Consider the following 53937-nt stretch of genomic DNA (forward strand, 5'->3'; position numbering starts at 1 on the left):
TCGCGAACTGTTGGTCTCAGCCTACTCCCAAAGCGCCCTGGAGTGACTCACGCTTGAGTGAAAAATTTTCGTTGCCGCAACGCAAACGCGCATGCGATCCGGTGCGATGACGGCGTCAGGCCCCGAAAGCGCGAAAGCGATTCGAATTTGAACGGTAGCGTGGCCGAATATGTCATTCGAATGTGTCATTCCGGCGTCATTTGGCCTCAGCCAGGCTCGGCCGGAGAGTGCGGCCTTGCATTGGCAAGCCGATCGGGGGCGGCTAAGTTTGTCTTCCGATCAGGCCGATGGTGCCGGTCGATTGTTATCCAAGCCCTAACCCGATTCCTCGAGGTTCAACGGGAGCAAGCAATGAGTATTTTCGGAAAAATCATGAGCGCGATCTTCGGCAGCTCGGCCAGCGCGACGCCGCCTGGCGGTGCTGCGGGCGGCGCGGCGACCTCGGCCGGAGGGGCTGCTGCTCCCGGATCCGCACCGGCGCAGACTGTCGACGTGGCGCCGATCCTCGACAAGGCGGTCGCCGCCAAGAAGGAAAAGCTGGAATGGCGCACCTCGATCGTCGACCTCATGAAGGCGCTGGACATCGATTCCAGCCTCGGGGCGCGCAAGGAGCTGGCCAAGGAGCTCGGCTATACCGGCGACACCAATGATTCCGCGACCATGAACATCTGGCTGCACAAGCAGGTGATGGCCAAGCTCGCCGCCAATGGCGGCAAGCTGCCGCCGGAGATCAAACACTGAGCCTCAAGGCTCCGGCGACGCGAAAGGCCCGCTCCGCGCGGGCCTTTTTTGTTGCCGGCCCAGACCTTCGGCCAGCTTGCCCGTCTGGCATGCCTGTTCTAGATACGCCACGAAGCAAAACACCAAGCGGGAAGGAAACCCATGACCACGATCGATCGCAGGACCGTGCTCGGCACAGGCGCGCTGGCGCTCGTGGGCGCGGCAGGCCAGGCCGCGCCGGCCACAGCACAGGCGGGGCCCAAGCCGATCTTCCCGGTGCCGGCGACGACGATCCCGATTGTCGGCGAGACCGACGTGTTCCAGGTCCGCCGCATCTACTGCATCGGTCGCAACTACGCGGCGCACGCGATCGAGCGCGGCTCCGATCCCAACCGCGAACCGCCGTTCTTCTTCCAGAAGCCGACGGATGCGATCCAGAACGTAGGCGTCGGCACCGTTGCCGATCATCCCTATCCGTCGCTGACCAAGAACTATCACCACGAGGTCGAGCTGGTGGCCGCGCTGAAGTCGGGCGGCACCAACATTTCGCCCGACAAGGCGCTCGACCATGTCTATGGCTATGCGCTCGGGCTCGACATGACGCGGCGCGACCTGCAGAACGGCATGGCCGCGGAAAAGAAGCCCTGGGAGATCGGCAAGAGCTTCGACCATGCCGCGGTCCTCGGCCCGATCCACCCGGTGTCGAAGGTCGGCCATCTCACCAAGGGCGCGATCTCGCTCGCCGTGAACGGCACGGTGCGGCAGGATTCCAGCCTCGACAAGATGATCTGGAGCGTCGCCGAGCAGATTGCAAAGCTCTCCGAAGCCTTCGAGCTCAAGGCCGGCGACATCATCTATTCCGGCACGCCCGAGAATGTCGGCCCGGTCGTCAAGGGCGATGTGCTGCTCTGCAAGCTCGAGGGCCTGCCTGACATGTCGATCCGGATCGTGTGAGGGCAGGGATCACGCGACGATATCCCCGTATTCCGGGTGCTTGCGCAAATAGTCGACCACGAAGCCGCAGCCGGCGATCACCTTTTGACCGTCGGCGCGGATCAAGTCGAGCGCGCCCTTGACCAGCTCGGAAGCGATGCCGCGTCCGCGCAGGGACCGCGGGGTCTCGGTGTGGGTGATGATGACGGCCTGCGGCGCCAGCCGGTAATTGGCAAACGCCATCCCGCCAACCACATCGAGCTCGAAGCGGCTTTGCGCCTTGTTGTCGCAGACGGCAGCCATGGATGGATTTCCTTCAACCTGGACCATTCTTGCGATTTAGGCCTGTGAGCCCGCCGATGCAAAGCCGCGACCAAGCCAGGCGCGGCAATGGCCTCAGCGCTTCAAGAGGTCCTGATAGTCAGCGTGCTTCTCGATATAGGCTTTGACGAAGGGGCACTGCGCGACCACCTTCAGCCCGTCGGCGCGGACCTGGTCCAGCGCGCCCTTGATCAGCCGCGAGCCGACGCCCTTGCCGCCGAGCTCCGGCGGGACTTCGGTGTGGATGAAGGTGATCACCCCGTCCTCGACCTTGTAATAGGTCGCCGCCAGATGGCCCTCGACCGTGAGTTCGTAGCGCTGATGTGCCTTGTTGTTGATGACGTCGCTCATGAAAAATATGTCCATCCATTCCGTGCCGATGACTAGCCTATAGCGCGGATCGCATGCCGCCTGCCACTGTCCGCTCGCCGCGGGCGGCCGCGCCGTCCGGTCTTGCGAGGCATCGCCGGAAGGCGATAAACAGGAAATACCGCCGTTCCGAACGGCTGCCCGCGCGCCGCAATCATGTGCAAGAGGAAACGTCCATGAAGCTGATCCTGACCCTGCTTGGCGTGTTGCTGCTGATCCTGGCCGCTCTCTATTTCGTGGTTCCGGCCGATCAGTTGCCCACTTTCCTGCCCGGCCACGAGGCAGGTGTCGCGCGGGTCCATGTCAAGCACGGCGTCGTCGCCGGCGTGGTCGGCATCGTGCTGCTCGCCGCCGGCGTCTGGATCGGACGGCGCTGAGATGGCTGCGCCGTTGCTGCCGCTCCGCATGTCGCGCCGGGTGATGAACCTTGCGCATATGCTGACGCAGAATACGCGCCGGCATGGCACGCGCGACGGCTTCGTCTGGGGCGAGCGCGCCTGGACCTGGGCCGAGATCGACGCGAATGTCTCGGCGCTGGCAGCGGCGCTTGCGGCGCGCGGCATCGGGAAGGGCGACCGCATCCTCGTCCATTCCAAGAACGGCGACGAGATGTTCTGCTCGATGTTCGCCGCCTTCCGGCTCGGCGCGGTCTGGGTGCCCACCAATTTTCGCCTGATGCCGGACGAGGTCGCCTATCTCGCCAGCGCCTCCGGCGCCAAGGGATTCCTGTGCCACGGCGACTTCCCCGAGCATGCCGCAGCCGTGAAGGGGCCCGTCTTCACCTGGCGCATCGGCGAGACCGGCAGTTTCGGCGAAACCTCGGTCGCCGAAGCGATCAAGGCGCATGTGGGAGCCAAGGTCGACAACGTCGCCGTCGAGCATGACGACCCCTGCTGGTTCTTCTTCACCTCGGGCACCACAGGGCGTTCCAAGGCGGCGGTGCTGACCCACGGTCAGATGGGCTTTGTCGTCACCAACCACCTCGCCGACCTCACGCCCGGCACCACCGAGCAGGACGCCTCGCTCGTGGTGGCGCCGCTGTCGCATGGCGCCGGCGTGCACCAGCTCATGCAGACCGCGCGCGGCGCCAAGACCGTGCTGCTGCCGACCGAGCGTTTCGACATCGACGAGGCGTTCCGGCTGATCGCGACGCACAGGGTGAGCAACCTGTTCACCGTGCCGACCATCCTGAAGATGATGGTCGAGCATCCCGCCGTCGAGCGCTACGACCATTCCTCGCTCCGCCACGTCATCTATGCCGGCGCGCCGATGTACCGCGAGGACCAGAAGACGGCGCTGCACAAGCTCGGCAAGGTGATCGTGCAGTATTTCGGGCTCGGCGAAGTCACCGGCAACATCACGGTGCTGCCGGCGGCGCTGCATGAGACCGAGGATGGGCCGAAAGCGCGGATCGGCAGCTGCGGCTATGAGCGCACCGGCATGCAGGTCTCGATCCAGGACGAGCAGGGCCGCGAGCTGAAACCGTTCGAGACCGGCGAGATCTGCGTGATCGGGCCTGCGGTATTCGCGGGCTACTACGACAACCCCGAGGCCAATGCGAAGGCGTTTCGCGACGGCTGGTTCCGCACCGGCGATCTCGGCCACATGGATGAGGAGGGCTTTGTCTATATCACCGGCCGCGCCTCGGACATGTACATCTCCGGCGGGTCGAACATCTACCCGCGCGAGATCGAGGAGAAGATCCTGACCCATCCGGCGATCGGCGAGGTTGCGGTGCTGGGCGTGCCCGATCCGACCTGGGGCGAGGTCGGAGTTGCCGTCTGCGTGCCGCGCGAGGGCGGCAAGGGCGTGACCGAGGCCGAGATGGCCGCATTCCTCGCCCCGAAGGTGCCGCGCTACAAGATGCCGAAACGCTTCTTCTTCTGGGAGGCCTTGCCAAAGTCCGGCTATGGCAAAATTCCAAAACGTCTGGTCAAGGACGAGCTGGAAGCGCGCGGGCTTTTGGACGTCACCAAATCTTCCGGCTCGTGATGCGCAGCATCAAACAGCCGGGCCCGGTTGCGTCCGAGCGCATCCAGTGGGTGGAGGTGAGGGGCCGGGCGTTCTCATTCGCAATGGAAGCTGGCCTGTCGCTGCTCGAAGCCGCGCGCCGTGGCTTTGCCGCTCAAGGCTTTGCCGGCGGCACGCTCAACCTCAAGGACGGCGCGCTCGGGCCATTCGCCTATGTGATGCCGGCGCTGTCGAAGACCGGCGAGAACGCCGCCTTCTACAGCGATACGTTCCGCCCCGCTGGCATCACGCGGCTGACGACTGGGACGATGACCTTGGGATTGCGCGACGGTGCGCCGTTCTTTCACTGTCATGCGCTGTGGCGTGAGGCCGACGGGCGAAACAACGGCGGGCATATCCTGCCCGAGGAGACCATCGTCGCCGAGCCGTTTTCGGTCGATGCCTTCGGCATCGATGGTGCGGTCTTTGCCGCGGAGCCCGACGCCGAGACCAATTTCAAGCTGTTTGGCCCTGTCTCCAGCGTAGCCAATCGCGCTGACGCACCAACCCGAGCCTTCGCGCTGCGCCTCAAGCCAAACCAGGATGTTGCCGGCGCGCTCGAGAGCTTTTGCCGCGAGCGCGGCATCGCGCGTGCGAGGGTCCACGGCGGTGTCGGCTCGACCATCGGCGCGCGCTTCGTCGATGGCGGCGTGGTCGAACCCTTCGCGACCGAGCTGACGGTGACATCGGGCGTCATCGCGCCGGGTGCAGGCGGTGCGCCGGAAGCGACGCTCGACGTCGCGCTGGTCGACTACACCGGCGGCCTGGCGCAAGGCCGGCTTGTCCGCGGCGACAACCCCGTGCTGATGACCATGGAGCTGGTGCTGGAAGCGCTATAGGTATCTCTACGCCGTCATTGCTAGCGCAAGCTTCGGAGCTTTCGCTCCCCGCAATGACGAGGCGACGAGAGCCGTGTTCCGATTCAGATGTCAAACAACAACGCGGTCGTCGCCCGACTTGATCGGGCGACCCAGTATGCGCGGACATGACTGGGATATATCCAGCCATCCGCCTTCCCGCGGCGCGTTTTCGCCCGGGCTGTGCGCAAAACCCTCGGAAAGGCAGAGGGCGCAGGGAATGCCGGGTGTCTTGGCGCACCCGCAGCCTCGCGTGCAAAGATGGAAAGCACACGAGTTAGTCACCACAGGTATCGCCGCAAACACCGGCATTCCCTGCGCGACGGTTTTACGGTTTCCTTCGTGCTCTCCCCGGTGACCGGGCTTTCTTGCCACCGTCATCCGCGAGATGTTTCGTCCCGCGAACTTGATGCCAGCGTCGGGGCATCAGGACCACACGACTTCGCCGTCCGCTTTGGCATCACTCGTCAGTTGATACCAAAGCGTCCATCGCATCCCGCGCCCAACACTCGTGACGATCGCGAAGCGCCCCTCTTGATCGGGCCCGGGACGCGCCGATCAAAGCCACTGATTTGCCCGACAAACCAAGCGGAATATTTTTCGCGCGAGGACTGGACGACCCAAATCACGTTGAAATGCTTCGCGAAATTGAATTCTGCGCGCACGGGCCTTTCAAGCCCCAGGCGGGTGCGAATGGCGCATCGTCCAGCGAAATGCGCGTGATTTGCCCGTCGGGCAAGTCAGTCCGAAGGTCCCTTGCGTGGCGTTGGCTTCCGCCGCTTGCGCACGTCGATGTTGATGTCGAGATCGACGTTGGCGACGCAGCTCTGCTCGCTCTTGTGCGAGCCGCCCTCGTGCCAGGGACCGGCGCGCTGCCGCGCGAAGCGTACACTCGCAAGCCGCAAGCAGCGCCATTGCGGCAATGGCCCGGAGCTGTCGCCCGCGAACTGCCAGGCCAGCACGACTTCCTCGCCGCGTTTGTTGGTGCCGATGATGTGCGGGCAGAGCTCGCGATGCCGGCCCTCATAGGTGCACAGCACCTGCTGCTCGGTCTGGATCGCGTTGCGGAAGAGGGCGTAGGTGGCTGAGGGCATGGGCGGTTGAATCATAGATCACGCCGATGGCGGGGTAACGCGCACCACCGCGTTCGGTTGAATATTGTTCTTGTTATGTTCTGTCGGTTGTGCCAGTGATGGCCGCAACCGCATTTCGTTGGACGGGGCAGGGCGCATGGCCAGGCGAAACCGCACGATCAACCTGCCGGCGCCCTACCTCAAGCGCCTCTGGCTCGATCCCGCGCGCATCCCCGACCGCGAGGCCTATCCGTTCTGCCTGCCGCTGTTGCGCGACGATTTCGAGCTGAGTTTCGAGCACGCCTTCACCATCATCGTCGGCGAGAACGGCACCGGCAAATCCACGCTGCTCGAAGGCATTGCCGTGCTGGCCGGCTATGACGAGGCCGGCGGCGGCAAGGGCCACAGGCCGGTCGATCATTCGCAGGCCCTGGAGAAGATGGGCGGCGAGCTTTCCAGGGCGCTGCGCGCGAGCTGGCTGCCCAAGATCACCAATGGCTGGTTCTTCCGCGCCGAGAGCTTTTTCTCGGTGGCGCGCTATCTCGACGAGGCCGCCATCGGAACACCGGGGCCACCTCCGCCCGACTTTCTCTCGCACTCCCACGGAGAGGGTTTTCTGCGTTTTTTCGAGGAGCGCTGCCAGCGCCAGGGCATCTTCATCTTCGACGAGCCGGAATCCGCGCTGTCGCCGTCGCGCCAGATCGAATTCTTGAAACTGATGCGGCGGATGGAGGAGATCGGCCGCTGCCAGATCATCATGGCCACCCACTCGCCGATCCTGATGGCCTATCCCGGCGCGACGCTCCTGCGGTTGTCGAGATACGGGCTTGAGCCGACCACCGTCGAGCAGACCGACCATTACAGGCTGATGCGCCAATTCTGCGACGACCCCGCGGGGTTTGTCGAGGCGGCGATGGCGGGCGAGTGAGAGGGGCCGCGCAGTCGAGGCTTGCGGCGGCCGTCTGGCAATTGCAGGCGGAGCAAACTACATCTGGCCGATGGCAAAACGTCCGCTCGAAGATTTTATTGACCGCAACCCGCGTCTTTTCGTGCTGACCGGGGCGGGCTGCAGCACAAATTCCGGCATCCCCGACTACCGGGACAGCCATGGCAACTGGAAGCGAACGCCACCGGTCACCTACCAGGCTTTCATGGGCGATGAAGGCACTCGCCAGCGCTATTGGGCGCGGAGCCTGATCGGATGGCGGCGGTTTGGCCAGGCTTCACCCAATGATGCCCATCATGCGCTGGCGCGGCTCGAAGCCAATGGACGATGCGAACTCCTCGTGACCCAGAACGTGGATCGGCTGCATCAGTCCGCCGGCAGTCGGCAAGTCATCGATCTTCACGGGCGGCTCGATCTGGTGCGCTGCATGGGATGCGAGCTGAGAATGTCGCGCGAGCAATTTCAGCGCACGCTCGGTCGGGTCAATGCGGAATGGCTCGCGCTCGACGCCGCGGATGCGCCTGACGGTGACGCAGACCTCGAAAGTTCGGACTTCTCGTCCTTCACCGTGCCTTCGTGCGGGCAGTGCGGTGGGATCCTCAAGCCCGACGTCGTGTTCTTCGGCGAAAACGTCTCTCGTGAGGTCGTCGCGACGGCGCGAGATCACCTGGAGCAGGCCGACGCCATGTTGATCATCGGCTCCTCGCTCATGGTGTATTCCGGCTTTCGCTTCGTGCAGATGGCTGCTCGAAAGCAGATACCGATTGCCGCCGTCAATCTCGGGCGCACCCGGGCGGATGATCTTCTGACCCTGAAGGTCGAGGATCGCTGTGAAGCGGCGCTCGCGTTTTTGCTGTGAGGCGGAGCGAACCGGCTTCACGGAGCTGCAGGCGTGTTGGCGCCGAAGTGACGACGCACTCGCAGATGCTGATGGCTTGTCCCGGTGCGATGTCTGCGGCTGTCGAAATACGGCCTGGAGCCTGTCACGGTTGAATAGACGAACCAGGTACTAGTGTGGCGGTTCAAAACAGCCGCAGCAAGTGCAAGGATATTTTGGCTGTTGGCTTCTTCTTGCAACGACAGGCGCGGCTCGCTTCAACACATCGGGTCACATCCCCATTCCCCGGGTCGCTGCATCCGAAGATCCATCATATTCACCGTCCTGCGGACTTCCGAGATGTTTATGCTGGGATCGGCTTGAACAGCCGTCCTTATGATGCAATTTCGGACGTATTTCTGGCGCTTCCGCCAGTGCCAGCTGAACTTCATGCCCTTCGCCTCCACCTTGCATGCAGCGGTCGCCTTTTCTAGGGTAACCCTTTCAGCTTTGGACAGCTTCGCAGCCTCCGCGGGAGCAGGCATGAATGCAATGCCGCTAACAAGTACCGTGGCGATAGTGCCGGCGATTAAAGCTGTGGCGAAATGGTACATGATACCCTCCTTTGTGATACCGCTCCCTTGAGCTGCTTGTGCACCATTGTTTGGCGGTCGAGATCGGGGCCGCGACGCTAACCGACGCGAGGACGCGGAACCCGATGAGATAGTCAGAGAGGTCACCCCCAACCTGCGATCTTCATATCATAGGAATCAATCAGGCGCGCCCTCGTCGCAAGCGCACGCGGGCCTGGCGTTGTTTTCGTAGCGCGCCACTGGACGCGATGACGGCGCTCGGGGCAGCCCGTGCCCGGAGCCACATAGCCTGGGTTCACAAGCCCATCGGGGGAGCAACATAGAACGCACCCGTGCGGCCTTTGATCGCCTCGATCTCCTCATCGCTGCAGCGGAGGGGTTAAAGTTCACTGCGGTACGGTCATGAGTTCGAGCACATGGCCATCAGGGTCCCGAAAATAGACGCCACGGCCGCCGTTCCAGTCGTTGAGCTTACCGTCGTCGAGGCTCCACGGTGCGCTGCCATAGGCGAGCTTCGCCTCGCGAATGCGGCCGAAGATGGCATCGAACGCGGCATCGCTGACGTGGAAGGCGTAGTGGTGGCTCTCGAACTCCTCGTCATCGTCGAAAAGAAGCGTAAGCGTGTCGTTGATACGTACCGGCGCGAAATGGCCGTCTTTCGGATCGGCATGGAGGCCAAAAATGCGCGCGAAAAATTGCGCCGCTGCCCTCTTGTCGCGGGCAGGGACGATGGTGTGGTTGAGGGTGATGGTCATCGGAAGACCTCTCGCTAACGACTGCCGCAGACGTATCGGCCTGCTCAAGACAAACTATAGATAGGTTTTGCAGGTTGTGGCATGAAGGGGCTTCACCGGACTGCAGGATGCCATCACGACTAAAGACTGGATCGGGTCAAAAGCGTCGATCTAGATCGTGGTAGATGAGTCCGTTTCACCCGTGACAGCGGACCTCAGCGAGCTACCGACCTACTTCGCCCTGGGGCCAAAAACGGAAATGAGAGGTTTGCCCCAAGCTGACCGATGGCGCCGCCGTGTGTCAGGCCACGGTTTGACCCCTCGGTGCCGAAGTCGCTCCAACCGAGCCCGCAGCCTGAAGGCCAGCACGCGCGGCGCGACGCCGGACACCAGTGCATAAGCGCCATTTGCCTGAGCTATTCGATCGTGTCCTCACATCGTGCGCAAGCTAAGGGCAAGCGCGATCCACGCGCAGCCGTAGAAAATTAGATCAATCCCGACGAACAGACCGATCACCCACAGACCTGAGACCGGCCACTGCGCAAGAACAAGTATCCCCAATATGAACGTAATGATTCCGTCCGCCGCCTGCCAGCCCCAGCCTGGCTGGGCAACTGCAATCGAAGCGATCAATTGAAACAAGCCGCCGATCAGGAAGAACAACGCCATGAAGATGGTCAGCGCCTCAGCACTGATGACCGGCCTCGTGACGAGCATCAGGCCAACGACCCCGAAAAGGATCGCGGCAAGCAAATGATGAAAAAAGCCTGCCCAATGCCCCACCAAGACCGCCTGCGCCATCTCGATGCCTGAGGCCAACACCAAGAGCCATCCGAAGAACAACATCGTGGCGACGGTGGCCAGCACCGACCTGACAACGGCGGCAATACCCAGCGCCAACAATCCAATTCCAAATACCAGGAACCATCCCCAATATTGCACAACGTCGTGGGGGATTTGGACTTCGATGGCCTGGATATTGCCCATCATGTCTGGTCTCTCGTCGGGCCAGTCCCTGAGTTTACTCCCGCTCTTATGAGCGCTTTGCCTGCTCGGCGGCGAGGCGGCCGTCGATGGCATCGAGAACGGCCAGTCGTGCCTGTTCAACCGACGCGATGGCGTAATCGATCGCGAAACCGGCGTCCGACTCCAAGAGCTCGGCGTTTTTCTCGGCTAGTTTCACATCTAGACCATGCTTTGCTTCGACCACGTGCGCCTTTAAGGCGTTCACGTCCGCAGTAATTTTCGCTTGCAGGGCTTTCGTATCTCTGGTGGCAGACTCTCCAGCAGACTTGATTTGCTGGTTCACCTTTTCGACTGCCGTCTTTGCAGCAGAAAGCGCCGCGGCCTTGCGCGCTTCGATCTTGTCGTGCGCTTCCTTTTTCGCACCTTCAAAGGCATCTTCAGCACCCTTTGCACGTACCGACAACTCGGCGAGTTGTTCAGAGAGTGGCTTCATTTGCTCCTCCTTCTGGTGAACGGTTCACAGTTAACACGCTCTCGTTCGAGTCATGTTGATCTGCATCAACTCTTCTTTTGGCCCAGCTAGCAGGGCGACCGAGTATGATTCAAGCGCGGCGGCCTCCACATCAGCAAATCCGGACCATCTCTTCGCAAGGGTACATCGCCCGGGTCAGCCGGGCAGGCCCGCCTTGAGGAGGCCATGTCAGAAGCTCGCCCTGCTGAACAACGACAAGGTCGTAGTTGGCGTTCAGCGCGAGCGCCCGTTCCCGATGGTACGCGGCCTTGTCGTGATCATCGCGGTTCAGGTTCAGCGCGGCGAAGAATCCGGTGAACGTCGCTGTCATTGTCGTCCAGCCCCAGCGTGATCTCCAGCTCCGCGGCGACCTGCTGGAGCGCTGCATCGCGATCGGCGCACCAGTCATAAACCCAGGTCTGGCCCAGCACGCATGCCTTCCAGGCGCGGTGATGCGGACCTGCGGAGCCTGTCATCGGGCGGTGCTACACGCCGACCCGTTGGCGCATCCGGAATGACAAACAAGAGCGGCGCATCTCGCGCCTGCGAGACGCCTGCGTCCTTCGGCTAACGCGACCACTCCTCAGGGAACGCCTGTTTCGCTGCGGCGTTCCAACTCCTGAGGAGGAACTCGCCATGAAACTGAGAGAATTGTTTATCGCAGCAGCCGTGCTGCTGATGCCGACCGCCGCACTGGCGGCGCCGGGCATCGTCACCACCACGGTCAGCCTGAGGGCAGGGCCCGGTGAAGGCTTTCCGACGGTCGACCGCATTCCCGGTGGCGCGCGTGTCACCATCCATGGTTGTCTCAGAGGCACCGCCTGGTGCGATGTGAACTGGTCGGATGATCGTGGCTGGGTGTCGTCGCAATATCTCGAATATCTCTACCGCAACCGCTACGTCTATCTGCCCGACTATGTCGACGAGATCGACGTTCCCGTCGTGCCGTTCGTGCTGACCTCGTACTGGTCGAGCTACTATGCGGGACGTCCCTGGTATCACCGTCGCGCCTACTGGAGCGGCTATTGGCAATCGCATGAGCGATTCGCGACGCGGTTGACTATCGACCGCTCGGCGGCCCGGATCGGCCGCGCGGCGGCAGCGCGCGACGCTGCACTCCCCGAGGCAAAGGCAGGTGTCGGTGTCGAGGAGAGGTCGCGCGCCGGTGCGACGGAGCGGACCCGCGCCGGTGCGACGGAACGCGTGACGCGCGAGAAAGACATCGCCACGCGTAGCGCGCGCGAAGGGCACGAACGCGCGGCAGTGCAGGCCCGCATGACGCGCGAGCACGCGCGGATGACGCGTGAGAACGCAAGAGCGGCCGTGCACCAGCAGCCGATGGCCCGCGCCCGCACGCAGACGCCGCCGATCATGGCCCGCGGCCATGACGAACCGCGTGCGGCTGCGCCGCGGATCGAGCGCGCCACGCCCCACATGACGCAGCCCAATGCGGCGCGCGGCGGCGGTGGCTCGCCGATGAACGCACGCGCGCAGATGCCGGCCGCGGCTGCCCCGCACGCAGCCGCGCCCGCGATCCCGCAGGGCGGCGGCGCGCCGCACATCAACGCCGCACCACGCGGTGGCGGCGGACCGGGCGGTGGCGGAGGCCACGGTCAGGACAAGCGCCAATGAACGAAAAGCCCGGCCTTGAGCCGGGCTTTTTTTGCTCGACGAGCTGCTGGCGGCTTGACGGGCTACGCGTTGCTCCCGGTGCCGAGGACATGCTTGGCGTGCCACTGGGACGATCTTCTGACCCTGAAGGTCGAGGATCGCTGTGAAGCGGCGCTTGCGTTTTTGCTGTGAGGCGGTGCGAGCCGGCTTCACGGAGCTGATTGCGGGAAAAGCGCTGGGATGCCGACGGCTGTGACGGCGTTGATCTATATCAAGCTTACCTGCCGCTGAAGGGCAAATTGTGTTGCGCACCCTATGCGGCGGCTCATTCCCTCTCCTCGATCAGGGGTGGTTATCATGCAATCCTCCCGGCCTAACGAGCCCAGTCGGCGCCGTGTACTCGCACTCGCAACGCTGCCGGTGCTCTACGTGCCGCTCATTCCCGATGCGCAGGCGCAAACGACGACCGCGCAAGCACCGTCTACCGAAGGGGCCGGATTTTCGTTCGCGGCGGTCGGCGACACCCGCCCGATGATGTACCTCCCGCTGAAGGAAGGGCAGCCGGACCTCAACAAGTTCTTCGTTGAGATGTTCGGGCTGGTCATGCCGGAGAAGGTCGCTGAAGCCGTTGTGGCGAAGGATGTGAAGATGATCTTCGATCCGGCCACAAAGGAGCTGACCAAGGTAATCATGCCATTCGCGTCCAAGACCGAAGTCATGACGCTGACGGTCGATAAAGGGTGGGTGACAGAGGCCTCCGTTGAGGACGTAAAGCTGCTTCCCGGCGTGCAGCGGACGATGTTCCGGCTCCAGGGCGGCGAATGGGTGACGCGTGAAATCGTGAAAGACGTCCAGTCCGGTCGCGCCAAATTCGTGGTCAATAGCGGTGATGCCGTATGGTGGGGCAATCAGGGTTTGACCGTCAGTGACAGCCCATACTGGAAGCGCGTGAACGATACGATGTTGAAGAAGCTACCTGCGCCGGACGACGAAATGCGTGCAGCCGGTCTGGATGGGCGCTTTTTCATGAGTGTGGGCAATCACGAGGTATGGGCGGACCCCAAGATTGAGGGCGTTCTCTCGGCCGTGCCGTATTTGAAGAAATTCGGCGTAACGCCCGAAAACCTCATTTACAAATTCGACTTCAAAGGCACCCGCTTCATCTATCTTTGGAGCGGCAAGTACGACTACCGTTCGCCTTCGCTTTGGGACGCTGATCGGCCAAAGTATGCCGAACAGATGACGCAGCTTCAGAAGTGGCTGGACGAAGCCAAGGCCAATGGCATTCGTAAGGCCTTTATTGTCTTCCACTATCCTGTGTTTGCGCGGTCTGGCTTAGGTCCAATCCCGGCCCCCGACAATCCGCACAAGGTGATCGCGTCGTATGCCAAGGACATGGAGGTGGTCGTGTTGAACGGGCACGTCCACACCACCGAAATCTACGAGGTAGATGGCGTAAAGTATCTGATGCTGGGCGGTGGCGGCGCGGAACAGGACCCAATTCTTCCCGGTCGCACGAGCATCAAGGTACCCGCTGACTATCCGCCGGACCTCTACTGGAAGGGACAGGCTCCGAAAGAGGAGTACAATTACGTGCTTGTCGATGTCCAACCCGGCCAGAAAACGAAATTCACCCTCAATCGGTTCAGGCCGTGGTCGGCAGAACCCTTTGGGGCTGAGGAACTCTTCAAGTGAGCCGGAGGCAGGCGTTTGCGGGAGTGAGGTTCTGGCGACAGCTCTTCTGATCATCCACGGATTGATCGCAGTCACACTGCTTGGCGCGATAACCCACCAGACTTTGGCGGCATGGGCATCGGTGGAGGCGCGACCGCCTTCATTCTTTGGCCGCTTTCGTTCCGTGCCGTCCGCCTTGTTTGCAAACGCCGTGGTCGCGCTGTATGTGGTCACGACGCTGCTGGGTGGGATCATCTACCTCTATTTCCGTGTGGATGTCAGACCCGAGTTGGAGCGCGCGGGTCACTGGCACGTACTCGGCTTCTTCGACCTCAAGGAGCACTTCGCAGCTATCGGATTGGCGTTGTTACCCGCCTACTGGGTTTGCTGGCGACGGCCGTTTGATGATGAGCCAGCCCAAACACGCACCGCGCTCACTTCGATCCTCGCCTTTATCGTTTGGTGGGGCTTTCTGTCCGGCCACGTCGCTAACAACATCATGGGTTTCGGCTCATGACGTCATCAGCGCCATTCCGCCGCTTTGCATTCGCGTTCGGGACCACGTTCGGGCTCTTCTACGTTGTCGCACTCGCCAAGGACTGTGCTCTCTTCACCGTTTTCCCGTCGCTCGGCGTCGTGCTCGCTGGCACGCATCACTCGCGAGATGTCGCCGACCCTGCGATGGGATTTCTGGCTCCTGCGATGTACTGGTACGGGTGGGCCGCGACCGCCGCACTCGGGGCGCTGATGGTCGGCCTTGTTGCTGCTGCGCTGCCCGGACGTTCGGCGCGATACGTTTGGTCGGGATGGGTGTGGCTAATTCCTGTGCTCTCGATGATCGCTTGCGTCTATCTCACTCTGCCCTGGTTTTGGCTCTGACTTGGGTGCGACTTCCGCAATGGGTCAATTGCGTCGATTTTGGCATGTCGGCACGACCGGCTAGCGGTTACTCTCGGAAGTGCGGGCTTGCCGATTGAAGGCATCGGTTTGAACATGATTCAAGCGCGGCGGCCTCCACAGCAGCAAATCCGGACCATCTCTTCGCAAGGTACATCGCCGGGGTCAGCGTGGTTGGTCAGCTTGGCAGGCCCGCCTTGAGGAGGCCGGCCTCGAGGCGCCGGCGGTCGGCCTCGTGCTTGTAATGCTGGGTCGCGAGGTACGCGGCCACCGAGAATTTCGGCTCGCGCTTTGTGACCTCTGTCGCATGCGCGGCGGCGGCGACCGCGTTGCCCATCTGCGCGAAGGTGGCTGCGAGGAAGGCATGATGGGTGTGGTCAGGCCGTGTGATCCGCGAGAAGGCCTCGGCGGCTTCGGCGTATTTCTCGGCGCAATAGCAGGCACGCCCCAGGTGACTCCAGAAACGCTCCGGGTGATAGGGGTTGAGGCGCATGGCCTTCTTGATCCAGTCGATGCCCTCCTCAGGCCGCCCAAGCCAGGTCAGGAGCTCGCCCTGCTGAACGACGACAAGGTCGTAGTTGGGGTTCAGCGCGAGCGCCCGTTCCTGGTGGTACGCGGCCTTGTCGTGATCATCGCGGTTCAGGTTCAGCGCGGCGAGAATCCGGTGAACGTCGCTGTCGTTGTCGTCCAGCCCCAGCGTGATCTCCAGCTCCGCGGCGACCTGCTGGAGCGCCGCATCGCGATCGGCGCACCAGTCATAAACCCAGGTCTGGCCCAGCACGCATGCCTTCCAGGCGTGAGCATGCGCATAATTCGGATCGAGTGCGAGAGCGCGGTCGAGCAGGTGCTGCGCTTCCGCGTTGTCAGCCCGCGTCGAGCGGTGATGCAGCACCTTGGCGGCCAGCACGCACTCATAGGCCACCATGTTGTCGGTGGGCTTGCGTTTCGCGCGGTCCTGCGTGGCGGCCTCGACGCGGCCGGGCAGCGTTGCGGCGATTGCTCGGGTCATCTCGTCCTGGATGGCAAAGACGTCCTTGATCTCGCGGTCATAGCGTTCGGCCCAGACGTGCCGGTCGGTTTCCGCGTCGATCAGCTGCACGGTGACGCGGACGCGGTCGCCCGCCTTCCGCACACTCCCCTCGAGGACGTAGTCGACGCCGAATTCGCGCGCGACGTCCTGAACCTTGACCGCCTTGCCCTTGTACACGAAGGCGGAGTTGCGCGAGATGACGAGCAGGTCGTGGAAGCGCGACAGCTCGGTGATGATGTCCTCGGTGAGGCCGTCCGCGAAGAACTCCTGCTCAGGATCGCCACTCATGTTAGCGAGCGGCAGCACGGCAATGGATGGCTTCTTCGAGCTTGCTGTCGCGACCGAAGTGTCCTTCGCGCCCTCCGGCGCACCTTGGAGACTGGATTCAAGCCGCACCCGAAAGGTGCGGATAGGCCGTGCGATATTCTTGACGCTCTGCTCGCCGAGATCGTCGAATTCGACGTCGTCCAGTCGCTGGCCGACCTGCTCGCGCACGGCGCCCGAAACACAGATGCCGCCGGGCTCGGCCAGCATTTGCAGGCGCGCCGCGACGTTGACGCCATCGCCAAAGATGTCGTTTTCATCAACGATGACGTCGCCCAGATTGATGCCGATGCGAAACTGTATCCAGCGCGCCGGCGGAACGTCGGCGTTGCGGCGCGCCATCCGGCGCTGAACCTCGGCCGCGCACAGCACGGCATCGGCAACGCTGTGGAATTCCACCAGCAGGCCGTCGCCCGTCGTCTTTATGATGCGGCCGCGATTCTTGGCAATGGCCGGATCGATCAGCTCGATCCGATGAGTCTTGAGACGCGCGAGCGTCCCCGTCTCGTCGACCTCCATCAGCCGACTGAAGCCGACCATGTCAGCGGAAAGCACCGCGGCGAGCCTGCGTTCTGGTTCAGGCACGTCCATCTCTCGGGTTGCTTCAGGAGAAACTCTAGCAGATGAAGGGCCTTTGCCCAAGCCGGTAGTTCACAACCTCGGCTCTGCTGGGCAACTGCTCAGCGAGACCAGCTCGGGCCTTGTCGTGACGGGCCGTGACGTTCGCAGGCGCCGGGCTTACCGAGCGGCCTCGGGGGGAGGGGCATCCATGGCGAAGGCCCGATTTTGCCGGGGTCCAATAATGGAGTAGCCTCTAACCTCACCCAGCCGATCAATTTGTGGAATAGGAGGACACCATGCAAGCCATGGCCACCGAAACATTCATCGGCAAAATGCGCGGCCCGGTTATCGGGCGAACGGATGCCGATTACGACGCCGTCCGAAGCCTCTACAACGGGATGATCGACAAGAGTCCCGTGATGATTGCGCGATGCACCGACGTCGCCGACGTGGTCACTGCAGTGGATTTTGCAAGACAGAACGATCTTCCGGTCGCGATCCGCGGAGGCGGGCACAACGGGCCGGGCCTTAGTAGTGTCGACGACGGGTTGATGATCGACATGTCGATGATGAAAGGCGTGCGGGTCGATCCCGTTGCCCGCACCGTCCGCGTCGGTCCCGGCTGCACGCAAGGGGATGTCGACCATGCCACGCATGTCTATGGGCTGGCCGTGCCGGCCGGCATTGTTTCGACGACCGGCATCGCCGGCCTCACGCTTGGCGGCGGCACCGGATACCTGACCCGCAAGTACGGTCTCACCATCGACAATCTGCTCGAGGCGGATGTCGTGCTGGCTGACGGTCGCATCGTCACCGCGAGCAAGTCGGAGAACGCCGATCTCTACTGGGGCCTGCGGGGCGGCGGCGGCAATTTTGGCATCGTCACGAGCTTCCTGTTCCAGGCTCATCCCGTGACCATGGTCTATGCCGGCCCGATCTTCTGGGATCTCGAAAATGCCCGGACGATCATGCGGAAGTACAGGGATTTCCTGCCCGGCGCTCCGGAGGAGCTCGGGGCGTTTGTCGGCTTGAAGACGGTTCCGCCGGTGGACCCGTTCCCGGCGGAGCATCAGGGCAAGCGCGCCTGCGCCATCATCGCTTGCTACAATGGCCCAACGGAAGCCGGAGAAGCGGTCATGGCCCAACTGCTCGCCGAGCTGCCCCCACCGCTCTTCAACTGGATGGGCGAAATGCCCTATCCCGCCCTCCAGTCCATGTTTGATCCGTTCTTTCCGAAGGGCTTGCAATGGTACTGGCGCGGCGATTTCGTGAAAGAGCTGACCGACGAAGCGATTGACGCCCATGTCGTCCAGGCACAGAAACTGCCGAGCACGCTCTCGCTTATGCATCTTTATCCGATCGACGGAGCCGTCCGTCGCGTCGGCAAGAGCGACACCGCCTGGAACACGCGCGACGCGACCTGGTCGATGGTCATCGCGGGCATCGATCCCAATCCGCAAAAGGCGGGCGAAATCACGCGCTGGACCAAAGGCTATTGGGAGGCCGTGCATCCCTATTCGGCTGACGGCTGTTATGTGAATTTCATGATGGACGATGGCGACGACAGCAGGCTCAGGGCCACCTACGGTGACAATTACGAGCGCCTCGTCGCCTTGAAGGCCAAGTACGACCCGACGAACTTCTTCCGCATGAACCAGAACATCAGACCGCTGCACGCGTAGACGATTGGCCTCCCGGCGACCACGTTCGACCATTCAGGGGCGATGATGATCTAAAGCGGAGGCAGCACGCTACTCCGCCGCCTCGCTAGCTCGGCTCTTGCGCGGCTTGTTCGCCTTCTTCAGCACCGGCTCCAGGAATTTGCCGGTATAGCTGCGCGGCGCCTTGACGATGTCCTCGGGCGGACCCCAGGCGACGATCTCGCCGCCGCCGTCGCCGCCTTCGGGGCCAAGGTCGATCACCCAGTCCGCGGTCTTGATGACCTCGAGGTTGTGCTCGATCACGACCACCGTGTTGCCCTGGGCGACCAGCTCGTGCAGCACTTCGAGAAGCTTCTTCACGTCGTGGAAATGCAGTCCCGTGGTCGGCTCGTCCAGGATGTAGAGCGTGCGCCCGGTGGCGCGCTTGGAGAGCTCCTTCGCAAGCTTGACGCGCTGCGCCTCGCCGCCCGACAGCGTGGTGGCCTGCTGGCCGACATGGATGTAGTCGAGCCCAACCCGGTGCAGCGTTTTGAAGGTCTCGCGCACGCGCGGCACCGCCTTGAAGAAATCGGCGGCTTCCTCGACCGTCATGTCGAGCACATCGGCGATCGACTTGCCCTTGAACAGCACCTCCAGCGTCTCGCGGTTGTAGCGCTTGCCCTTGCAGACGTCGCAGGTGACGTAGACGTCGGGCAAGAAGTGCATCTCGATCTTGATGACGCCGTCGCCCTGGCAGGCCTCGCAGCGGCCGCCCTTGACGTTAAAGGAGAAGCGCCCGGGCTCGTAGCCGCGCGCCTTGGCCTCGGGGAGACCCGCAAACCATTCGCGGATCGGCGTGAAGGCGCCGGTATAGGTCGCCGGATTCGAGCGCGGCGTGCGGCCGATCGGCGACTGGTCGATGTCGATGATCTTGTCGATATGCTCCAGCCCCTCGATGCGGTCGTGGGGTGCTGCGCCTTCGCTGGCATTGTTCAGCTTGCGCGCGATCGCGCGGTACAGCGTGTCGATCAGCAGCGTCGACTTGCCGCCGCCGGAGACTCCCGTGACGCAGGTGAACAGCCCGAGCGGTATTTCGGCGGAAATGTTCTTCAGATTATTGCCGCGGGCGTTGATCACCTTGATGGTGCGCCGGTGGTTCGGCGGCCGCCGGTCCGGCACCTCCACCGACAATTCGCCGGTGAGATACTTGCCGGTCAGGGAATCCGGGTTGCGCATGATGTCGGCAGGCGTGCCCTGCGCCACGATGTGGCCACCATGGACGCCGGCCCCGGGGCCGATATCGAGCACGTAATCAGCAAGCCGAATGGCATCCTCGTCATGCTCGACCACGACGACGGTGTTGCCGAGGTCGCGCAGCCGCTTCAGCGTCTCCAGGAGCCGCGCATTGTCGCGCTGGTGCAGGCCGATCGACGGCTCGTCGAGCACGTAGAGCACGCCTGTGAGACCGGAGCCGATCTGCGAGGCCAGCCGGATGCGCTGGCTCTCGCCGCCGGACAGCGTGCCGGAGGAACGCGACAGCGTGAGATAGTTGAGGCCGACGTCGTTCAAGAATCTCAGGCGCTCGCGGATCTCCTTCAGCACGCGCGCGGCGATCTCGTTCTGCTGGGTGTTCAGCGCCTCCGGCGCGGTCTCGAACCATTCGCCGGCGCGCTTCACCGAGAGCTCGGAGATCTCGCCGATATGCTTGCCGCCGATCTTGACGCACAGCGCCTCCGGCTTCAGCCGATAGCCATTGCAGGCGGCGCAGGGCACATCCGCAAAATACTTCGCCAGCTCCTCGCGCGCCCATTCGCTCTCGGTCTCGCGATAGCGGCGGTTGATGTTGGTGATGACGCCCTCGAACGCCTTCTTGGTGTCGTAGGAGCGCACGCCGTCCTCGTAGGAGAACTTGATCTCCTCCTCGCCCGAGCCGTGCAGCAGCGCGGTCTGCACCTTCTTCGGCAGGTCCTTCCATTTGGTGTCGAGGGTGAACTTGTAGTGCTTAGCCAACGCGGTCAGCGTCTGCAGGTAATAGGGCGAGGATGATTTCGCCCAGGGCGCGATCGCGCCCTTGCGCAGAGTTGCGTCCTTGTCGGGGATGACGAGGTCGTCATCGACATGCTGCTCGACGCCGAGGCCGCCGCAGGCGGGGCAGGCGCCATAGGGATTGTTGAACGAGAACAGCCGCGGCTCGATCTCGGGGATCGTGAAGCCGGAGACCGGACAGGCGAATTTCTCCGAGAACAGGATGCGCTCGGGCCCGCTCTTGTCGTGGATTTTTGCGACCTTCTTCTTCTCTTCCGCAGGCGCGGCGGGCTGGTCGGCGAACTCGATCACGGCGAGCCCTTCCGCGAGCTTCAGCGCGGTCTCAAAACTTTCCGCAAGCCGCTGGCCGATGTCCGGCCGCACCACGACGCGGTCGACCACGACGTCGATGTCATGCGGGAATTTCTTGTCGAGGGAAGGCGCCTCCGCAAGCTCGTGGAAGGTGCCGTCGATCTTGACGCGCTGAAAGCCCTTCTTCAGGTATTCGGCGAGCTCCTTGCGGTATTCGCCTTTGCGGCCGCGCACGACGGGCGCGAGCAAATAGAGCCGGGTGCCCTCGGGCAGCGCCAGCACGCGGTCGACCATCTGCGAGACGGTCTGGCTCTCGATCGGCAGTCCCGTGGCGGGCGAGTAGGGCACGCCGACGCGCGCCCAGAGCAGGCGCATGTAGTCGTAGATCTCGGTGACGGTGCCGACGGTCGAGCGCGGATTGCGCGAGGTCGTCTTCTGCTCGATCGAGATCGCCGGCGACAGCCCGTCGATCTGGTCGACGTCGGGCTTCTGCATCATCTCGAGGAACTGCCGCGCGTAGGCCGAGAGCGACTCGACATAGCGGCGCTGGCCCTCGGCATAGATGGTGTCGAAGGCGAGCGAGGATTTTCCTGAGCCGGACAGACCCGTGAACACGACGAGCCTGTCGCGCGGAATCTCGACGTCGATGTTCTTCAAGTTGTGCTCGCGGGCGCCGCGGATCGTGATCGCGCGCGTCCCGGAGCCGGCGTTTTGTTGGCGCTTCGCCCTGAGCACTTCATCCATATCGGCATTTCCAGACGCGCGGAGCGCGCTTTCGCTTTTTGACTCGGCATGATGTTTTCGGAAAACCGGTACCGATTTTTCCGTATCATGCCGCAGGCGCACGTCGGGAAAAGCCTCCGCGATCAGACGCCGTTGGGTGATGCTCGGAACATAGGAAGAACGGGTGGCGATTACCAGAGCCGTGTGCGAATCATCAACGGATTGTTGGTGCGCCAGTGTCCCGTGAACCGCCACACTGGCAGCAGATGGCACGAAAGCTGCGCCCAAAAAGCAAAAGGCCGGCTCGAGCCGGCCTTTTCCTCGACGCTGGAACCTGGTCGGCGCGGATCAGAACCTTGCGATGATCGGGGCGCCGAAGTGGTAGTTGATGCGCACCGCGACGAGGTCGACGTCGCCACCGGAGCGGTAGGCATCCGCCAGCGGCACGATGTTGGTGAAGCTCACATTGCGGCGGCCCGAGAAGATGTGGTCGTATTCGAGGCCGACCGACCAGTCGCGGGAGAGGCCGACTTCCACGCCGGTGCCCACCGCGCCGCCCCAGTGCGATTGATAGCCGGTCGAGCTCGTGACCACGCCGGTCGCGCTTGAGGTGAAATCGAAGCGCTGGTCGACGACGCCGGCGCCGCCCTTCACGTACCAGAGCACGCTGTTCCAGGCGTAGCCGACCTGCCCCGTGATCAGGCCGAGCGCATCGATCCGCGTGTTGATGTTGTTCAGGGCGTTGGCGAGGTTCTGCGTGCCGGCGCTGATGTTGGCAACATCGCCCTGGCCTTCGAGGCCGAATACCCAATTCGCTTGTTGCCAGCGATAGCCGAGCTGGCCGCCGCCGATCGCGCCGCCCGCGCTGTAGCAGCCAAGGCCGGCCCCGGTCGACAGGTTGTCGCGGCAGTCGTGTGCCCAGCCGCCGCCGGCATTGCCGCCGATGTAGAAACCGCTCCAGTCATAGATCGGCGCCAGCGGGGGCGCCTTGGTGTAGGCCCGCGGAAGGTCCGCCGCGAGCGCATGAGCCGCCCCCAGCGCCACCACGCCCACCGCAGCGAGTACGATCCTGTTCATATTGTGTTGCTCCAATTTCGTGTTGCGCTATTCCCGCGATTTCAAGATCAGCGCGCCCGGTCTTTAATCCCGCGGCGTGTGATGGAAGCGTGATAGCGACGCGAAAAGCGAAATCCCGTTACCGAAAGGCAACAGCCCAGGCGCAACCGCAGGATGCGTCATCGCGCCGGCGTCAAGCGAGCAGGCGGCGCAAAACAAAAAGGCCGGCGTGACGCCGGCCTTTTGCAGTGAAGCTGTGTTGTCGCGCGATCAGTACTTCGCGATCACGGGACCGCCCCAGCGATAGTTGACGCGGACGAGACCCATATCGATGTCCTGGGTGATGCGCGCAGAGCCGAACGCGAGGCCGCCAGGGGTGAGGAAGTTGTAATTGCGGTTGCCGGTGAAGATGTGGTCGTACTCGACGCCGACCGACCAGTTCGGGGCGAAGCCGAACTCGAGGCCCGCACCAACCGTGCCGCCCCAGCGCGTGTCGTTGGCGGAGGCGAGCAGCGTCCCCGGAGGTGGTACGATCGAGGCGGGGCCCGCAAACACGTTAAAGCTGTCGCCGACAACGGCGCCGCCGCCCTTCACATAAAGCAGCACGTTGTTCCAAGTGTAGCCGATCTGGCCGGTGAACAGGCCAAATGCGTCGATCCGGGTGCGGTTGCGATTACCGGTGAAGATGCCGATGTTGTCGCCCGTGAAGTCGGCCCAGTTGCCCTGGCCTTCGAGGCCGAACACCCAGTTCGACATCTGCCAGCGGTAGCCGATCTGTCCACCGACCGTGCCTCCGGTGGCATTGCGGCATCCGTCAGCAGCAAATGGGGTGAGAGGCACCGCTCCAACGGCGAGGATGGTCGCGCAGTTGTGCGATGAGCCGCCGCCGCCGTTGAAACCGACGTAGAACCCGGTCCAGTCATAGATCGCGGCGATCGGCGCCGGAGGCGCCTTGGTGTAGGGCCGTGCCGCGAGATCGGCGGCGGAAGCGGGAGCGGCCATGCTGACCGCGGCCAGACCCAGCGCACCCAACAAAATCTTTCTCATTACATCCCCTCCGGATTTCATCCGCTTCATGGTCCCCAAAGCGGATCGCCGTCTGTCTCAAGCGGCGAGAACCATCCAAATTCCGGCTGAAAACATAGCCGATTCATACCGAATTACCGTCTCCGAAAAGCAACACACGGTAGCGAAGTGGGGGCGCCGGAAGTTAATGTTTTTTAATCTGAATTGGCCCGCGAGACTGCTTCCGGCGAGATTTGGCCGTCATCACGGCGTTAGATTCTGTTGGTGCCGGACCGGGGCTTGGAGGAATCCCGGAACAAAACTGGAACATCGTCGAGATGCGCGCTATATGTGTGGATAGCGGGAGCGGACAGGGCGCCGCCCGCGAGCGAGGCGTATAGGTCGTGCGTCGCGGCATGGCGGACGGCTGGCCAGTAATTTCGAGAGTGGAGAAGGGTGATGGCGGGAAGCGTGAACAAGGTGATTCTGGTCGGCAATCTCGGCAAGGATCCGGAGATCCGGCGAACCCAGGATGGGCGGCCGATCGCCAATCTCAGCGTGGCGACCTCGGAGAGCTGGCGCGACAAGGCGACCGGCGAACGCAAGGAAAAGACCGAGTGGCACCGCGTCGTCATCTTCAACGAGGGCCTGTGCAAGGTCGCCGAGCAGTATCTGAAGAAGGGGGCCAAGGTCTATATCGAGGGCCAGTTGCAGACCCGCAAATGGACCGACCAGAGCGGCGCGGAAAAATATTCGACCGAGGTCGTGCTGCAGGGCTTCAACTCCAATCTCACCATGCTCGACGGCCGCTCCTCCGGCGGCGGCAGCTTCGGCGCGGATGAGGGCGGCGGCGATTTCGGCTCGGCCGGTGCCTCGAGCCCGCCACGCCGGGCGGTTGCGGCCGGCAGCCGCAACAGCGACATGGATGACGACATCCCGTTCTGACGGCTGACGAACGTCATCCGCGCCCCGAGCGGGGCGACCGGCGATTTGAAGCCGGGTCTTGCGGATTCGACGCAAGGGTCTTCGCGGCTTCGCGAAACGGGCCGCGTTTAAAGCGCTTTGTGAAGCTCCCTGGAGGCGCGCCGCCCCGGCTTCGGCGCGGCCGCTCGAACGCGCTGAAAATGGCGACCAAAACCGGTTTCGAGAGGCGATTTCGGGGGCTGACAACCGGTCGCTGAAGGGGCCCGTAAGTCACTGTAAAAACGAAGGGAAAAAGCGCCGCCCAAGGGCCGTCCGGGGTGGCGATTTCGCCTCCGATGCGCTATATGATTCCGCATAGCGTCGGATTTGACATTCGCTCTAGGTGTAGGGCGGGGCGTGTCGGCGAATGTCAAATCCGAACCGCTGTCCGCCAACCCATCCTGGCTGGTGTTTCCTTGGTTCTCGGCTTCGCACCAGAACGCGCTGGCGATCGCGTGCGAAGGCCGGACGAGGGAATAGCAGCGCGAACGACTGACCGGATCCTCCTTGTCTGACACCGACGATAACAAGCCCGGCGAGCCGCCGGCGCCTTCCGATATTCGGCCCGTCTCCATCCTCGACGAGATGAAGCGCAGCTACCTCGATTACGCCATGAGCGTGATCGTGGCGCGCGCGCTGCCGGACGCGCGCGACGGCCTGAAGCCGGTGCACCGGCGCATCCTGTTCTCAATGCATGAGCAGGGCTACACGCCCGACAAGAAGCACAAGAAGTCGGCCGGCATCGTCGGCGACGTGATGGGCCAGTACCATCCGCACGGCGACCAGGCGATCTACGACGCGCTGGTGCGCATGGCGCAGGGCTTCTCCATGCGCGAGCCGCTGGTCGACGGCCAGGGCAATTTCGGCTCGGTCGACGGCGATCCGCCGGCGGCGATGCGCTACACGGAATCCCGGCTCGCCAAGATCGCGCTGTCGCTGCTCGACGACATCGACAAGGACACGGTCGACTTCCAGGACAACTACGATGGCTCGGCGAGGGAGCCCACCGTCCTGCCGGCGCGCTTCCCGAACCTGCTGGTCAACGGCGCCGGCGGCATCGCGGTCGGCATGGCGACCAACATCCCGCCGCACAATCTCGGCGAGGTGATCGACGCCGCCACCGCGCTGATCGACAATCCCGCGCTGTCGATTGACGAACTCATCAACATCATTCCGGGTCCGGATTTCCCGACCGGCGGCATCATCCTCGGCCGCCAGGGCATCCGTTCGGCCTATCACCTCGGCCGCGGCTCGATCGTGATGCGCGGCAAGGTGACGATCGACACCATCCGCAAGGATCGCGAAGCGATCATCGTCACGGAGATCCCCTACCAGGTCAACAAGGCGACGATGGTCGAGCGCATCGCCGAACTGGTGCGCGAGAAGAAGATCGAGGGCATCAGCGATCTGCGCGATGAATCCGACCGCGACGGCTATCGCGTGGTGGTCGAGCTGAAGCGCGACGCCATGGCGGACGTGGTGCTGAACCAGCTCTACCGCTACACGCCGCTGCAGACGACGTTCGGCGCCAACATGGTCGCGCTCGACAACGGCCGTCCTGAGCTGATGAACCTCAAGGACATGCTGACGATCTTCGTCGCATTCCGCGAGCATGTGGTCACGCGCCGCACCAAGTACCTGCTCGGCAAGGCGCGCGACCGCGCCCATATCCTGGTCGGCCTTGCGATCGCGGTCGCCAACATCGACGAAATCATCCGCGTGATCCGCACCTCGCCCGATCCGAACACCGCGCGCGAGACGCTGATGTCGCGCGACTGGCCGGCGCAGGACGTCAGTGCGATGATCACGCTGATCGACGATCCCAGGCACAAGCTCAACCCGGACGGCACCGCGCGGCTGTCGATGGAGCAGGCGAAAGCCATCCTCGACCTGCGCCTGCAGCGGCTGACCGCGCTCGGCCGCGACGAGATCTCCGAGGAGCTCGACAAGCTCGCCATCGAGATCGCCGACTACCTCGACATCCTGCGCTCGCGCGCCCGCGTGCAGGCGATCATCAAGGCCGAGCTCGCCGCCGTGAAGGCGGAATTCGCCAATCCGCGCCGCACCCAGATCATCGAGCAGGAAGGCGAGGTCGAGGACGAGGACCTGATCCAGCGCGAGGACATGGTCGTCACCGTCTCGCACGCCGGCTACGCCAAGCGCGTGCCGCTGTCGGCCTATCGCGCGCAGCGCCGCGGCGGCAAGGGCCGCGCCGGCATGCAGACCCGCGAGGAGGATTTCGTCAGCCGCCTGTTCGTGGCGTCCACCCACACGCCGGTGCTGTTCTTCTCCTCGCGCGGCCAGGTCTACAAGGAGAAGGTCTGGCGGCTGCCGGTGGCGGCTCCCAACGGGCGCGGCAAGGCGCTGATCAACATCCTGCCGCTCGAGCAGGGCGAGCGCATCACCACCATCATGCCGCTGCCGGAGGATGAATCGTCCTGGGCCCAGCTCGACGTGATGTTCGCCACGACAGGCGGCAATGTCCGCCGCAACAAGCTGTCCGACTTCGTCGACGTGCGCCGCTCCGGCATCATCGCGATGAAGCTGGATGAGAGTGAGGCGATCGTCGACGTGCAGATCTGCACCGAGCGCGACGACGTGCTTCTGACCGCGGCGGGCGGCCAGTGCATCCGCTTTCCCGTCACCGACGTGCGGGTGTTCACGGGCCGCACCTCGATGGGCGTGCGCGGCATCGCGCTGCCCAAGGACGACAAGGTGATCTCGCTCACCATCCTGCGCCACATGGACGTCGACGCCGAGGAGCGCGCCGCCTATCTGCGTCGCGCCAACGCGGTGCGGCGTGGCGGCGTGGAAGAGGAGGCGGGCACCGACGCCGAGGAGACGGCCGCCGGCGCCATCGAGCTCGGCGAGCAGCGCTATGTCGAGATGTCGGCGGCCGAGCAGTTCGTGCTGACCATCAGCGAGAACGGTTTTGGCAAGCGCTCCTCGTCCTACGAGTACCGCACCACCGGGCGCGGCGGCAAAGGCATCGTCGCGATGAGCGTCAACAACCGCAACGGCAAGCTGATCGCGTCCTTCCCCGTCGAGGACAATGACCAGATCATGCTGGTGACCGACAAGGGCCAGCTGATCCGCTGCCCGGTCGAGGACATCCGCATCGCCGGCCGCTCCACCCAGGGCGTCATCGTGTTCGACACCGCCGAGGACGAGCATGTCGTCTCGGTCGAGCGCATCGGCGAGGAGGGGGAGAATGGGAATGGTCAAACGAATGGCGAGTAGCGAATAGAGCTCCATTCTACCCGCTCCTGGATCTCGCTGCCGATCTCCTGGAGAAGATCGCGCGGTGCGAAGATCCGCCGTGTCGAACCCTTCGACGAAGCGCTCATAGGTCTTGCTCAGCTCGGAAAGCGCGGCAGCCGCGGCCTTGCCTTGCCCTGTCCTGCAAGCCGCACCCGGCTGATGGCCGCCCGCAACTTCATCGAACCGTCATATGCCAGCCCAAACCGCGCGGCTGACCGAGATTGTTCGCTGCGCGATCTTGAATAGGGGTAACATTGGCTGCCGGGCAATTGGCAAGCAACCAGGAGGAAGTCATGAAAATGCACATGATGGCTTTGCTCGCAGGTGTCGCAATTGGAGCTACCGCGGTCCAGGGGCTCAACGCCCAGGGAGCCAAGCCGAAAGCCTACTCGGTCGGTGAACTTGAAATCCTCGATGCATCGGCCCAGGCGGCATACCTGCCGTCGGCCCGCAAGGCGATAGAAGCAGCGCATGGACACGCGTTGCGCACCGCCGCCGGACGGGTTGTCCATATCGAAGGTGGGCCTGCTCCCAAGAGTGCCGGGATCGTCGAATGGGACAGCGTCGATGACGCAGTCGCATTCTACAAGTCGAAAGCCTGGACGGACCTCGCCCCTGAGCGCGACAAGGCAACCAAGGTCGTGCGCAGGTATGTCGTCGAGGTCGAAAAGTAGCTCGCTTCGCCGCCGCGGGCACCGGCTCGCAGCGCCCGAGATCCAAGCGCCTCGGGGCGAGGTTGTCGCCCGGCTGCCTCGCCTCGCGGTCTTTTGGCGCCGGCCTGAGCGCGATGGAATTGGTCTGAACCGCTACCGTGATCCAGGCCCGTCGTCGCTCTCAACGCCGAGCGGGATTCCAACATTCGCATCCCGTTTTGGCAGGCATGCTTGCGAACGTTGGAATCGAGGACCAATAGCAAATACAGGCTTCCAGTGGAGTTTTGGATTTGACATTCGCTTTGCGAGCCCGGCGGTTAGTCGGCAGCGAATGTCAAATCCACGCCACTAGATCTCGATCTCGGTGCCGAACTCGACGACCTGGCTGGTCGGCACGTCGAAGAAGGCTGCGGTGCGCTCGGCGTTGCGCTGCAGGAAGGCGAAGATCGCCTCGCGCCATACCCACATGCCCGGCACATCCTCGCGCGGGATGATGGTCTCACGGCCGACATAATAGGTGACGTCGGTGAGGTCGAGGCCGGGCAGCTTGCCTTGCTTGCAGGCGAGCAGGAGGCCCTTGTGGATCGTCGGATACTGCATGAAGCCGTAATGCAGGATGATGCGCGTGATGCCCTCGGTGATCTCGATGACCTCGGCGCGGTCTTCGTCCGCAATGCGCGGCTGCTCCTCGATTTGAATGGTCACCAGCAGCACGCGCGCGTGCAGGCAATGGTTGTGCTTGACGAACTGCGTCAGCGCCAGCGGCACGCCCTTCGGGTTCGAGGCGAGGAAGATCGCGGTCCCCGTCAGCCGCGCCCGGCACTTGCTGATCGCGGTCTCGATCAGGTCCTCCTCGGGCTGGCGCAGCTTGCCGCGCGCGATTTCCACCAGCCTGACGCCACCGCGCCAGGTCAGCATCAGGAAGGCGACGACGGCCGCGAGCACGAGTGGAAACCAGCCGCCCTCGAACAGCTTCGTGGAATTGGCAGCGAAGAAGATGCAGTCGATGACGAAGAAGAAGCCGTTCACGGCGATGACCAGGACCGGCGAATAGCCCCACTGGATCGCGACCAGTGCCGCGAGCAGGGTGGTGATCGCCATCAGGAGCGACACCGCGATGCCATAGGCGCCGGCCAGCGCATCCGAGGTGCCGAAACCGATCACCGCGCCGAGCGTGGCGGCCGCGAGCAGCCAGTTCACCAGCGGCACATAGATCTGGCCCATCGCATCGCTCGTGGTGTGCCGGATCTGCATGCGCGGCAGGAAGCCGAGCTGGATCGACTGCTGCGTCAGCGAATAGACGCCGGAGATGATCGCCTGCGAGGCAATGACGGTTGCGAGCGCCGCGACCGCGACCAGCGGGTACTGCGCCCAGTCGGGGGCAAGCTGGTAGAACGGGTTGTCGATCGCGGTCGGATCGGTGATCAAGAGGCCGGCCTGGCCGAAATAGTTCAGAACCAGCGCCGGCAGCGCCACCGCGAACCAGGCCAGGCGGATCGGAAAGCGGCCGAAATGACCCATGTCGGCATACATCGCCTCGCCCCCGGTCACCGCGAGGAAGGCCGCCCCGAGGATGGCGAAGCTGACGTGAAAGTCCTGATGCAGCAGGAAATCGACCGCGTAATACGGGCTCAGCGCGGCGAGCACGGCGGGCGCCTTGATGATGCCGTGGATGCCGAGCGCGGCCAGCACCGCGAACCAGAACAGCATGACGGGCCCGAAGATCTGTCCAATGAAGCCGGTGCCGTGCTTCTGGATGACGAACAGGCCAACCAGGATCGCGATCGTGATGGGGACGACGAGGTGCTCGACCGAGGGCGCGTCGACCTTCAGCCCCTCGATGGCGCTGAGCACGGAAATCGCCGGCGTGATCGCACCGTCGCCATAAAGCAGGGCGGCGCCGATGAGGCCGACGACCAGGAGCTGGGCCCGCCAGCTTCCCGGCGGCGCATTGCGCGCATGCAACAGCGCGAGCAGCGCGACGATGCCGCCTTCGCCGCGGTTGTCGGCGCGCAGGATCAGCATCGCGTATTTCAACGAGATGATCAGGATCAGCGCCCACAGGATCAGCGACGCGACGCCGAGCACGGCGTCATGGGTGAGTGGGCCGCCATGGGTCGCGGCCTTGGCCGCTTCCTTCAGCGCATAGAGGGGGCTGGTGCCGATGTCGCCATAGACGACGCCGAGCGCTCCGAGTGTGGTCGCCAGTTTCAGGGGGCTCGATGGAGCGGAGTGGGAATTGACGACGGATGGGCTGCTCATTGAGGTCCCCAGAAACGCCAAGAACGAAAAGCCCGGCCGCAAGGCCAGTACGCCCGCCAGACCTCGAGGTCAGCGGGCGCAGATCACCTGCAGTCTGCGACGTCCTGTCGCAAATTGCCATCGATTTCGTTCTTGACGGCTGTCCTCAATGAACCCGGTCGGCGGTGACGAACCTTGCTTCCTTGACCACGGTCTTGTTGCCCGCGGAGCGCAGGCAGGAGGCTTCGAAATTCGGCCAGGCCTGCTGCGAGCAGTCGCGGCCGATCGGGCGGATGTCGAGGCGGTCCGCCTTGGCAAGCGCGCGCGGGGTGGAGGCTTCGACCTTCGGCGCGAAGCCTGGCAGCACCGTGAGGGCGGCAGCGACGAGCGCAGCCACAGTGACTGCCGAAAGAGCCTTGATCATTGACGGTCCCCTGTAATGGGCCCTTGCGGCCCGCCGTTTCGTTGGCGCGTTGATAACCATGCCGGGTTTCGGCGCCTCTTCGCCCCAACCGGAAAATGGTTTCGTTGCACCGGTGTTTTGTTTCATTGCCGGGCAGGGGACGAAACAAAGCGGGCACCCGCGCGGGGCGGATTCGCCAATGACGTCAATGGCCGCCGCGGGATCGACGGGAAAGGGCGAGGCCAGCCCGCTGGTTGCGGGCGGCTTGCCGCCTTGCCCGGGGCGCGGTAGGAGGGTCCATGCCCCGCATCGCGCTCTATCCCGGCTCCTTCGACCCCGTCACCAATGGCCATCTCGACGTGGTCCACCACGCGGTCGCCCTGTGCGATCGCCTGATCGTGACCATCGGGATCCACCCCGGCAAGGCGCCGCTTTTTGCAACGGAAGAGCGGCTCCTGATGGTCCGCGAGGTGTTCGAGCCGATCGCGGCCAAGGCCGGCTGCACCTTCGACTGCACCACCCATGACAACCTGACCGTGACGGCGGCGCGCCAGCACGGCGCCACCATCATGATCCGCGGCCTGCGCGACGGCACCGACCTCGACTACGAAATGCAGATCGCGGGGATGAACGAGGCCATGGCGCCGGAGGTCCATACCGTGTTCGTTCCGGCCTCCGCGCCCGTCCGCCCGATCACCGCCACACTGGTGCGCCAGATCGCGCTGATGGGCGGGGACGTCTCGCCCTTCGTGCCGCCGCAGGTCGCGGCCCGTCTCAAGACCAAGCTGGCCCGCCCGTAAGGCGGGTCCGACAGCAGCGACATCGATCCGGAGTTTGCATGATCCGAATTCTCGCCCTTTTTGCCGCGCTCATCTGTGCCGCCCCGGCGCTCGCCCAGCCGCTGCCCGCCAATCTGGACAAGGCGAACGCGATCGTCATCGACACCACCAAGGGCCGCATCGTCATCAAGCTGCGCAACGACCTCGCGCCCCAGCACGCCGAGCGCATCAAGCAGCTCGCGCGCGAAGGGTTTTACAACAACGTGCCGTTCCACCGCGTCATGGACGGCTTCATGGCGCAGACCGGCGACGGCCAGAACTTCAACGGCACCGGCGGCTCGAAATATCCGAACCTGAAGCAGGAGTTCTCCAACGTCCACTTCAAGCGCGGCATCGTCGGCATGGCGCGCCGCGGCGACAGCGTCGACAGCGCCAATTCGCAGTTCTTCATCATGTTCGCGGATGGCGGCAGCCTCGACGGGCAATATACCGTGGTCGGCGAGGTGGTGTCCGGCATGGACGTCGTCGACAAGCTGAAGAAGGCGCCGCCGGGCTCGAGCGGCGGCACCGTCACCGACCCCGACAAGATGGTCAAGGTGCAGGTCGCCTCCGACATCAAGTGAGGCGGGCGTGATGTGGCGCCAGCATATCCCGATTGCCGGCGCCACCGCGATCCTGCTCGGCCTCTCGGCGTCGCAGGCGCTCGCGCAAGCGGAGGCGGTCAACACCATCAAGGACGCCTTCGTCAGGCTCCATGGCTGCTGGAAGCCGCCGCCGCCCTCGGCGGCCAATCCGATCGACATCACCGTGGTGGTGAGCTTCAACCGGGCAGGCGAAATCCTCGGCCATCCCCGGATCAGCTATGAATCGGAACAAGCATCCGATAATGACCGTTTGGTTTATCGCGTCGCGGTCATGGAGGCGTTGCAACGCTGCACGCCGATGCCATTTACGGAGGGTATGGCGGGTGCCGTCGCCGGCCGCCCCCTCGCGATCCGGTTCCACGGCGGAAAACGTTCACCCAAACCTGTAGAGAAGCAAGCATGGCTGTCACCGAAAATACTTTGATCCTCGAGACTACGCAGGGCCCGGTCACGATCGAGATGCGTCCTGACCTCGCCCCCAACCATGTGGCGCGGATCAAGGAACTGGTGCGCGACGGCTTTTACGACGGCATCGTGTTCCACCGCGTGATCGACGGATTCATGGCCCAGACCGGCTGCCCGCACGGCACCGGCACCGGCGGCTCCGGCAAGAAGCTGAAGGCCGAGTTCAACAAGGAGCCGCATGTGCGCGGCACCGCGTCGATGGCGCGCGCGGCAAGCCCCGACTCCGCCGACAGCCAGTTCTTCATCTGCTTCGACGACGCCTCCTTCCTCAACGGCCAGTACACGGTCTGGGGCAAGGTGACCGAAGGCATGGAGAACGTCGACAAGATCAAGCGCGGCGAGCCGGTGAGGGATCCCGACAAGATCGTCAAGGCGCACATGGCTGCGGATGCGGCGTGACTGCTTCTCCTCATGGTGTCTCGACCCATGAGGCCACCAATGCTGCAACTGCCGGACCTCATCCTTCGAGGCGCGCTTGCGCGCTCAGGATGAGGGTTCGCATTGCGTGCTGATTGAATGCGTACCGACCTGTTTGATTTCGAACTGCCGCCTGACAGCATCGCGCTGCGTCCGGCGAATCCGCGCGACTCGGCACGGATGCTGGTGGTGCTGCCCGATGGTGTGCTGCGCGACGCAGCCGTGTCGGACCTACCGCGATGGCTCGAGGCGGGCGACCAGCTCGTCGTGAACGACACCAAGGTCATCCCCGCCCAGCTCACGGGCCGCCGCATCGGACGCGAGACCGAGCCGAAGATCGAGGCGACGCTGATCAAGCGGCTGGACGGCTCGCGCTGGCAGGCGCTGGTGAAGCCGGCGAAGAAGCTCGTCGCCGGCGACCACATCCGCTTCGGCAACGAGGGCAGGGTGTGCCTGCTCGGCCATCTCGACGCCGAGGTGGAGGCGAAGGGCGGCGAAGGCGAGGTGACGCTGTCGTTCTCGTTCCACGGGCCGGCGCTCGACCAGGCGATCGCCGATCTCGGCAACCCGCCGCTGCCGCCCTATATCGCGTCAAAGCGCGCGCCCGACGATCAGGATGCCAGCGACTACCAGACCATGTTCGCCGAGAATGAAGGCGCGGTCGCAGCTCCCACCGCAGGCCTCCACTTCACGCCGGCCCTGGAAGCGAAGCTGCGCGGCCACGGCGTCACCCTGCACCGGCTGACGCTGCATGTCGGGGCCGGGACTTTTCTCCCCGTGAAGACGGATGATACGCGCGAGCATCGGATGCACGCCGAATGGGGCTGCATCACCCATGAGACCGCGGCCGCGCTGAATGCGGCGCGCGCAAGCGGCGGCCGCATCGTCGCGGTCGGCACCACCTCGCTGCGGCTACTGGAAAGCGCAGCCGCCGACGACGGCGCGATCCAGCCGTTCCAGGGCGAGACCTCGATCTTCATCACGCCGGGCTATCGTTTTCGCGCCGTGGACGTGCTGTTGACCAATTTCCATTTGCCGCGCTCGACGCTGTTCATGCTGGTCTCGGCGTTCTCAGGCCTCGACACCATGAAGGCCGCCTATGTGCATGCGATCAAGGGAGGCTATCGCTTCTATTCCTACGGCGATGCCTGCCTGCTGTTTCGCGGGCCGACGCGGGATCGCACGCTCCACGAACGTTTGTAGGGTGGGCAAAGCGGAAGCCTGCCCACCATCGCCGCCATGGGTCCCGCTGGTGAGCATGGAGCATGCGCTTTTGCCCATCCTGGAGGTTGCTACAGGCCACCTGGGCGCGGACGGGTCACGCCATCACGCGCTCCGGCAGCAATTCGGCGATCTGGATCGCGTTCAGCGCCGCGCCCTTCAGCAGCTGGTCGGCGGCGACGAACATTGCGACCGAGTGCCCGCTGGCGTCGCTGAGGTCCCGCCTGATGCGGCCCACCAGCACGTCGTCCTGGCCGGAGGCGTCGAGCGGCATCGGGAAATAGTTCCTGGTGCGGTCGTCGATTATCTTCACGCCGGGCGCGGCGGAGAGGATCTCGCGGACCTCGTGCTCGCTGATCGGCCGCTCGCATTCGAAGGTGATCGCCTCGCAATGGGCGCGCAGCACGGGCACGCGGACGCAGGTCACGCCGACCGCAATCTCTTCGTCCTCGAAGATCTTGCGGGTCTCCTTGATGACCTTCGTCTCCTCGTCGTTGTAGCCGGTCTCGGGGTCGATCGCCGTGTTGTGGCTGAACAGGTTGAAGGCGTAGGGATGCGGCATCACCCTCGGCGAAAACGCCTCGCCGGCGAGGTTGGCGCGGGTCGATTCCACGAGCTCCTCCATCGCCGCCGCACCCGCGCCGCTCGCCGCCTGGTAGGTCGCGATGATGACGCGCTTGATGCGGTTTACCCGATGGATCGGCCACAGCGGCACCAGCGCCGTGATCGCCGCGCAATTCGGGTTGGCGATGATGCCCTTGTGGTCGCGGATACGGCGCGCATTCACCTCGGGGATCACCAGCGGCACATTCGGGTCCATCCGGAACGCCGAGGAATTGTCGACCACGACGGCGCCGGCCTTGATTGCGTGGGCTGCGAACTTCCGCGAGATGCCGCCGCCGGCGGAGAACAGCGCGATGTCGACGCCCTCGAAGGAGCGCTCGGTGAGCTCCTCGATTGTGACCTCCTGACCGCGGAAATGAAGCGTCTTGCCTGCGGAGCGGGCGCTTGCAAGTGCCTTCAGCCTGCGAACGGGAAAGCGGCGGCGGTCCATGGTCGCGATGAATTCGGCGCCGACAGCGCCGGTCACGCCGGCAATGGCCACAACGGGTTCGTTCTTCACTTTGGTCTGTCCTTCGTTTGGGCGTGATCCGTGCCGCAGGCAATAAAAAAGCCCCGGACCTGATCAGGCGGGGCTTCGGTTCAAGATAATGCGATCGTTCGACTACGCGCGCACGACTCCCGAAGCCCGCAAGGGCTTTCCGGTTTTCGTCGTGGTTTTCGCGGTCGTCTTCATGGCGGCGGACCATAGGGGCGGCGTCGCGCGCCGTCAATCGATTTTGGCAGGATTGTGGGCGCCATCGTGGTTGAATCCGGCCGCATGGGTAGGCGATAAGCCCCCATGACCCTGCCCAACCATTTCGAGCTGCTCGCGACGTCAGGCGCGGCGCGCACCGGCCGCCTCACCACGCCTCATGGCGTGGTGCGCACGCCCGCCTTCATGCCGGTCGGCACGGCCGGCGCCATGAAGGGCATGCACTGGCGCGAGGTGCGCGATGCCGGCGCCGACATCGTGCTCGGCAACACCTATCACCTGATGCTGCGGCCGGGAGCCGAGCGGATCGCCAGGCTCGGGGGCCTGCAGGCCTTTACCGGGTGGAACGGGCCGATGCTGACCGATTCCGGCGGCTTCCAGGTGATGTCGCTCGCCGAGCTGCGCAAGCTCAGCGAGAACGCCGTGACGTTCCGCTCGCATATCGACGGCACCAAGATCGAGCTGTCGCCGGAGCGCGCCGTCGAGGTGCAGCGGCTGCTCGGCTCCGACATCGCCATGCAGCTCGACGAATGCGTGCGGCTGCCGGCGGAGCGAAGCGACATCGAGCGGGCGATGCAGCTCTCGCTGCGCTGGGGCGAGCGCTCGCGGCGCGCCTTCGAGAGCGCGCCGGAAGGATACATGCTGTTCGGCATCGTGCAGGGCGGCGACGTGGTCGAGCTCAGGCGCAGAAGCGCGCAGGCGCTGATCGAGATCGGCTTCCATGGCTACGCGATCGGCGGGCTCGCGGTCGGCGAACCGCAGGCGGTGATGCTCGCCATGGTGGCGGAGGTGGCGCCGATCCTGCCGAGCGACCGGCCGCGCTACCTGATGGGCGTCGGCACGCCGGAGGATCTGCTGGAGGCGATCGCGCGCGGCATCGACATGTTCGATTGCGTGCTGCCGACCCGCAACGGCCGCCATGGCGTCGCCTTCACGCGGTTCGGGCCGATCAACCTGCGCAACGCCCGCCACATCGACGATCCGCGCCCGCTCGATGAGGAAAGCCCATGGCCTTCGGCGCGCCTCTATTCGCGGGCCTATCTGAACCATCTGGTGCGATCAGGCGAGACGCTCGGCGCGATGCTGCTCTCGGAGATCAACATCGCCTATTATCAGCACCTGATGCGAGAGGCGCGCACTGCAATCGCGCAGGGCAGCTTCGCGGATTTCCACGCGCAGACGCGTGAAGGCTGGGCGCGCGGCGACATCGCTGCGCTTTGAATCAATTCCAATGGTTTTCGAAAGCGGGCAGACGTGAATGACGCCTACGCGGCCCAATCGCAGGCGAACCGGCGCAGCGCATGCTTGGTCACAAAACCGTAGCCGCAGGTGTCGCAGGTCCAGAGATAGCTGATGACGTTGTCATGCAGATAGGCGGATGCTTCGGCGGCGACCATGGAGTCGGCGCACACAGCGCATGTCGGCAAATCACTTCCGCGCGGGTACGGGTTAGACGCTGCGGTCGACAGGAATTCAGCAATCGCTGGCATCGTGACCTCCTTGCAGTCTGACCTGGCCTCACGGGACTAGGTTGGCGATATTGGCTGTGGACAGGAAGCAGCCGCGGCGCGCTGAAGCCGACGAGCACTACCAGCCCATGACGACTTATACACCGATTTCTTTGACGCTGTCGCAACACAAATGCGTTGGTTTTAGGTTATTTAAAATCACGTTCCGCTTTTGCGATGCAGCGAAGTGGCGATCCACGGGCGGTCGCTTGTGTATGCCACATGCAGTCCCCAATTGCAGCAGAGCCTCGCATTTCCTGCACATTGTCGCCACAGGGAGTTGAATGATGGATGCTTCGTCAACCGCGGGTATGGCGCACCGCCCCGGCCGCGGGCGCGTGTTCGACTCCATCGTGGATGCGATCGGCGACACGCCGATCGTTCGCCTGCGCAATCTGCCGAAGGCGCACGGCGTGAACGCGACGATCCTCGCGAAGCTCGAATATTTCAATCCGGCCGCGAGCGTGAAGGACCGCATCGGAGCGGCCATGGTCATCGCGATGGAGAAGGCCGGCATCATCAATGCCGATACCGTGCTGATCGAGCCGACCTCGGGCAATACCGGAATAGCGCTCGCCTTCGTCGCCGCCTCGCGCGGCTACCGGCTGAAGCTGGTGATGCCGGAATCGATGTCGATCGAGCGGCGCAAGATGCTCGCCTTCCTCGGCGCCGAGATCATCCTGACCCCGGCGTCGCAGGGCATGAAGGGCTCGATCGCGACCGCCGAGGAACTGGTGCGCACCACGCCGAATGCGGTGATGCCGCAGCAGTTCAAGAACCTCGCCAATCCGGAAATCCATCGCCGCACCACGGCCGAGGAGATATGGAACGACACCGGCGGCGACATCGACATCTTCGTCGCCGGCGTCGGCACCGGCGGCACCATCACCGGCGTCGGGCAGGTGTTGAAGCCGCGCAAGCCGACGCTGCGGATCGTGGCGGTCGAGCCGGAGGAAAGTCCGGTGCTGTCGGGCGGCCAGCATTCGCCGCACAAGATCCAGGGCATCGGCGCCGGCTTCGTCCCCGACATCCTCGACCGCTCGGTGATCGACGAGATCGTCAGGATCAACAGCGCGACCGCGATCGAGACCTCCCGGGCGCTGGCGCGCAACGAGGGCATTCCCGGCGGCATTTCGTCGGGAGCGGCGATCGCGGCGGCGCTCTCGATCGGCAAGCGGCCTGAGGCCGCCGGCAAGACCATTCTGGCCATTGTGCCGTCGTTCTCGGAACGCTACCTCTCCACTGCGCTGTTTGAGGGAATTTGAAGATGGCTGACCAGCCGAGAAGACCGCGGACACTGAACGATGCGCGTACCGAAGCGGAGGCGGCGTTCAAGCGCGTGACCACGAAGCCTGCGGAGGCGCCGCCCGCGAAGAAGAGCGCCATTCCGGGGGTGAAGGAACAGGTCAGCTTGCGGATCGACCAGGACGTGCTGGAATTTTTTCGGGCGGGCGGCCCTGGCTGGCAGGACCGCATCAACGACGCCTTACGCAAGGCGGCCGGGAAGTAGCGGCTGGCAAGCGCAATGCATCGTGGGTCCGCCATCCTGCGCCGCGCGCTGCTGGTGGCCCTCGTCTCGACGCAGGCCTTTGCGGAGTCCGTGCCATTTTCCTGCGTGATCCTGCCCGGCGACGACACCGCCAGCGTGATGCTGACCAACGCGCTCGCGGTCGACGCGGGCTGTATCGTGACCTGCAAGTTCGCGACCACCAAATACGACAACAACCCGCAGATCACCTGCGCCAAGCCGGTCCCGGCGGGCAAGGAGGTCGAGATGTGCCGCCTGTCGTCGGGTGGCGACAGGATGGTGAAGCTGATCGCCGGCCGCGCCGATTGCACCAGGGCGCGTTAGCCGCCCCCGAAGGGGCGGGCGAACCGTCCACCGCAATAAAAAAGCCCCGCTCGCGCGGGGCTTTTCGTTTTCCTGGATACGACCGGTCAGTGGCGGAACATGCCGCCCATCATGCCGCCGACCACGCCGCCGATGAAGGCCGCGCCGGGATCGCCGCCGCGGTGGCCGCCACCGCCGCCGCCACCACCACCACCGCCACCGCCGCTGTGGCGGGCGCGGCGCGCACTGCGATCGGAACCGCCATCGTCATCGCTTGCGGTTGTGGTGGCGGCCACGATCTCGGCGAGCAGCGCCTTGTGCTGCAGCTTGTTGAGATAACCGCTGGCCGGATAGCCGCGTGCGGCCTGCCAGCGCTTGATCACCGAACGCGTCTGGTCGTCGAACTTGCCGGTGACCTTGGTGTCGAAGCCGAGCCCGGTGAGACGGCGCTGCACGTCGCGGCGCTGGCCCTTGTCGAGGCTGATCTGGTCCTCGGTAACCTGATTGGCCTCGTCGGTGAAGGTCGCGGGATCGACCCCGGCGGAGATGTTGCGCGTCGTCGTCGACGGGCCGTTCTCGAGCGCGGCGATGCGGGCCAGCGCCAGCGGCTTGAACTGGCCGTTCGGATAGGTCGTGAGATAGGCGTTGAGCTCTTCCGGCTTGTTGGAATCCTTCACCGAACGCCAGAACTCGACCTCGACGTCGCTGCCGGGCGCGCTTGACGCCGTCGCGGCGGGCGCTGAGGCGGCGACGGCCGGCGCGTCGGGCCTGGCCGAGGGGTTCAGGTAGACCGAGCCGATCAGGTTGGTGTGGCCCCAGGGGAGCTGGCCCTTGCTGGTCTCCTCGTTGACCTGGGCACGGACCTGGGTCATCGCCTGCTGGATTTCGATGCCGGGCTCGGTGATGTGGGCGATCAGCGCGCGGGTGAACGGCGAGTTGGTGCCCTCCTGGCCGTCGAGCGCGGTCTGGCCGGGGCCGGTGGCGAAGGCGATCAGCGTGCCTTCGCCGGACTTCATTTCGGCGAGCCCCTGCTGCACGTTGACGCTGCGGGTGGCCGAGTTGGACTTGATCTTGGCGGCGAACGGATTGTCGCGGCAGGCGTCGAGGAACACCAGCTTGACCTTGGCGTCGCTCATGGTCTGGTCGAGCGTCAGGTCGATGTTGATCGCCGCGCCGAGCTTGACGTCCATTTCGGATTTGATGTCGGCGTCAACTGGCAGGAGATAGTTGGTACCGCCGATCGCGATGCCGTGGCCGGCATAATAGAACACCGCGATGTCGGCGCCTTGCGTCTTCTTGCCGAAGTCGAGCAGCTTCTCGGTCATCTTGTCGCGGGTGAGGTTGGTGCCTTCGACCACCTCGAAGCCGACATTGCGCAAGGTGGCCGCCATCGCCTTGGCGTCGATCGCCGGGTTGGGCAGCTGCGCGACGTTCTTGTAGGCGCCGTTGCCGACCACGAAGGCGATGCGCTTGTCGGCATGGGCGGAGGCCGCGGTGAACAGCATGAGGATCAGGGAAAAAAGGATGGAGCGATGGCGCATCTGAAATCCCCTGTCAGAATCGAATTTTGGGCACAAAGCTTGGCCTGCGAGCTTACACGAAAAAGCCGCATCCGCGCCACATGGCGCAGCGCCGCGTCTTTGCAAGCCACAGGACCCGCCGAGCCACAGGACTCGGCGAGCCACAGGACTTGCGCGCGAAGGTATCCGATGCAGCCGAACGACTTGCGTGATTTAGGTCACAATTTGCGCGAGGGAATCCCGGCTTGGGGAACGGGCGCCGGCAGCGGCGCGCTGGAGCGCAAATTCAGGAGGTTGCCGGCCAGGATCGTCACCGCGCCCAGCACCGTGAACAGGTCGAGGCGCTCCGAATAGAGCAGCCAGCCCGCGGTCGCGGTCAAGGGGACGCGCAGGAAGTCCATCGGAATCACCACCGTCGCGTCCGCGTGCATCATCGCCCGAACCTGGCAGTAGTGCGAGAAAGTGCCGCAGAAGGCGACGGCAAGGACGAACACCCAGGTGATGGCGGGCGGCCACTTCCAGACCAGAAGCGCGGGCAACAGCCCTGCGACCGACTGTATCACCAGCATCCAGAACAGGATCGTGAGCGTCTGCTCGGTTCGGGTCAGCGACTTCACCATGGCAACCGAGATGGCGAAGCCGATCGCTGCGGCGAGCGCGATGAGCTGGCCCGGATTGATCTCGCTGGCGGCGGGCCGGACAATGACGATCACCCCGATGATGCCGAGCACGACGGCGGTGATCTTTCCCGCCGTCATCCGCTCGCCGAGGAAGGTCGCGGCCAGGATCGCCGTCCACAACGGCATGGTGAACTCGATCGCCACCACCTGGCCGATCGGAATCAGCGTCAACGCAAAGAACCAGCCGAGCTGGGCGGCATAGTGGATCACGTTGCGCCCGATCTGCTCGGGCAGGCGCTGGGTCTTCACCACGCTCACGCCGCCGCTGACGTGGACCAGCGGATACAGCATGCACAGCCCGAGCACGGCGCGCAGCTCCATCAGCTGGAACGCAGAGAGCTCGCGCATCGCCTCGCGGCCGGCGACCACCATGATCAGCATCAGTGCAAGCCAGCCCGCCATCCACAGCGCGGCGAGGGGGATCGAGGGCGTACGGTTCATCGGCGAGGGGAGTTACTTCTTTTCAGTCAGCGGGCAGGGCGGCTGTATCGGCGACCGCGGCGTGATTTGCAACGCGCAAATCTGCCGATGCTGCGATGCGCGTGGTGGAATTTCGGGCTGCGACGGAACCGATGTGCGAGTACCTGCTAAAACGGGATGCGAATGTTAGAATAGGACCACTAGAGATCGAACAAAGCTTCGAAGGCAAATTTCGGGAGGACTGGCGCATGCGTATCCTGCAACCGGCCGAATGGTCAAAGCCGCGCGGCTTCTCGCACGGTGTCGAATTCAGCGCTCCCGGCCGCTGGATCGTGCTGGCAGGCCAGACCGGCCATGAGGAAAGCGGCGACTATCCGCCAGACCTTGCGGCGCAGGTCGGCGTCGCACTCAAGCGGATCGTCGAGCTGTTGGCGGAGGCGGGTGCGACGCCCGGTCACATCGTTCGCCTCAACTGGTATCTGACGAGTCGCAGCGACTATGAGGCCGCGGGCGCCGGCATTGGTGCGGCCTGGAAGGAAACGCTGGGGCGGAGCTTCCCGCCTTCGACGCTGCTCTTCATCGGCGGCCTCGTCGACGCCAGGGCCAAGGTCGAGATCGAGGTGACGGCGTTCGTGCCGGAAAGCTAGAACATTTCGGTTCTGATGGAATCAGAACCGATGCTCCAGATTCTGGTTTTGACGCGTTTTCTTCGCGCGAACCGGTATCCGCATCGCTCGAAAACGCTCTCGCGCCAGCGCCGGGCCGAAGCCCGGCGCGACAGTCCGCATTGGCGATCAGCGCGACAGCGTGATGTCGGCGGCGCGGAACTGGCTGTCGGCGCGCATCGCGATCGACTGCTTGCCGCCCGCCGTGCGCAACGCGATGTTGGCGTTGAAGCCGGCTGCGCTCGCGAGCACCTCGAAGCGTCCGCCGCCGCCGCGACCTTGCAGCGTGCCGGCGACGTTGCGGCTCGACTCGGTCCAATTGCCGGTCACCGCGCCGCCCTCGTCGACGACACTGGCCTGCAGGTTGAACTTGTAGGCGTCGCTGGCGCAGGTCAGCGTCATGTTCATGTTGGGTCCGCTGACCGCATAGGTCGCGCGGCAGCGGATGCGTTCTCTCGAACCATCATCCAGCGTGACCGTGCCGCTGCCGGCCCAGCTGCCCGCCATGCCGGCGAAAGGGCCGGCCTGCGCGTGCGCTGTCGAGCTGAAGCTCGCGGCCACAAAGAAAACGGCGGCTGCCATCGACAGCCGCCGAACCATCACAAGGGCGTCGACTAGGTTGCCCGCTTTACTGCCGCGATGCTTGCCACCGACCGCTGCACGGTATGCCCGCTGAAGCGCCATTCCACTTTCCCGATCCGGAGTTGCCACTGAGTTGACCGTTCGCATATGCACCATTGATGGAGACTTTAACAAGGCCTCCATTACCGATGCTGCCCGATACGTTGGAGCCCGGCGCCGAAATCTTACCGTCGGTCACAGTGAGCGTCGAGCTTGCGGTCGGTTCGCAGGTGCCGCTGTGCGTGGTGATGGTCACGGTCCACAACCCGTCATAGGGAGTCTGGGCCAGCGCGGGGGCCGTAGCCGCACTGGAGAGGATGGAAGCAAACAATATCGAGGCAATGGCGTTGAGACGCATGAATCAAGTTCCCGATGTGTGTGATGCTGCGGCTTATCTCGGCACAATGTGACCAAAATTTGATGCGCCGCAGCAAGTGGAATTGTTCCTGTCGTACCAAGCACATGCGCGTGAGGCCGCGCAACCCGAAAGGGCGGTTCCGGACAGTTTAAGGATAATTTTTAGGGGTAACAGGGCACCCCCGTCGACCTATTGCGGAGGCAGATTCGGGGCCTGCGTGGCGAACTGCTCGTCCTGCGGCTTTGCCGGCAGCGTGCCATGGGTCTTGGCATGGTCGATCACCTCGGCCAGCAGCCGCAAGCCCAGGGGCGCCAGCGCGCGCTCCCACAATTCGCGCGCGGTCTCCCCCTTCTTCACGAAGCACCAGTCCTGGGCGGCGATGGCGCCCGCGTCCATCCGGTCGGCAAGGTGATAGACCGTGCCGCCGGCGATCGGATCGCCCTCCTTGATCGTCCATTCCACCGCGGCGATGCCGCGATGGCGGGGCAGCAGCGAGGGGTGGTAGCCGATACCGCCAAGCCGGGCTGCCGCCAGCGCCTCCCTGGTCACCTTGGCGTGACTGTGCGCCGTGACGATCAGGTCGGTGCCGGGCGCAATCTCCGCGGCCGTCACGCGCTTCGGATCGGCCTGCACCACGACCGCTATGCCCGCAGCCGTGGCCGCAGCGGCGAGCCGATCTTCTGCATCCGCCACCACCACGCGCGCGATCTCGACGCCGCGTTCGCGCAGCGCGTTGAGGGTGGTCACACCGAAATGGCGGGAGCCGACGAGGGTGATGCGCATGGTGTCGAGGTTCCGTCGTGCGGGCGAAGGGCGGAACGTCGATAACACGCCGGCCGCCCTGGTTGCGCAAGGGCTAACAGCACCGGCGCGGTTATCAACAGGGGCGGCCGGCGCGCATTTTCAGGCCCTCGCTCGAACCCGCCGACGCGTTGCTGCGGCTAAGACAGGCGCAATCGGAACCTGTTCTCGTGTCGCGCGTCCTGCGCCAGCAAAAGGCGAGCATCGAAAAGGCTTCGATGCTCGTCTGGGAGCAACACCATGAACGGCAGATGGCCGAAAGTCATCCTGATGAGCGGCGTGACCACAGCGATCCTGATCTACGAGATCGGCACGGCAAGCGAAGCGCCGGGGCAGGCCCTGGCGCTGCTGCAGTACGGCCTGCTCGGCTGTGCGTTGTTCAGCCTAGTGTGGTGGTTCGGAAGTTCTCTTCACTTGTGCTGCGGGTTCGCCAAGAGAACTTCCGAACCAAAACCACATCAGAATTATAAGCTTGCCAGTGTCCTTTCGAACCCGAAGTTCGCAAAAGAGGTCACTGCGACGTGATGCGAACTTCGGGTTCGGGACACTGGTCGGCGCGCTCGTGATGATGGCGTTGGGTGAGTGACGCGGGCTCGATGCAGGCGTCGCGCAGATGAGCGGCCGCCTCAGTCCGAGACGCGCCGCTCGCTCACCAGCCAGCTGTGCAGGATGCGCCACTTGTCGCGGCCCCTGGCCTGAAAGTCCAGCAGGGTCGATCGCGTGTCCTGCAACTCGAAGTAGAATTTCAGGGACTCCCGTCCCGTCGGCCCCTTGGTATCGATCGACTGGGTCTGCAGCCAACGATCCCATTCCTTGATAATGAGCGAACGCACTTCCTTCTGTTTCATCCCACGCGGCCTCGCGTTGCGAGCCCTTGAAAGGGCTCGAGTGATCGCGCGCTGGTCCGAGGTCGAGACGAGCAGACTTGTCGCCCTCTCATCCCCCTCGTCGGGATTCGAATTCCAGGACCGCCAAAATACTGCTTGGGCAATATTCGGCGGCATTTCCGAAAACGACGCGGCACGGATGCAATCCGAGTCCACACCGACAGAACATTCGGCAGCCGCCGCGCCGATTCGTTCGCGGGCAGAGTGTGGCAGGTGCAATTTAAGCTTTTCTGAAACGCACTGCAGAAAGCTCCCTTGACCCGGGAGCCACATCGCCCACGGCGTTGTTATAGTCGACGTTGCGCGGGGGGCGAAGACAATTCTTTAAGCTGCTGATGGTTAAATCAAAAGGCCGCACCGCCGCGCGGCCGAGTAGCCGGGTGCCTTGTCTTCAACCTACCCCAGGGCATGCGCATCCGGCTATTTCGCGGGAATCCACCTTGCGTGGCTCGCTGGTTCGTCAGGTCCCGATCGCATTCCATTTGCCCCAGGGCACGGTCGCGAGGCTGCGAAAATCAGTGCCGCGCGGCCGTCGGGTGTCCTTCTCGTGGGCGGCAACCACCTGCTCGGATTCGCCGATCTTGCGCTTCAGCTCGACGATCGATTTCTGCTGCTGCGCGGCATGGCGCGAGCCCGCGATCTCGCCGAAGGCAAACCGGCCGGTCTCCAGATTCTTCAGCGCTTCCCGGTTCTTCCTGAGCTGTGCCCGGTGCCAGGCGATTTTGCTGTCGCTGTCTGCCGCCATCATGGTCTCCTGATTCGCCGGTGGAGTGGGTCTGGCATTCGCTTCCGCCAGCCTCGAGTTCGCGAAGCGAAGGTCAAATCCAAAACTCCACCAGAATCCTGGGTTTGCCAGTGGTCCCTCGAGTCCAACATTCGCGAGAGCGCCGCCCAATTTGGCGAGCGAATGTTAGAATCAGGCCGCTCGGACCTTATCATGGCCTGTGCCGCGGCGATTTGGAGGCGGATTTTCGCGAAACAAGGCTATCGCTTGGCGCAGAGGACCACCGCTTCGGGAACGTCCGACTGACCGGGGCGCGGATCGCAGGCAACGCCGCTGTCGCTGATCGTTCGAGGCGCCTGGTTGACCGAACCGGTCTTCGACAGGCAGGTCGCGCTGACCATGACCTCGTCGACCCCGCACATCGCCGGCCTTGATACGCCACCTTCGGCCGAGGAGCGCACGACGCGGAATTGCGGAGGTGGGGAGACGCCGTTCTCTCCATTCTTGCTCGGCGGTCCCTGCGGACCCTGTGGGCCGGGCGGGCCAGCGGGACCGGCGGCGCCGGGGTCGCCCTTCTCACCCTTGTCGCCCTTGTCTCCTTGAGGGCCGGAGCACCCGGCAACGGCGACAGAAAGCATCAGGACACCAAGGATCAGCGAGCATCGCATCTGACAACCGCCTGTGAGCAGGGCGCTCGTCAACGTGTGCCGCGGGTGTCCGGTTCCCGCGCCTTGATCGCCTCAGACGATCCAGTGCTTCCGCATCTCGATGAGGCGGGCCTTGCAAAACTCCCGATAGATCAGGTTGAGGAGCGCGACCATGACCGAACTCCGTTGTTGATCAGGCGCTAGGGACGCTGCCCCGCGATTGTTTCGGGATGCTTTCGCGGGGAGGCGAAAATGGTTTCGCGGCCGAGGAAAACGGCTTCGTCCAGCTCGGTTCGGGCCGCTTTCTGGGGACAGCGGAATCATCTAAGTGATCGCGGTCAGGTCAGAATCGCGCATGAACCGCAGGGAACGCAGGGCCGCCGCCAAGGGCGCCAAATCCGACCCGGGCAAGGCTGGGCTGGACCCGGCGGGACTGGCGCTGCAGCGGGCGGACCCGCGCCTGCGACCGACCGCAACACCTGCGACCCTTCATCAGGCCGCGCTCGGGCACCTGAGCGGCGGACGCCTGCTCGATGCCCAAGCCTGCTGCCAGCAGGCGCTCGCGATCGACCCGGAGCATGTCGACACATTGCATCTGATGGGGGTGCTGGCGCTCCAGGCGAAGCAGCCCGACCACGCCGTCGAATGGTTTTCGCGCGCGATCAGGCTCGCGCCGAGGCCCGAATATCTGGCCAGTCTTGGCGTTGCGTTGAAGCAGCAGGGCCGGCTCGCCGACGCACTCGGCGTGTTCGACAAGGCGGTGCAGCTCAAGCCCGACGACGCCGACCTGTGGAAGCATCTCGCCGGCGCGCTGCTTGCGCTCGAGCGCCCCGCCGACGCGCTGCTTGCCTATCAGCACGCGCTCACGCTCAATCCGCGGCAGTTCGAAGCGGCGTTTCAGGTCGGCATACTGCTGCATCGCCTTGAGCGCTTCGAGGACGCGCTCGCGCAGTTCGACCTGTGCGACCGGTTGCAGCCGGCGCATGCGGCGACGCTGCAATGGCGCGGACGGGCGTTGCGCAGCCTGAAGCGGCTCGACGAAGCGCTTGCCGACAGCCGTCGCGCCCATGCGCTCGACCCCGGCGATCCCTTCACCTGCAACAATATCGGCGACGCGCTGGTGTGGCTCGGCCGTGCGGCGGAAGGCCTGCCGTGGTTCGACAAGGCGCTGGCGCTCCGTCCGGATCTCGCCGACGTCCTCATCAACAAGGGCTTTGCGCTGATCCAGCTTCATCGCTTCGACGAGGCGGTCGCGACCTACGAGCGGGCGCTGCGGCTCGCCCCGGATCACGCCAAGGGCGCCTATCACCTGGCGCATCTGCACCTGTTGCTCGGCAACTACGAGGCAGGCTGGGCCGCGCGCGAACAGCGCTGGAAGATGCCGGACTATTCGCCCGGCTACCGCCAGTTCGCTGTGCCGCTTTGGCTCGGCGAGACGCCGATCGAAGGCAGGACCATCCTGATCCATGGCGACGAAGGGTTCGGCGACACGCTGCAGTTTGCGCGCTATGTGCCGCTGCTCGCGGCGAGGGGAGCGCGGGTGGTGCTGATGGTGCAGGACGCGCTGGTGTCTCTGCTGTCAGGGCTGCCGGGGATCGTGGCCTGCATCGCTTCGTCCGCCGCCACGCTGCCGCCGCACGACCTGCACTGCCCGGTGATGAGCCTGCCGCTCGCCTTCGCCACGCGGCTCGACACGATTCCTGCGCCGCTGGCGTTGCCGCCGCCTGGCGCCGATCGCATCGCGGCCTGGGAAGATCGCCTCGGTCCGCGCGGCCGCCTTCGGGTGGGGCTGGTCTGGTCCGGCAATCCGCGGCAGACCAATGACCACAACCGCTCGATGCCGTTTTCGACGCTCGTGCCGCTGCTCGATTGCGAGGCGACCTTCATCAGCCTGCAAAAGGATGTCAGATCCGGCGATGCCGCAGCTCTCGCCGCGCACCCCGGGATCCTCGATCCGACGGCCGACATCGCGGACTTCCGCGACACCGCCGCGCTGATCTCGTGCCTCGATCTCGTGATCACCGTCTGCACCAGCGTCGCGCATCTCTCAGCCACGCTGGGACGACCGACCTGGGTGATGCTGCCTTATGTGCCGGACTGGCGCTGGCTGTGCTATCGCGACGACAGCCCCTGGTATCCGAGCGTGCGCTTGTTCCGCCAGGATGTGACGGGCAGCTACGTCGGCGTCGTCGATCGCGTTCGTGGCGCACTTACCGGCCACGGATGATCGGATGGGCGATCGGCCGTCCTAGCGCTCGTCGCGCATATAGGGGCTGTGCGCGGTCACGAGCTTCAGCTCGGGATCGTCCTCCCATGACGCATGTCGCGACAGGCGGATTTCCGCGAGCCGGTCAACCCCGGCCGCTACCTGCCGGTCGGCAAGCGTGAGGATCAAATGGGCAAGGCCGCCGGCAAAAGCGGCAAAAATCCAAAAGCGCAGTCCCATCAGGCGCTCCCTTCGCGAACCCCAGCAGGACCAAGCACAAAGCGGGCCATCGTAAGGCGAGGGGGAACCGGCGTTACGCTGTCGGCAGCAAAAAGCCGCTGACCCTGCGGCCAGCGGCTGTCCGGGCCAAAATTGTTTCGGAATGAAAAGCCGCACTAGCCCGGTGCTAGAACCCTAGAGCAAGGCGGCGATGCGGTCGGTACACTTTTGTACGCTGGGATCAATTCGCCACGAACGCGCTGCTATTGCGGATCGCGGCGCAGGCCGGGGCCGGCCTTGCCAATCAGATCCAGTACCTGCTCGATTTCCGCAAGCAGGCGCCCGATCTCGGCGCGTTCATGCGGGCCGGGATCCTCTCGCAGCCGTTCCAGAAGCTGCTGTCGTCGCGCAAGAACTCTTGCTGCCGTCGTCATCCCTGCTCATCCGGATATGTTCAGCATCCGGACGTCAACGCGCAATGGCCGCGCCTCGATCCCGTGCGGCGGGAACCGCTTGGCCGGAACGCGGGTGTGGCCGCCAAGACACATAAGTTTGGGTTCCGCTCGTCGGTGCCGCAACACCTCTTGCCTGGCAGCGAATGCGATGCTGGATTGGGAACATATTGAAGTGCGGCGCTAAGTCGCCAATTCATGCAGCTTTTTTGCTCTCGTAAATGATTTAGGGGGTGTGCCTTGAAAGGCCTTTCGCTCGCGGCCGCTATCGTCGGCTTGTTTTCCGCCCATTCCGTCCTCGCCGCCGACCTGCCCGTCAAGGCGCCGCCGGTTGTACAACCGGTGTTCAGCTGGGGCGGCTGGTATGTGGGTCTGAATGCCGGAGGCATTTGGGACCACAACAACGTCAACAACTTTATCACGACACCCGCGACGGCCGTACCGAACGCGATTGCCGTTGCGGCTCTCGCCGGCAATGGCGGCGTCAACGGCAGCGGTTTCGCGGGTGGCGCGCAGGTCGGCTACAACTGGATGGTCAACCGCTCGTGGATGCTCGGCCTGGAGGCCGATATTCAGGGCATTTCCATGAGCGAGCGGCGCGTCAGCGGGCTCGCAGTGGCCGGGCCTAATACGGGCCAGGACTTCGACTCGATCCGGCACAACTGGCTCGCGACCTTCCGTGCGCGAGGCGGCTACGCGTTTGATCGTGCGCTGGTTTACGTGACGGGCGGTTTGGCCGTGGGCGACGCCAGCTTCTCGCGCACCCAGACCTGGAACTTCTTCGGTGATGGATGCCCCGCCGATCCGCGAAATGGCCTCGCCTCGTGCCATGTCGGATCGTCGTCCAACACGCTGACTGGCGGGGTGGTCGGCGTCGGCGGAGAATATGCGTTCTGGGGAAACTGGAGCGCCAAGGTTGAATATCTTCACACCTGGCTGTCGGGTTCCACGAACTTCATTACGCAGAACCGAGGCACCGCGTTCGTGACGCCGGGGGGCGTCATCATCACGGCACAGCAATTCAACCAGTCTGCGAGCACCACCGGCATGGACCTGGTGCGAGTCGGCGTCAACTATCGCTTCGGTCAGTGAAATCTATCCGGCAAAAAGCCCGGCGCGAGCCGGGCTTTTTTCTTTGCGGGGATGCGTTCGGTTCCGGCCCCGGGCTGGTTCGGCCCGCGGCGCGCAGGGAAGGTGGGGCCGCTTCGGCAGCACTTTCGTGCCTGCTCTGAAGGGCTCGCCGTTATGGCCGACCGGTCGTTGCTCTCAGGAAAGCCTTCGAAACAAGTAGACCGCGCCATGCGTGCCTTGCTCGCGCTTGCGCTCGACCTTGCCATCGCGCGCCAGGCGATCGAGCCTTGCGCGGGTCTTGCGGTCGTCGGCGGCCCCGATCAGCCGGGAGACCGCCGTGCAGGAGAGCCACGCTCGCTGCGGCATGATTGCGATGATCATGGCTTCGGTCTTGCGCGCCCGCATGCGATGCGGATCGTTGCAGGCGCGCTCGGTCAGTTCGTGCAGCGCCGACAACCGCGAGCCGGTGGCATTTCGAACCAGCGTGCTCATGAGGCTTCCGTCCATGCAGAGGCCGCCGGTGGCCCGAGGGCACACCACCGGCGGACCGCCCGGGGGATCATTTCTTCTTTGCTTTGAGCCTGTCGTTCGGAGGGGTAACCGCAATCTTGTCCTTGAGCTCGGAACAGGTCTTGCGGACCTCCGCCGTCACCAGCGAGCAGGTCTCGATTTGAACGAAAACGCGCTTGGCTTCCTCGCGGTAGCGTTGTGCGGTTTCCTTCAGCTCCTGGTTCACGCTGAGTGCCTCGCGCGCCATCGCCTCGCACTGCTTGACGCACTCGATCAGCTCGGCGCCCATCGTCTCGATCTCTTTCGCCGCAGCTTCGTATTCGCGCACAACGGCTTCAGCCGACAACCTGCCGATCTCCGTTGCTCCCTCGCGATGCTCGACGTAGTCCGGCATCGCAAGGGCGGGCGCACCGATCCGAAGCGGTGCGATATCGGCGTGACGCGGCGGCTCGTGGACTGGCGGCCTGTTCCGCACCTCTGCCTCGATCTCGCGCTCCATATCAGTCAAAAGTCGTCCCATGGATGACTGCACCATCACTAGTACTCCCTTCATCAATACAAGTTAGGGACACTACTCGGCGCCAAATCCTCAGCCACTTTGAGTTGCCGTACAACAAAACCAGTCGGTTAAGCTTGCCAGTTAAGCTTTATGCCGACGCTGCGGGTTAATTCTGGAACCGCCGAGGGGTCGTCAGTCCAAAAAGGCGATCAAATACACAGCTCATCTTGCCCGCGCGGACCCAGAAAATTCGCGAACCTTGCGCCGAAGGCCGTCAGGGTCAGATTTCGCTGAGCCCGTTGACCCAAAGTCTAGCAGAGTATCGGGGGAGCGCATAGCGGAAGGAAAGGGCGACGTGAGCGTCAGCGCAGCTCAGTTGGTGTAGAGATGAAGCAGAGCTGCGGGCAGGGCGCACCGAAACCTGGAAATAACAACGGCAGTGAGGCCCGCCAGTCTCGCAATCCTTTTCTTGATCGGGATATATCTTTCCGCATACCTCGAAATAGGTAGAAGTCCCCGGCCGCCGGCGCGGACTGCTTGCCGCCGCAGCGGAATGAGCCCGTTCTGCCCAGCCGCACGATCGAGCGGCCGCTACCTGGCGGCTCCTGGGGACGCGGAGGCCGATTCGAAACCGCGCATGCGGGCGCAAAACCTCGAATGCGTTGCCTCGTGCGCGAGGTGATCACGAGGGAGGTGGCGCAAGCGTGCCCGGCGGGTGTAGAGTTCGCGCAGAGCCGCGACCGGGATGTGCCGAAATTCCGGAAAAACGACGCGCGGCGCACATGGCCACGGCGGGCCCTGCAATCCTTATTTTTTCATGATCAGAACAGGCCGTTCCGAGCAGATCGGAAGGGTCCTCGTCCATTTTCAGAACGCGCATGAACGGGAGGAATTGCCATGCATTTCTGCCTGACCGGACAGTATACGCCGCGATCACTCAACGCCATCATGGAGAACCCCGCGACAAATCGCTACGAGGCGGCCAAGAAGCTGATTGAAGCCGCTGGCGGCAAATTGATTTCAATGTACAGCACCGCCTCCGACGGTCCCGGCGTGCTGGTGATATTCGATGTGCCTGATCCCTCGGCCGCGCCCGCGGTCAGCGGTGTGGTCGTCGCCGCCGGCACGATTCACAACGCGAAGCTGACCCGGCTCTTTACACAGGATGAAATCACGAAGGTGCGCCACACGGCCAGCAAGCTCCGGACCGCCTATTCTCCGCCCGGCAGCTGATGCCATTTGGTCGTCACGACAAATCTTGATGCGTCCTGACAGCGTGAAGAGAGGCCGCCTCGGTTGGCGGCCTCTCGTTTTACCTCACTGCTGCTTTCGCGCAGCCACGGCCTTGTGCCTTTGAATTTGCTTGTCCTTCCACTTGTCATATTTGGGATGGTTGTAGCTCGCGAATCCGGCGCTGCGGGTGGCGTCAAATGCCGATGCCGGGCTGACTGCAACAAAACCACCGGCCACGGCGAGCAATAGAGCCAGTGTCAAAAACCTGGTTGCCATGGACGTTTCCTCCTTTCTGGAAACGGACCACGATAGCGACAGGGTGCTCCCGAGCGGTGAGCACAAAAGGATCAGTCGGCATTACCCTTTCGGGGTAGGGCGGCCGACACTGCCCATTGGCCTTGACCGGGAGGAAATGGGCGCGCGCCGCGTCTCAATCGGAGCTTGGCAGCGCCTCGGGGACAGGAATTGACCGAAGCCTTGAGCGGCGCCAGCACTGGAAATTGATCACGGCGCCCACGATCAGCATGGGTGCGATCGCCACAAAGCCCATCAGCGGCGACAGCGGCTTTGGCGTGACCAATTCGAGTACCATCTCCGAGATCATCCAGAGTGTCGCGAAGATTACCGCAAAATCCATCCGCGGAACGCGCAGCCAGTACAGGATGGCCGAAATGGCGGTGGCCGGCGCTATCGCAGCGCCGATCACGTAGACGGAAAGCTCTTTCGGCGTCGCGGCATCAATGACCAGGGACGCGAGAAGCCAAAGGCTTCCAAACATGATCGCAATGTCGAAATGCCTCACGCCAGTTCTCTCGTGCGACAATTTGGCACAAAATTTCTTGCGTAAGGCGCGCCTATCGTCAAGTGGCAGACGCCACGACGCGGGCGTTTTCCTGCGCCTTGGCAATCTGCCCGAACGGCGCTTGCGCGGCGCAAAGATTCAGCGGCGCCTTGCGCAAGCACGCCAACGCCTCCTGCAGCAGGTTCTTCCGCGGAAAGCGCGGCGCACGCGCCG

The 53937-nt window shown here is 64.0% G+C and carries 60 protein-coding genes (1 of these 60 only partly in view); 30 read left to right on the plus strand and 30 right to left on the minus strand.

The window, feature by feature from the left end; genetic code table 11:
• The first annotated feature begins 351 nt into the window (after positions 1 to 351).
• Both QOU61_RS18265 and QOU61_RS18270 read left to right on the plus strand, forming a co-directional pair.
• Positions 352 to 741: a DUF3597 domain-containing protein gene (locus QOU61_RS18265; protein ID WP_289661244.1), complete on the plus strand. Its 390-nt coding sequence runs from the start codon at positions 352 to 354 to the stop codon at positions 739 to 741.
• Between the two features lie 141 nt (positions 742 to 882).
• Positions 883 to 1674, plus strand: coding sequence for a fumarylacetoacetate hydrolase family protein (locus QOU61_RS18270; protein ID WP_289661246.1), 792 nt, complete (start codon positions 883 to 885; stop codon positions 1672 to 1674).
• A 9-nt stretch (positions 1675 to 1683) separates the two neighbouring features.
• Here QOU61_RS18270 and QOU61_RS18275 read toward each other — a convergent pair whose 3' ends face one another.
• Entirely contained in the window at positions 1684 to 1956 is a 273-nt protein-coding gene (locus QOU61_RS18275; RefSeq protein ID WP_289661248.1) for a GNAT family N-acetyltransferase, read from the minus strand.
• Positions 1957 to 2049: 93 nt separating this feature from the next.
• Complete coding sequence (locus tag QOU61_RS18280) at positions 2050 to 2325, minus strand: GNAT family N-acetyltransferase (protein WP_289661250.1); 276 nt, start codon at positions 2323 to 2325, stop codon at positions 2050 to 2052.
• Between the two features lie 194 nt (positions 2326 to 2519).
• On the opposite strand from QOU61_RS18280, the gene QOU61_RS18285 reads away from it, so the two are divergent.
• Genes QOU61_RS18285 through QOU61_RS18295 form a run of 3 tightly spaced genes read left to right on the plus strand, consistent with a single transcriptional unit; the run spans position 2520 to position 5192 of the window.
• Complete coding sequence (locus QOU61_RS18285; RefSeq protein ID WP_289661251.1) at positions 2520 to 2720, plus strand: hypothetical protein; 201 nt, start codon at positions 2520 to 2522, stop codon at positions 2718 to 2720.
• A gap of 1 nt (position 2721) precedes the next feature.
• Complete coding sequence (locus QOU61_RS18290) at positions 2722 to 4335, plus strand: acyl-CoA synthetase (protein ID WP_502876937.1); 1614 nt, start codon at positions 2722 to 2724, stop codon at positions 4333 to 4335.
• Positions 4335 to 5192, plus strand: coding sequence for a PCC domain-containing protein (locus QOU61_RS18295; protein WP_289661253.1), 858 nt, complete (start codon positions 4335 to 4337; stop codon positions 5190 to 5192). The genes QOU61_RS18290 and QOU61_RS18295 overlap by 1 nt, the downstream gene beginning before the upstream one ends.
• 758 nt (positions 5193 to 5950) lie before the next feature.
• Here the strand turns inward: QOU61_RS18295 and QOU61_RS18300 are convergent.
• The gene (locus tag QOU61_RS18300) at positions 5951 to 6304 is read right to left on the minus strand and encodes a hypothetical protein (protein WP_289661255.1); all 354 of its coding nucleotides are present in this window, start codon (positions 6302 to 6304) and stop codon (positions 5951 to 5953) included.
• 136 nt (positions 6305 to 6440) lie between these two features.
• Here QOU61_RS18300 and QOU61_RS18305 point away from each other — a divergent pair, with 136 nt between their 5' ends.
• On the plus strand, positions 6441 to 7211 hold the full coding sequence (locus QOU61_RS18305; RefSeq protein WP_289661257.1) for an AAA family ATPase: 771 nt from the start codon (positions 6441 to 6443) through the stop codon (positions 7209 to 7211).
• Positions 7212 to 7281: 70 nt separating this feature from the next.
• Positions 7282 to 8088: an NAD-dependent protein deacetylase gene (locus QOU61_RS18310; protein ID WP_289661259.1), complete on the plus strand. Its 807-nt coding sequence runs from the start codon at positions 7282 to 7284 to the stop codon at positions 8086 to 8088.
• A 236-nt stretch (positions 8089 to 8324) separates the two neighbouring features.
• Here the strand turns inward: QOU61_RS18310 and QOU61_RS18315 are convergent, their stop codons facing one another.
• The 5 genes from QOU61_RS18315 to QOU61_RS37355 all read right to left on the minus strand — a co-directional run bounded on the left by QOU61_RS18315 (position 8325) and on the right by QOU61_RS37355 (position 11181).
• Complete coding sequence (locus tag QOU61_RS18315) at positions 8325 to 8660, minus strand: hypothetical protein (RefSeq protein ID WP_289661261.1); 336 nt, start codon at positions 8658 to 8660, stop codon at positions 8325 to 8327.
• 365 nt (positions 8661 to 9025) lie between these two features.
• Positions 9026 to 9394 (minus strand): VOC family protein, encoded by a 369-nt coding sequence (locus QOU61_RS18320; RefSeq protein ID WP_289661263.1) that lies wholly within the window; start codon positions 9392 to 9394, stop codon positions 9026 to 9028.
• A 411-nt stretch (positions 9395 to 9805) separates the two neighbouring features.
• Positions 9806 to 10363: an HdeD family acid-resistance protein gene (locus QOU61_RS18325; RefSeq protein WP_289661265.1), complete on the minus strand. Its 558-nt coding sequence runs from the start codon at positions 10361 to 10363 to the stop codon at positions 9806 to 9808.
• Between the two features lie 43 nt (positions 10364 to 10406).
• Positions 10407 to 10832, minus strand: coding sequence for a hypothetical protein (locus tag QOU61_RS18330; RefSeq protein WP_289661267.1), 426 nt, complete (start codon positions 10830 to 10832; stop codon positions 10407 to 10409).
• A 130-nt stretch (positions 10833 to 10962) separates the two neighbouring features.
• A complete protein-coding gene (locus tag QOU61_RS37355; protein ID WP_502876938.1) occupies positions 10963 to 11181 on the minus strand; it encodes a hypothetical protein in 219 nt (72 codons plus the stop codon).
• A gap of 305 nt (positions 11182 to 11486) precedes the next feature.
• On the opposite strand from QOU61_RS37355, the gene QOU61_RS18340 reads away from it, so the two are divergent.
• The 4 genes from QOU61_RS18340 to QOU61_RS18355 all read left to right on the plus strand — a co-directional run bounded on the left by QOU61_RS18340 (position 11487) and on the right by QOU61_RS18355 (position 15014).
• The gene (locus QOU61_RS18340) at positions 11487 to 12482 is read left to right on the plus strand and encodes an SH3 domain-containing protein (protein ID WP_289661269.1); all 996 of its coding nucleotides are present in this window, start codon (positions 11487 to 11489) and stop codon (positions 12480 to 12482) included.
• Between the two features lie 336 nt (positions 12483 to 12818).
• The gene (locus QOU61_RS18345) at positions 12819 to 14156 is read left to right on the plus strand and encodes a metallophosphoesterase family protein (RefSeq protein ID WP_289661272.1); all 1338 of its coding nucleotides are present in this window, start codon (positions 12819 to 12821) and stop codon (positions 14154 to 14156) included.
• A 61-nt stretch (positions 14157 to 14217) separates the two neighbouring features.
• A complete protein-coding gene (locus QOU61_RS18350; protein WP_289661274.1) occupies positions 14218 to 14652 on the plus strand; it encodes a hypothetical protein in 435 nt (144 codons plus the stop codon).
• Complete coding sequence (locus QOU61_RS18355; RefSeq protein ID WP_289661276.1) at positions 14649 to 15014, plus strand: hypothetical protein; 366 nt, start codon at positions 14649 to 14651, stop codon at positions 15012 to 15014. Before QOU61_RS18350 ends, QOU61_RS18355 begins: the two co-directional genes overlap by 4 nt.
• Before the next feature lie 196 nt (positions 15015 to 15210).
• Here QOU61_RS18355 and QOU61_RS18360 read toward each other — a convergent pair whose 3' ends face one another.
• Positions 15211 to 16977, minus strand: coding sequence for an adenylate/guanylate cyclase domain-containing protein (locus QOU61_RS18360; RefSeq protein WP_289661278.1), 1767 nt, complete (start codon positions 16975 to 16977; stop codon positions 15211 to 15213).
• Between the two features lie 266 nt (positions 16978 to 17243).
• On the opposite strand from QOU61_RS18360, the gene QOU61_RS18365 reads away from it, so the two are divergent.
• Entirely contained in the window at positions 17244 to 18629 is a 1386-nt protein-coding gene (locus QOU61_RS18365) for an FAD-binding oxidoreductase (RefSeq protein ID WP_289661279.1), read from the plus strand.
• A 69-nt stretch (positions 18630 to 18698) separates the two neighbouring features.
• Here the strand turns inward: QOU61_RS18365 and uvrA are convergent, their stop codons facing one another.
• The 3 genes from uvrA to QOU61_RS18380 all read right to left on the minus strand — a co-directional run bounded on the left by uvrA (position 18699) and on the right by QOU61_RS18380 (position 23750).
• Entirely contained in the window at positions 18699 to 21668 is a 2970-nt protein-coding gene (uvrA, locus tag QOU61_RS18370; RefSeq protein WP_289661282.1) for an excinuclease ABC subunit UvrA, read from the minus strand.
• A 327-nt stretch (positions 21669 to 21995) separates the two neighbouring features.
• Positions 21996 to 22724 (minus strand): outer membrane protein, encoded by a 729-nt coding sequence (locus QOU61_RS18375; protein ID WP_289661284.1) that lies wholly within the window; start codon positions 22722 to 22724, stop codon positions 21996 to 21998.
• A 249-nt stretch (positions 22725 to 22973) separates the two neighbouring features.
• The gene (locus QOU61_RS18380; protein ID WP_289661287.1) at positions 22974 to 23750 is read right to left on the minus strand and encodes an outer membrane protein; all 777 of its coding nucleotides are present in this window, start codon (positions 23748 to 23750) and stop codon (positions 22974 to 22976) included.
• Between the two features lie 417 nt (positions 23751 to 24167).
• Between QOU61_RS18380 and QOU61_RS18385 the strand changes: the two genes are divergently transcribed.
• The 3 genes from QOU61_RS18385 to QOU61_RS18395 all read left to right on the plus strand — a co-directional run bounded on the left by QOU61_RS18385 (position 24168) and on the right by QOU61_RS18395 (position 28606).
• The gene (locus QOU61_RS18385) at positions 24168 to 24653 is read left to right on the plus strand and encodes a single-stranded DNA-binding protein (RefSeq protein ID WP_289661289.1); all 486 of its coding nucleotides are present in this window, start codon (positions 24168 to 24170) and stop codon (positions 24651 to 24653) included.
• Positions 24654 to 25178: 525 nt separating this feature from the next.
• Positions 25179 to 27911, plus strand: coding sequence for a DNA gyrase subunit A (gene gyrA, locus QOU61_RS18390; protein WP_289661291.1), 2733 nt, complete (start codon positions 25179 to 25181; stop codon positions 27909 to 27911).
• Between the two features lie 275 nt (positions 27912 to 28186).
• Entirely contained in the window at positions 28187 to 28606 is a 420-nt protein-coding gene (locus QOU61_RS18395) for a DUF1330 domain-containing protein (RefSeq protein WP_289661293.1), read from the plus strand.
• Positions 28607 to 28933: 327 nt separating this feature from the next.
• On the opposite strand, the gene QOU61_RS18400 is transcribed toward QOU61_RS18395, so the two are convergent.
• Positions 28934 to 30847, minus strand: a complete 1914-nt coding sequence (locus tag QOU61_RS18400) for a potassium transporter Kup (RefSeq protein ID WP_289661294.1) — start codon at positions 30845 to 30847, stop codon at positions 28934 to 28936.
• Positions 30848 to 30992: 145 nt separating this feature from the next.
• Positions 30993 to 31250, minus strand: a complete 258-nt coding sequence (locus tag QOU61_RS18405; RefSeq protein WP_289661295.1) for a hypothetical protein — start codon at positions 31248 to 31250, stop codon at positions 30993 to 30995.
• A 278-nt stretch (positions 31251 to 31528) separates the two neighbouring features.
• Between QOU61_RS18405 and coaD the strand changes: the two genes are divergently transcribed.
• The 5 genes from coaD (at position 31529) to queA (ending at position 34737) form a co-directional block, all read left to right on the plus strand.
• The gene (gene coaD, locus QOU61_RS18410; RefSeq protein ID WP_289661297.1) at positions 31529 to 32029 is read left to right on the plus strand and encodes a pantetheine-phosphate adenylyltransferase; all 501 of its coding nucleotides are present in this window, start codon (positions 31529 to 31531) and stop codon (positions 32027 to 32029) included.
• Positions 32030 to 32067: 38 nt separating this feature from the next.
• On the plus strand, positions 32068 to 32631 hold the full coding sequence (locus QOU61_RS18415; protein WP_289661299.1) for a peptidylprolyl isomerase: 564 nt from the start codon (positions 32068 to 32070) through the stop codon (positions 32629 to 32631).
• A gap of 10 nt (positions 32632 to 32641) precedes the next feature.
• On the plus strand, positions 32642 to 33076 hold the full coding sequence (locus tag QOU61_RS18420; RefSeq protein ID WP_289661300.1) for a UCP034077 family protein: 435 nt from the start codon (positions 32642 to 32644) through the stop codon (positions 33074 to 33076).
• Positions 33052 to 33516 (plus strand): peptidylprolyl isomerase, encoded by a 465-nt coding sequence (locus QOU61_RS18425; protein WP_289661301.1) that lies wholly within the window; start codon positions 33052 to 33054, stop codon positions 33514 to 33516. The genes QOU61_RS18420 and QOU61_RS18425 overlap by 25 nt, the downstream gene beginning before the upstream one ends.
• 117 nt (positions 33517 to 33633) lie before the next feature.
• Positions 33634 to 34737: a tRNA preQ1(34) S-adenosylmethionine ribosyltransferase-isomerase QueA gene (queA, locus tag QOU61_RS18430; protein WP_289661303.1), complete on the plus strand. Its 1104-nt coding sequence runs from the start codon at positions 33634 to 33636 to the stop codon at positions 34735 to 34737.
• A 115-nt stretch (positions 34738 to 34852) separates the two neighbouring features.
• Here queA and QOU61_RS18435 read toward each other — a convergent pair whose 3' ends face one another.
• Positions 34853 to 35878 (minus strand): aspartate-semialdehyde dehydrogenase, encoded by a 1026-nt coding sequence (locus tag QOU61_RS18435; protein ID WP_289661305.1) that lies wholly within the window; start codon positions 35876 to 35878, stop codon positions 34853 to 34855.
• Positions 35879 to 36157: 279 nt separating this feature from the next.
• On the opposite strand from QOU61_RS18435, the gene tgt reads away from it, so the two are divergent.
• Positions 36158 to 37291: a tRNA guanosine(34) transglycosylase Tgt gene (tgt, locus tag QOU61_RS18440; RefSeq protein WP_289661307.1), complete on the plus strand. Its 1134-nt coding sequence runs from the start codon at positions 36158 to 36160 to the stop codon at positions 37289 to 37291.
• 44 nt (positions 37292 to 37335) lie between these two features.
• Here the strand turns inward: tgt and QOU61_RS18445 are convergent, their stop codons facing one another.
• On the minus strand, positions 37336 to 37560 hold the full coding sequence (locus QOU61_RS18445) for a hypothetical protein (RefSeq protein ID WP_289661309.1): 225 nt from the start codon (positions 37558 to 37560) through the stop codon (positions 37336 to 37338).
• 305 nt (positions 37561 to 37865) lie between these two features.
• On the opposite strand from QOU61_RS18445, the gene cysK reads away from it, so the two are divergent.
• The 3 genes from cysK to QOU61_RS18460 are packed head-to-tail and all read left to right on the plus strand — an operon-like array spanning position 37866 to position 39430.
• Positions 37866 to 38843, plus strand: coding sequence for a cysteine synthase A (gene cysK / locus QOU61_RS18450; protein WP_289661311.1), 978 nt, complete (start codon positions 37866 to 37868; stop codon positions 38841 to 38843).
• A 2-nt stretch (positions 38844 to 38845) separates the two neighbouring features.
• Positions 38846 to 39088 (plus strand): BrnA antitoxin family protein, encoded by a 243-nt coding sequence (locus QOU61_RS18455; RefSeq protein ID WP_289652636.1) that lies wholly within the window; start codon positions 38846 to 38848, stop codon positions 39086 to 39088.
• 15 nt (positions 39089 to 39103) lie between these two features.
• On the plus strand, positions 39104 to 39430 hold the full coding sequence (locus tag QOU61_RS18460) for a hypothetical protein (protein WP_289652637.1): 327 nt from the start codon (positions 39104 to 39106) through the stop codon (positions 39428 to 39430).
• An 86-nt stretch (positions 39431 to 39516) separates the two neighbouring features.
• Here the strand turns inward: QOU61_RS18460 and QOU61_RS18465 are convergent, their stop codons facing one another.
• Together QOU61_RS18465 and QOU61_RS18470 are read right to left on the minus strand one after the other, a co-directional pair.
• Complete coding sequence (locus tag QOU61_RS18465; RefSeq protein ID WP_289652638.1) at positions 39517 to 40950, minus strand: caspase family protein; 1434 nt, start codon at positions 40948 to 40950, stop codon at positions 39517 to 39519.
• 197 nt (positions 40951 to 41147) lie between these two features.
• Complete coding sequence (locus tag QOU61_RS18470) at positions 41148 to 42050, minus strand: DMT family transporter (RefSeq protein WP_289652639.1); 903 nt, start codon at positions 42048 to 42050, stop codon at positions 41148 to 41150.
• A gap of 227 nt (positions 42051 to 42277) precedes the next feature.
• On the opposite strand from QOU61_RS18470, the gene QOU61_RS18475 reads away from it, so the two are divergent.
• Positions 42278 to 42676, plus strand: a complete 399-nt coding sequence (locus QOU61_RS18475) for a RidA family protein (RefSeq protein ID WP_289652640.1) — start codon at positions 42278 to 42280, stop codon at positions 42674 to 42676.
• A gap of 147 nt (positions 42677 to 42823) precedes the next feature.
• Here the strand turns inward: QOU61_RS18475 and QOU61_RS18480 are convergent, their stop codons facing one another.
• The 3 genes from QOU61_RS18480 to QOU61_RS18490 form a co-directional block, all read right to left on the minus strand.
• The gene (locus tag QOU61_RS18480) at positions 42824 to 43378 is read right to left on the minus strand and encodes a hypothetical protein (RefSeq protein ID WP_289652641.1); all 555 of its coding nucleotides are present in this window, start codon (positions 43376 to 43378) and stop codon (positions 42824 to 42826) included.
• The gene (locus QOU61_RS18485; RefSeq protein WP_289652642.1) at positions 43323 to 43673 is read right to left on the minus strand and encodes a hypothetical protein; all 351 of its coding nucleotides are present in this window, start codon (positions 43671 to 43673) and stop codon (positions 43323 to 43325) included. The genes QOU61_RS18480 and QOU61_RS18485 overlap by 56 nt, the downstream gene beginning before the upstream one ends.
• 189 nt (positions 43674 to 43862) lie before the next feature.
• A complete protein-coding gene (locus tag QOU61_RS18490; protein ID WP_289652643.1) occupies positions 43863 to 44456 on the minus strand; it encodes a formyltransferase family protein in 594 nt (197 codons plus the stop codon).
• A 258-nt stretch (positions 44457 to 44714) separates the two neighbouring features.
• Between QOU61_RS18490 and QOU61_RS18495 the strand changes: the two genes are divergently transcribed.
• On the plus strand, positions 44715 to 44999 hold the full coding sequence (locus QOU61_RS18495) for a hypothetical protein (protein ID WP_289652644.1): 285 nt from the start codon (positions 44715 to 44717) through the stop codon (positions 44997 to 44999).
• Between the two features lie 101 nt (positions 45000 to 45100).
• Here QOU61_RS18495 and QOU61_RS18500 read toward each other — a convergent pair whose 3' ends face one another.
• From QOU61_RS18500 to QOU61_RS18510, 3 genes are all read right to left on the minus strand, one after another.
• Positions 45101 to 45322, minus strand: coding sequence for a hypothetical protein (locus QOU61_RS18500; RefSeq protein ID WP_289652645.1), 222 nt, complete (start codon positions 45320 to 45322; stop codon positions 45101 to 45103).
• Between the two features lie 499 nt (positions 45323 to 45821).
• Positions 45822 to 46106, minus strand: a complete 285-nt coding sequence (locus QOU61_RS18505) for a hypothetical protein (protein ID WP_289652646.1) — start codon at positions 46104 to 46106, stop codon at positions 45822 to 45824.
• A 239-nt stretch (positions 46107 to 46345) separates the two neighbouring features.
• Positions 46346 to 46723 carry a hypothetical protein gene (locus tag QOU61_RS18510; RefSeq protein WP_289652647.1) on the minus strand — a complete coding sequence of 126 codons (378 nt, stop codon included), beginning with the start codon at positions 46721 to 46723 and terminating at the stop codon, positions 46346 to 46348.
• A gap of 364 nt (positions 46724 to 47087) precedes the next feature.
• Here QOU61_RS18510 and QOU61_RS18515 point away from each other — a divergent pair, with 364 nt between their 5' ends.
• Positions 47088 to 48959 carry a tetratricopeptide repeat-containing glycosyltransferase family protein gene (locus QOU61_RS18515; RefSeq protein WP_289652648.1) on the plus strand — a complete coding sequence of 624 codons (1872 nt, stop codon included), beginning with the start codon at positions 47088 to 47090 and terminating at the stop codon, positions 48957 to 48959.
• A 21-nt stretch (positions 48960 to 48980) separates the two neighbouring features.
• On the opposite strand, the gene QOU61_RS18520 is transcribed toward QOU61_RS18515, so the two are convergent.
• Positions 48981 to 49178, minus strand: coding sequence for a hypothetical protein (locus QOU61_RS18520; protein WP_289652649.1), 198 nt, complete (start codon positions 49176 to 49178; stop codon positions 48981 to 48983).
• A gap of 245 nt (positions 49179 to 49423) precedes the next feature.
• Here QOU61_RS18520 and QOU61_RS18525 point away from each other — a divergent pair, with 245 nt between their 5' ends.
• Positions 49424 to 49783 carry a hypothetical protein gene (locus tag QOU61_RS18525; protein WP_289662299.1) on the plus strand — a complete coding sequence of 120 codons (360 nt, stop codon included), beginning with the start codon at positions 49424 to 49426 and terminating at the stop codon, positions 49781 to 49783.
• A 66-nt stretch (positions 49784 to 49849) separates the two neighbouring features.
• Positions 49850 to 50701: an outer membrane protein gene (locus QOU61_RS18530; protein ID WP_289652650.1), complete on the plus strand. Its 852-nt coding sequence runs from the start codon at positions 49850 to 49852 to the stop codon at positions 50699 to 50701.
• 174 nt (positions 50702 to 50875) lie between these two features.
• Here the strand turns inward: QOU61_RS18530 and QOU61_RS18535 are convergent, their stop codons facing one another.
• A complete protein-coding gene (locus tag QOU61_RS18535; protein ID WP_289652651.1) occupies positions 50876 to 51172 on the minus strand; it encodes a hypothetical protein in 297 nt (98 codons plus the stop codon).
• A gap of 67 nt (positions 51173 to 51239) precedes the next feature.
• Positions 51240 to 51725 carry a hypothetical protein gene (locus QOU61_RS18540; protein WP_289652652.1) on the minus strand — a complete coding sequence of 162 codons (486 nt, stop codon included), beginning with the start codon at positions 51723 to 51725 and terminating at the stop codon, positions 51240 to 51242.
• Between the two features lie 861 nt (positions 51726 to 52586).
• Between QOU61_RS18540 and QOU61_RS18545 the strand changes: the two genes are divergently transcribed.
• The gene (locus tag QOU61_RS18545; protein ID WP_289652653.1) at positions 52587 to 52922 is read left to right on the plus strand and encodes a GYD domain-containing protein; all 336 of its coding nucleotides are present in this window, start codon (positions 52587 to 52589) and stop codon (positions 52920 to 52922) included.
• Between the two features lie 84 nt (positions 52923 to 53006).
• On the opposite strand, the gene QOU61_RS18550 is transcribed toward QOU61_RS18545, so the two are convergent.
• The 3 genes from QOU61_RS18550 to QOU61_RS18560 all read right to left on the minus strand — a co-directional run.
• Complete coding sequence (locus QOU61_RS18550) at positions 53007 to 53198, minus strand: hypothetical protein (protein ID WP_289652654.1); 192 nt, start codon at positions 53196 to 53198, stop codon at positions 53007 to 53009.
• A gap of 154 nt (positions 53199 to 53352) precedes the next feature.
• Positions 53353 to 53724, minus strand: coding sequence for a hypothetical protein (locus QOU61_RS18555; protein WP_289652655.1), 372 nt, complete (start codon positions 53722 to 53724; stop codon positions 53353 to 53355).
• Between the two features lie 58 nt (positions 53725 to 53782).
• On the minus strand, positions 53783 to 53937 hold the 3' portion of the coding sequence (locus QOU61_RS18560; protein ID WP_289652656.1) for a hypothetical protein. It continues 4 nt past the right edge of the window; only the last 155 of its 159 coding nucleotides appear in the window; the start codon falls outside the window, past its right edge — the gene reads right to left on this strand; the stop codon is at positions 53783 to 53785.

This window comes from Bradyrhizobium sp. NP1 (genome assembly GCF_030378205.1).
Taxonomy (GTDB): Bacteria; Pseudomonadota; Alphaproteobacteria; order Rhizobiales; family Xanthobacteraceae; genus Bradyrhizobium.

Bases quoted from the DNA above. Each gene is read 5' to 3' on its own strand.
- QOU61_RS18540 (WP_289652652.1), bottom strand. From the start codon at position 51,725: ATGGTGCAGTCATCCATGGGACGACTTTTGACTGATATGGAGCGCGAG.
- QOU61_RS18365 (WP_289661279.1), top strand. From the start codon at position 17,244: ATGCAAGCCATGGCCACCGAAACATTCATCGGCAAAATGCGCGGCCCG.
- QOU61_RS18330 (WP_289661267.1), bottom strand. From the start codon at position 10,832: ATGAAGCCACTCTCTGAACAACTCGCCGAGTTGTCGGTACGTGCAAAG.
- tgt (WP_289661307.1), top strand. From the start codon at position 36,158: ATGACCCTGCCCAACCATTTCGAGCTGCTCGCGACGTCAGGCGCGGCG.
- QOU61_RS18520 (WP_289652649.1), bottom strand. From the start codon at position 49,178: ATGGGACTGCGCTTTTGGATTTTTGCCGCTTTTGCCGGCGGCCTTGCC.
- QOU61_RS18345 (WP_289661272.1), top strand. From the start codon at position 12,819: ATGCAATCCTCCCGGCCTAACGAGCCCAGTCGGCGCCGTGTACTCGCA.
- QOU61_RS18515 (WP_289652648.1), top strand. From the start codon at position 47,088: ATGAACCGCAGGGAACGCAGGGCCGCCGCCAAGGGCGCCAAATCCGAC.
- QOU61_RS18425 (WP_289661301.1), top strand. From the start codon at position 33,052: ATGGCTGTCACCGAAAATACTTTGATCCTCGAGACTACGCAGGGCCCG.
- QOU61_RS18340 (WP_289661269.1), top strand. From the start codon at position 11,487: ATGAAACTGAGAGAATTGTTTATCGCAGCAGCCGTGCTGCTGATGCCG.
- QOU61_RS18480 (WP_289652641.1), bottom strand. From the start codon at position 43,378: ATGGCGCTTCAGCGGGCATACCGTGCAGCGGTCGGTGGCAAGCATCGC.
- QOU61_RS18475 (WP_289652640.1), top strand. From the start codon at position 42,278: ATGCGTATCCTGCAACCGGCCGAATGGTCAAAGCCGCGCGGCTTCTCG.
- cysK (WP_289661311.1), top strand. From the start codon at position 37,866: ATGGATGCTTCGTCAACCGCGGGTATGGCGCACCGCCCCGGCCGCGGG.
- queA (WP_289661303.1), top strand. From the start codon at position 33,634: ATGCGTACCGACCTGTTTGATTTCGAACTGCCGCCTGACAGCATCGCG.
- QOU61_RS18445 (WP_289661309.1), bottom strand. From the start codon at position 37,560: ATGCCAGCGATTGCTGAATTCCTGTCGACCGCAGCGTCTAACCCGTAC.
- QOU61_RS18535 (WP_289652651.1), bottom strand. From the start codon at position 51,172: ATGAGCACGCTGGTTCGAAATGCCACCGGCTCGCGGTTGTCGGCGCTG.
- QOU61_RS18405 (WP_289661295.1), bottom strand. From the start codon at position 31,250: ATGATCAAGGCTCTTTCGGCAGTCACTGTGGCTGCGCTCGTCGCTGCC.
- QOU61_RS18295 (WP_289661253.1), top strand. From the start codon at position 4,335: ATGCGCAGCATCAAACAGCCGGGCCCGGTTGCGTCCGAGCGCATCCAG.
- QOU61_RS18355 (WP_289661276.1), top strand. From the start codon at position 14,649: ATGACGTCATCAGCGCCATTCCGCCGCTTTGCATTCGCGTTCGGGACC.
- QOU61_RS18320 (WP_289661263.1), bottom strand. From the start codon at position 9,394: ATGACCATCACCCTCAACCACACCATCGTCCCTGCCCGCGACAAGAGG.
- QOU61_RS18310 (WP_289661259.1), top strand. From the start codon at position 7,282: ATGGCAAAACGTCCGCTCGAAGATTTTATTGACCGCAACCCGCGTCTT.
- QOU61_RS18420 (WP_289661300.1), top strand. From the start codon at position 32,642: ATGTGGCGCCAGCATATCCCGATTGCCGGCGCCACCGCGATCCTGCTC.
- coaD (WP_289661297.1), top strand. From the start codon at position 31,529: ATGCCCCGCATCGCGCTCTATCCCGGCTCCTTCGACCCCGTCACCAAT.
- QOU61_RS18265 (WP_289661244.1), top strand. From the start codon at position 352: ATGAGTATTTTCGGAAAAATCATGAGCGCGATCTTCGGCAGCTCGGCC.
- QOU61_RS18545 (WP_289652653.1), top strand. From the start codon at position 52,587: ATGCATTTCTGCCTGACCGGACAGTATACGCCGCGATCACTCAACGCC.
- QOU61_RS18385 (WP_289661289.1), top strand. From the start codon at position 24,168: ATGGCGGGAAGCGTGAACAAGGTGATTCTGGTCGGCAATCTCGGCAAG.
- QOU61_RS18495 (WP_289652644.1), top strand. From the start codon at position 44,715: ATGAACGGCAGATGGCCGAAAGTCATCCTGATGAGCGGCGTGACCACA.
- QOU61_RS18485 (WP_289652642.1), bottom strand. From the start codon at position 43,673: ATGCGTCTCAACGCCATTGCCTCGATATTGTTTGCTTCCATCCTCTCC.
- QOU61_RS18490 (WP_289652643.1), bottom strand. From the start codon at position 44,456: ATGCGCATCACCCTCGTCGGCTCCCGCCATTTCGGTGTGACCACCCTC.
- QOU61_RS18505 (WP_289652646.1), bottom strand. From the start codon at position 46,106: ATGGCGGCAGACAGCGACAGCAAAATCGCCTGGCACCGGGCACAGCTC.
- QOU61_RS37355 (WP_502876938.1), bottom strand. From the start codon at position 11,181: ATGACAGCGACGTTCACCGGATTCTTCGCCGCGCTGAACCTGAACCGC.
- QOU61_RS18285 (WP_289661251.1), top strand. From the start codon at position 2,520: ATGAAGCTGATCCTGACCCTGCTTGGCGTGTTGCTGCTGATCCTGGCC.
- QOU61_RS18375 (WP_289661284.1), bottom strand. From the start codon at position 22,724: ATGAACAGGATCGTACTCGCTGCGGTGGGCGTGGTGGCGCTGGGGGCG.
- QOU61_RS18455 (WP_289652636.1), top strand. From the start codon at position 38,846: ATGGCTGACCAGCCGAGAAGACCGCGGACACTGAACGATGCGCGTACC.
- QOU61_RS18550 (WP_289652654.1), bottom strand. From the start codon at position 53,198: ATGGCAACCAGGTTTTTGACACTGGCTCTATTGCTCGCCGTGGCCGGT.
- QOU61_RS18400 (WP_289661294.1), bottom strand. From the start codon at position 30,847: ATGAGCAGCCCATCCGTCGTCAATTCCCACTCCGCTCCATCGAGCCCC.
- QOU61_RS18380 (WP_289661287.1), bottom strand. From the start codon at position 23,750: ATGAGAAAGATTTTGTTGGGTGCGCTGGGTCTGGCCGCGGTCAGCATG.
- QOU61_RS18315 (WP_289661261.1), bottom strand. From the start codon at position 8,660: ATGTACCATTTCGCCACAGCTTTAATCGCCGGCACTATCGCCACGGTA.
- QOU61_RS18360 (WP_289661278.1), bottom strand. From the start codon at position 16,977: ATGGACGTGCCTGAACCAGAACGCAGGCTCGCCGCGGTGCTTTCCGCT.
- QOU61_RS18300 (WP_289661255.1), bottom strand. From the start codon at position 6,304: ATGCCCTCAGCCACCTACGCCCTCTTCCGCAACGCGATCCAGACCGAG.
- QOU61_RS18415 (WP_289661299.1), top strand. From the start codon at position 32,068: ATGATCCGAATTCTCGCCCTTTTTGCCGCGCTCATCTGTGCCGCCCCG.
- QOU61_RS18305 (WP_289661257.1), top strand. From the start codon at position 6,441: ATGGCCAGGCGAAACCGCACGATCAACCTGCCGGCGCCCTACCTCAAG.
- QOU61_RS18280 (WP_289661250.1), bottom strand. From the start codon at position 2,325: ATGAGCGACGTCATCAACAACAAGGCACATCAGCGCTACGAACTCACG.
- QOU61_RS18460 (WP_289652637.1), top strand. From the start codon at position 39,104: ATGCATCGTGGGTCCGCCATCCTGCGCCGCGCGCTGCTGGTGGCCCTC.
- QOU61_RS18325 (WP_289661265.1), bottom strand. From the start codon at position 10,363: ATGATGGGCAATATCCAGGCCATCGAAGTCCAAATCCCCCACGACGTT.
- QOU61_RS18465 (WP_289652638.1), bottom strand. From the start codon at position 40,950: ATGCGCCATCGCTCCATCCTTTTTTCCCTGATCCTCATGCTGTTCACC.
- QOU61_RS18290 (WP_502876937.1), top strand. From the start codon at position 2,722: ATGGCTGCGCCGTTGCTGCCGCTCCGCATGTCGCGCCGGGTGATGAAC.
- QOU61_RS18275 (WP_289661248.1), bottom strand. From the start codon at position 1,956: ATGGCTGCCGTCTGCGACAACAAGGCGCAAAGCCGCTTCGAGCTCGAT.
- uvrA (WP_289661282.1), bottom strand. From the start codon at position 21,668: ATGGATGAAGTGCTCAGGGCGAAGCGCCAACAAAACGCCGGCTCCGGG.
- QOU61_RS18470 (WP_289652639.1), bottom strand. From the start codon at position 42,050: ATGAACCGTACGCCCTCGATCCCCCTCGCCGCGCTGTGGATGGCGGGC.
- QOU61_RS18500 (WP_289652645.1), bottom strand. From the start codon at position 45,322: ATGAAACAGAAGGAAGTGCGTTCGCTCATTATCAAGGAATGGGATCGT.
- QOU61_RS18510 (WP_289652647.1), bottom strand. From the start codon at position 46,723: ATGCTTTCTGTCGCCGTTGCCGGGTGCTCCGGCCCTCAAGGAGACAAG.
- QOU61_RS18270 (WP_289661246.1), top strand. From the start codon at position 883: ATGACCACGATCGATCGCAGGACCGTGCTCGGCACAGGCGCGCTGGCG.